This window comes from Pseudomonas sp. TH15 (genome assembly GCF_016651105.1).
Classification (GTDB): Bacteria; Pseudomonadota; Gammaproteobacteria; order Pseudomonadales; family Pseudomonadaceae; genus Aquipseudomonas.
The window spans coordinates 1,654,899-1,712,569 of sequence record NZ_JAEKEL010000001.1 but is presented as its reverse complement, the minus strand read 5'-3'; the positions used below and the strand labels follow the sequence as shown (position 1 = coordinate 1,712,569).

Below are 57,671 nucleotides of genomic sequence, written 5' to 3'. Positions count from 1 at the left end.
TCGATGTAGATGATCGCGTTCTCGGTATCGAAGACAAACAACTGCGTGGTCGCCAAACCGGTCTTGATATCGAAATCGGCCGCCGCGCAGTTGATCTTCACTTCTTTGTCGCCAAAGATTTTGCCGACCACGTAGTTGCCGACGTTAAGTCCCGCCAGCTCCATCAACTCGCGGCTGATGGCGCCGTCGTTGATCAGCATTTTCAGCTTGCCGTTGGCGCTGCCCATCAACTTGGCCACCGAGTTGCCACGGCCGGCGATATCAGCGTCACCATTCAACTCGCCGAAACTGGTTTTCATCGGTTCAAAGGTCGGGAACAGCTGCTTGAGTTTGAAACCACGAGCGGTGAGTTTTGCCTGACCTTCCAGCGGCTCACTGCGGCCATTGAGACGAATCTGCGCATCCAGCTTGCCGCCGGCTACGCCGAAACGCAGCGGCTCCAGGCTGAGTTCGCCATCATTGAGTTTCAGGTGGGTATAAAGGTCGGTGAACGGCAGTTTTTCGCTGTGGACGATGCGTTTGCCGGTGAATTCGACGTCGGCGTCCATATCGCGCCAGCGCTCGGTCTTGAACTCTTCGACCGGCAAGACCTTGTCCGTCGGCTGCTTGCTTTCGCCGCCACGAGCCTTCTGCTTGGCGTTGGAATCGGCGCCGATCAACGGCGCCAGGTCGGCAAACAGCAATTGGTTGGAGACCAGCGCGCCGCTGAGTTTGGGCCGGGGCTGACTGGCGACGTACGCCAGGTCGCCATGAATGTCGCTGTCGCCGATCTTGCCGTTGAAGCCTTCATAGCGGAACTGCGCGCCGGCCGCGTCATGCAGCTTGGCGGTCAAGTGACCGTCAGTGGCGTAGGGCGGCGAGGCCGGCAGGGTCACGCCGGTCAACGGGTAAAGGTTGGCCAGGCTGGTGCCGGCCAGCTTCAAGCGCAAATCCAAGGCACCGAGGTTCAGCGGGTCTGTCAGCGTGCCCGCCAGATCGACGCTGGTGTCGGCGATCTTGACCTGGGCCTGGAGCGGAAACGGCTTGGCCGCGTCCTGCAAGGCCAGCAGGCCGCCGATCTTGCCTTCACCGGCGAGCTTCTGCTGGTGGTATTGGCCTTTCACCTTGATGGCGAAGGCGTAGTCCTGGGGTGCGCCGCCCTTATCGAACGCGGTTTTTGCGGCTTTGTCGCCGACGATATCGCTGAACGGAATCGGTTTGCCCAACGGGTCGATCAGCACGTCGAGCTGGGTTTTCAGGCTCTGGTCGTCGAGGGTGACGTGACCCTTGTCGAATCCGATGGCGCCGATGTCCACCACCCACTTTGACGGTTCAGCATTCGGGTCCTTGGGATCGAACTTGAAGGTCCAGTTGGCGCGACCGTCGGCCAGGCGCTGGAGGCCGGCATTCGGTTCGGTCAGGTCAATGCGCGGGATCACCACCCGTTGCGCCAACAAGGCCAGCGGCGAGATGCGCAACTCGACACGCTTGAGGGTGACCATTTGCGGCTGCTTCGACCAGTCCGGGTTACCCAGGCTCAAGTCCTCGGCCACCACATGCGGCCACGGCACCCAGGCCCGCCAGCCGCCTTCATCGAGTTCGCGCCGCCACACCACCGCCAGGTTGCCATTAATGGCGAACGGACGGTGCAGCTCTTCGGAGACTTTGGCATTGAGTGGGGGTTTGATCCGGTTCCAATCAAAGAACACGATGATCAGAACCAGTACTGCCAGCAGCACAACCAGGCTGGCGAAGGTCCAGGTAATTATTTTTGAAGTGCGCGTCATTGCACGGGGCTCCTGAATACGACTGAGCGCCCTGACTGCGACGCACGGGTGAAACGTTAGGCCAGAACCGGCCTGCCATGGAATCTACGACTGGAAAACGGCCCGCAGGTTTAACCCGATTACCGCTTAACCCTCAAATAATCCATCGCCCACACACTGCGCCCGCTTCTGGCGTTACCGACCCCGCACTTTTGTGCGGCACGAGTGAGTCGAAAATACCCACCTCAGTGCAAAACGGCCCGCCGGAAACGCCCGTTCTAGAGCGCCTGCACGGAACAATCAATTCTGTTGATTATTACCATTGCGTTTATGAACTTTTATATCGACTTATCGAGAGTAGCATTGACCTCGTACCCACTTTATCGCCCTCCCAAGGAGCAACCCATCATGAAACGCCAATTACTGCTTAGCCTGACCCTCTCGATGCTAGCCAGCACCGCATTTGCTCTGCCAGCCGCTGATCAGGCCACACCGCAAGTCAAAACCAATCACTCGGTATTCAGCCAAACCGTCGCTGCTGATGGCTCGGATCGCACTCCACAAGGCCAGACCCTTGCCGAAGGTGGTAATGATCGCCTGAAAGAGAAAGGCTTGATCACCCAAGATGGCTACGACAAAACACCACAAGGCCAGACCCTTGCCGCTGACGGTTCCGACCGCACTCCACAAGGCCAGACCCTTGCTGCTGACGGCTCCGACCGCACCCCACAAGGCCAGACCCTTGCTGCTGACGGCTCCGACCGCACTCCACAAGGCCAGACCCTTGCTGCTGACGGTTCCGATCGCACTCCACAAGGCCAGACCCTTGCTGCTGATGGTTCTGATCGCACCCCACAAGGCCAAACCCTTGCTGAAGGTGGTGGTGACCGTGTAATCGAACGCAACAGCGCTGTGAGCTAAGCCCATGGCGGCCCTGAAAAAAAGCCCAATCCCCGGATTGGGCTTTTGACTTTTATAGAAGCACGCTTGTTCTTCGCATGAACCCCGATCCCCGTTCGACGCCGGCAAAGCCGATTTGCTAGAGTGCGCCGCTGTCCTGTCCAGAAAACACCCTTGCGATGCTGCCCCGCGCCGAACAGAAACAACAGACCCGCAACGCCCTGATGGACGCCGCCCGCCATTTGATGGAATGCGGCCGAGGATTCGGCAGCCTGAGCCTGCGCGAAGTGGCGAAAACCGCCGGGATCGTGCCCACCGGTTTCTACCGGCATTTTTCCGATATGGACGAACTTGGCCTGGTGCTGGTCAGCGAAGTCGGCCAGACCTTCCGCGAAACCATCCGCCTGGTACGCCACAACGAATTCGTCATGGGCGGCATCATTGATGCGTCGGTGCGGATCTTCCTCGACGTGGTCAGCGCCAATCGCTCGCAATTCCTGTTTCTTGCCCGTGAGCAATACGGCGGTTCGCTGCCGGTGCGTCAGGCCATTGGCCGATTGCGCGAAGACATCAGCTCCGACCTGGCGTCCGACCTGTCGCTGATGCCGAAGCTGCAACATTTGGACATTGCCGGGCTGAGCGTCATGGCTGACCTGATCGTTAAAAGCGTGTTTGCCACCCTGCCGGACATTATCGATCCGCCCGTTGACGCATTGCCGGAGCACCTGACGCCTCAGGCGAAGATCACCCAGCAACTGCGCTTTATCTTTATTGGCCTCAAGCATTGGCAGGGGCTCGGTAGCACTGAGTAAAGACCCAAAGATCGCAGCCTTCGGTGGCTCCTACAGGGATTGATGTAGGCGTTGCCGACGGCTGCGATCTTTTTGTGCGCCACAAAAAGGTGCGTGTAAAAATCTTCACGCACCAAAACCTTCCATATTCCTGCAACATCTTGCAACAACCACTAAGCTCCGACAGGGTTTTCCTACGTCTTGTCCGATTGGCAAGCCCCTTGCTCTAGCCTGAGTATTGTCCTCTGCTGGAAGCTTTCCGATGCTGGTGATTCATCGCAGAATCGACCCTCAACCCGTCTGGGCCGCCGAGTTGCACCTGACCTTCGAAGCCCGGAGCAAAAGCCGTTTGCGCTGTTTCAGTGCCGAGCAGGAAGATGTCGGGTTGTTTTTAGAGCGCGGCCAGCCGCCGCTGTATGACGGCGAATGCCTACAGGCTGAAGACGGGCGAATCGTGCGCGTCTGCGCTCGTCCCGAACAATTGCTGCACGTCACCTGCGCCAATGCCTTCGAACTGACCCGCGCGGCCTATCACTTGGGCAACCGCCACGTTGCCCTGCAAGTCGGCGATGGCTGGCTGCGTTTGCTCGACGATTACGTACTCAAGGCCATGCTCGAACAGCTGGATGCCAAGGTCGAAAACATCGAAGCCCCATTCCAGCCGGAACACGGCGCTTACGGTGGCGGCCATCACCACTCGCGGCACGGCGACGAAGATTTCAACTACCCACCGAAACTGCACCAGTTCGGCGTGCGTTTATGAACCCAGCCTGGGCGCTGCTGCGCCTGGCCAGTCCGCAGTTGCCGATTGGCGGCTACAGCTATTCCCAAGGCCTGGAAATGGCGGTGGATAACGGCCGGGTGAATGATGCTGATAGCGCGCGACGCTGGATCAGTGATCAGTTGCTGCTGAACCTCGCGCGTTTCGAAGCGCCGTTGTTGCTCGCCCATTGCGTGGCCGCCGCCGACGAAAACTGGGCCGAACTGTTGCAACGCTGCGAAGAACATCGCGCCAGCCGGGAAACCCGCGAACTGCATCAGGAAAGTCGGCAGATGGGCTATTCGTTGCAGCAACTGCTCAACGGTTTACCAGAACTCGATGCGCCAGCCCGGGCTTTTCTCGAGCAACGTCCCGAGCCGCACTTGGCTCTCGGCTGGGCATTGGCCGCCCGCGCTTGGGGGATCACGCCGCAGGATGCCTTGGCCGCCTGGCTCTGGAGCTGGCTGGAAAACCAATTGGCGGTGTTGATGAAAACCCTGCCCATGGGCCAGCAGGCCGCGCAACGCCTGACCAGTCAATTGCTGCCGTTGCTACAAGAGGCGCAGCTACACGCTACCCGAATCAATCCCGAACACTATGGCAGCGCCGCTTTCGGCCTGTCCCTGGCGTGCATGGCCCATGAGCGCCAGTACAGCCGTCTGTTCCGTTCCTAGGGCCTTTTATTTTGGGCCTTTTATTTGGAGAAGCAGCATGAACACACAACCTCTGCGCGTCGGCATCGGCGGCCCGGTCGGTTCCGGTAAAACCGCCCTGACCCTGGCCCTGTGCCTGGCGCTACGTGATCGCTACAACCTGGCGGTCGTGACTAACGACATCTACACCCGCGAAGACGCTGACTTTCTGGTGCGCAACGAAGCCCTGGCACCGGAACGCATCATCGGCGTCGAAACCGGCGGCTGCCCGCACACGGCGATCCGCGAAGACGCCTCGATCAACCTCGAAGCAGTCGATCAACTGAACCGGCGCTTTCCGGGGCTGGACCTGATTATTGTCGAGTCCGGTGGCGACAACCTGTCGGCGACCTTCAGCCCGGAGCTGTCCGACTTGACCATCTATGTGATCGACGTTTCCGCTGGCGACAAGTTGCCTCGCAAGGGCGGGCCGGGGATTTGCAAATCCGATTTGCTGGTGATCAACAAGGTCGATCTCGCGCCGCTGGTGGGCGCCTCGCTGGAGTTGATGGACAGCGACACCAAACGCATGCGCAACGGCAAGCCGTTCGTCTTCAGCAACCAGAAGACCGGCCTGGGCCTGGAAGAAATCATCGCCTTCATCGAACGCCAGGGCCTGCTGACCGCAGCCTGATCACGCTCAATTTTTATCAACAAGGAAGCTTATCCATGACACTGAAACGCATCCTGGGCACCCTGGCCCTGCTGCTGACCCCGGCCATCGCCTTCGCCCACCCAGGTCATGGTGATAACGGTTTGATCGCGGGCATCAGCCACCCGATAAGCGGCATCGATCACCTGCTGGCGATGGTCGCGGTGGGTTTGTGGGCGGCGCAGCAGAAAGGCGCGGCGCGCTGGGCGCTGCCATGCACGTTCGTCGGCACTATGCTGATCGGCGGCTTGCTCGGTTTTGAAGGGCTGAACCTGCCGGCATTGGAAAGCGGGATTGCGGCGTCGGTGTTGGCGCTGGGCCTGGCGGTGGCGCTGGCGGTGCGTCCGCCACTGGTGATGGCGGTGGCGGCAACGGCGTTGTTTGCGCTGTTTCATGGCGTGGCACATGGTCTGGAACTGCCGGACATGTCGAGCCCTTGGGCGTATGCCGCCGGGTTTGTAGCGGCGACGGCGGCGTTGCATGCGGCCGGTTATGCGATGGTTCGCGTGTTGCCTCAGGCGGCGGCGCCGTTGGTTCGGGTGGTCGGGGCGGCTTCGGCAGCGACCGGAGTTTGGTTGTTGGCGGGCTGAATTCATTATTGCCAGTTCTGGCCTCATCGCGAGCAAGCTCGCTCCCACATTGGAATGCGTTCCCCTGTGGGAGCGAGCTTGCTCGCGATGGCGGCCTGACAGACACCGGCTCTCTAGGGCCGGCCTCTCTGCTAACATGTCGCGCAATCGCCCCTGCCGTGACGACGCCAGCCAATGCCGCATGCTTCCCGCTCTGCCTCCCAGCCTGAATTGACCGCCCTGTTCGCCTCGGTGCAACAGCATTTCCAGGACGTCATCGTGCCGCTCTGGCAAGGCCCCGGCTGGAACACCGACATGGCGTTGCCCTATGAGGCGCTGGACGCTGAGCATCAACCGCTGCCACCGCAGCGCTATCGCGCCATGGCCTGCGCCCGTCAGCTGTATCTTTTTTCGAGCCTGATCGGCCAGGTGCCGGAGGCCGAAGTCCGGGCGGCGGCGCTGTTCCGTTCCTTGCAGCAGCATTTTCACGATGCCGAGCACGGCGGCTGGTTCTACAGCATCGACCCGCAAGGCGCGCCGCTGGATCAGCGCAAAGACCTCTACACCCACGCGTTCATCCTGTTCGCCTGCGCCCATTACTGGGACAAGGTTCGCGAGCCACTGGTGGAATCGGTGCTCAACGCGGCACTGGAAGTCGTGGCCCAACGCTTCGCCACGGACGACGGTCTGTACGAAGCGTGCCTGGACCGTGACTGGTCTTCGCTCAAGACCGGACCGCTGCAGAACCCGCTGATGCATTTGGCCGAAGCGTTTCTCGCAACCCTGTCAGTGCGTGAAGACATCGCCGTGCAGCAACGCTTGCTAGCGCTGTGTGCCGGGATGCAGAAGAAATTCGTCGTCCCGCAGGAAGGCGTTTTGATGGAAAAACCTCTGGGGGCTGTGGATAACTGGTTCGAACCGGGCCATCAGTTCGAGTGGTACTTCCTGCTGGAGTCTTCTTCGTTGCTGCGAGACAGCAAACTGCATCGCTCCCTGAGCCGGGCGTTCAGCTACACCGAGCAGTTGGGCGTGGTCGAACACAATGGCGCCGTTCGAGCCATGCTCGATCTGGAGAGCGACCCCCGTCGTCCTCGCGACAGCACTCAACGCATCTGGGCGCAGGCCGAATACCTGCGCGCCCTGACCTTGCGGCCGGACAGCGAAGCGGCGGTGCTGCGCCAATTGCAGGCGTTGCAGCAGCGTTTCCTGCATGCGGGGGGTTGGTATGAGTGTCGTGATGAGGAGGGTGAAGTCAGCCGCAAGGACATGCCGTCGACCACGCCGTATCACTTGGCGACCTGTTATCGCGGACTAGTTGATTACCTGAGCTGACTTGTGGCGAGGGAGCTTGCTCCCGCTGGGCTGCGCAGCAGACCCTCATTTTTTCGGGCACATCGCAGGCGGCTGCTGCGCACCCGAACGGGAGCAAGCTCCGTCGCCACAGGTAAATACCCTCCCCCATAGATCACCGATCCATCACGCAATCCACTTCCGATCCCCGGTAAAACTGATCGTCAGCCAGCGCGCCGCATCCGCCTTGCCCAACTTCGCGGAAATCTCCTCGCGCAATACATCCAGTTGCCCAACGTTCTCCAGTCGGTAATCCGCCGGCAACACCACATGAATCTCGATAAACCGCGCCCGTCCGTGCTTTTGCACGTAGGAGATGTAGTCGTCGAAACCATGCTCGACCTTGGCCGCGTCCATCACCTGGCGCACTTTGTCGTCCAGTTGATCCGGGGCAATGCCCAGTACATCACGTAGCGCCGGGCGCAGGATCTTGAACGCCGGCGCCAACATGCTCAGCGCCAGCAGAATCAGAATCAGCGGGTCGACGTAGACCGCCCACTGCCCATAACCCTGGGACTTGAGCAACAGCGCCGTCAGGAAACTCACCAACAAACCCACCGACAGCATCGCGTCCACCAGCCAACTGATGTTGTCGAACTGGATCAGCGTTGATTTGAGCTTTCGGTTGCGATGACGAACGTAGAAGAAATACGCGAACTCGACGACGGTAAACACCGCCGCGTAGATGATCACCAGCCCGAGCTCAATCTCGCGGCCGCCATTGATGATGCCGAACACGCCGTTGAGAAAGGCATAGATCGCGATCAGAAACAGGAAACTGCCTTCGATCAGCAACACCATCGGCTCCAGGTGCCAGAAGCCGAACTGGAAGCGGTGATTACTTTCTTTGGCGATCAACTTGGCGGTGATCAGCATCAGGACCTTGATGAAGGTCGCGATCAACGAGAAAAAACCATCGAACAGGATGGATTGGGCACCTGAAACAAAACCGGTAACGATCCCGGCGATCGCCACGGCGAACATCAGAATGGTCGATTGTTTGAGCAGCGACTGCTCACCTCGGTTACTCACGTAGCCTCCTCTAAAAACCTTGAAAACCGCAGGGTGCGGTGGGGTTGTTGGATGAGGAGTCTACCTTATGTGCTGTTTTGCCAGTTCGGGCCCCTTCGCGAGCAAGCCCGCTCCCACAGGGGAAATGTGTTGTGTCCAAGATTGCAGACACACCATAAATCCAATGTGGGAGCGGGCTTGCTCGCGAAAAACGATGACTCGGTCTTACGCCTTGCCACCATTACGCTCAATCGAAAAACCCGCCCAGGTCTGGCTCACCGGCATCAGCTCCAGGCTGTTGATGTTGATGTGCGCCGGCGCATTCAGCACCCAGAAAATAGTGTCGGCGATGTCTTGCGGCTGAATCGGCTCGGCACCGGCGTAGGTGGCGTTGTAGCGTTCCTGGTCACCGGCAAAGCGCACCAGCGAGAACTCGCTCTCGCACAGGCCCGGCTCGATATTGCTGACCCGTACACCCGTGCCTTGCAGATCGCAACGCAGGTTCAGGGAGAACTGTTTGACGAACGCCTTGCTCGCGCCATACACGTGGCTGCCCGGGTACGGGTAGTTGCCGGCGATGGAGCCGAGGTTGACGATACCGGCGCCGCGACCGTGAGCGATCAGGCGTGGCAGCAGCAGGCGAGTGCTGTACATCAGGCCCTTGATGTTGGTATCGACCATGGTGTCCCAGTCGTCCAGATCACACTTGGGCGCCGGGTCCACGCCCAGTGCCAGGCCGGCGTTGTTGATCAACCCGCGCAACTTGGCGAAGGACGGCGGCAAGTTGGCAATCGCCTCCTCCATGGCCTTGCGATCACGCACGTCGAGCACCAGACCATGGACCTCGGTCTGCTTCGACAACTCGGCGCACAGGGCGTCGAGGCGCTCTTCACGACGGCCGGTCAGCACCAGTTTCCAGCCAGCCTCGGCAAAACGACGGGCGCAGGCTTCGCCAAAACCGGAGGTCGCGCCGGTGATAAACAGGGTGTTGGACATCGTGTTCTCCTTGCTTCGGCTGATCGGCAGCCATTGGAATAGAAAATCAGCAGCCAGCATGCCCGGCCCGTGAATATCGGGCAACACCTGCGGCAGCTCCTGCATGGACGCATTTCAGCTCAAAAAATGATCAATCGTCGAAACGCCATACAGGGCGTGGCCTGTAGCCATGTGCGCGCACGTTATCCACAGGCCGGTCCACAGTCTTTGGGGGCAAGTGCAAAACAGCGCGAGCCGCTGTGCACAAGGCTTTGCGAGCAGGTCAGAAAGTTTTTTGCTTGACCCTCAAGAGCCCACCGTGTAGCCCATGGCATTTTGCACGATCCACCGGGTAATCCGACGATGGCGCCAAGCCAGTAACGACGGCCCTCAGCCGAGTCTTTCCAGAGTTTAACCACAGACTTATCCACAGGATGGTTCACACGGAATCGGCTGCTCGAACTCGACTATAAAGAGGTTGACAAAGACGTCTGCCGCTATCGCAAAAACGACTGATCAAAAAACAACCACAACTCTGCAAGCCACGGTTTCAAAGGCGCTCAGCCAGCTACTCCCACGTTATTCACAGCCAGCTCCACAGCAAACGGGGACAAGTCAAAACCGTGACAAAACAACTATTTGCAGCGGCTTTATGTCGCGGTTTGAGAGCTTGTGAATATTGTTTTCCACAATTTCGGAATCGACTTGATATGGAAGATGGATTCACTGTAGGAGCTGCCGAAGGCTGCGATCTTTTGACGTCGGTTTTTAAGATCAGAAGATCGCAGCCTTCGGCAGCTCCTACATGGAATATGGCGGGCATGAAAAAGCCCCGGGACTTGCGTCGCCGGGGCTGTGTGTCTCCGGGGATAACTCAATGCCCGCCGAGATAGGCGTTACGCACCTCCTCGTTCACCAACAGCTCCTTGCCGGTGCCTGTGAGGCGGATCTCGCCGTTGACCATCACGTACGCTCGGTCAGACAGCTTGAGCGCGTGGTTGGCGTTCTGCTCGACCAGGAAGATAGTCATCCCGGTCTTCGCCAGTTCCCGCAGGGTCGAGAAGATCTGTTTCACCACAATCGGCGCCAGCCCCAGGCTCGGCTCATCGAGCAATAACAACTTGGGTCGGCTCATCAATGCCCGGGCGATGGCGAGCATTTGCTGCTCGCCGCCGGACATGGTCATGGCCCGCTGGGTACGCCGCTCTTCGAGCCGTGGAAACAGCTCGAACATGCGCTGCATGTCTTCTTTGGCGTACTTGTCGCCAATCGGGATGGTGCCCATCAGCAGGTTTTCCTCGACGGTCATGTCAGGGAACACCCGTCGGCCTTCCGGCGACTGCGCAATGCCGTGGGACGCGATGTAGTGGGACGACTTGTGGGTAATGTCCACACCCTGATAGATGATCTGACCATCAGCCGCCCGGGGCTGGCCGAAGATCGACATCAGCAGGGTCGACTTGCCGGCACCGTTGGAGCCAATCAGGCTGACGGTTTCGCCTTCGTTGATGTACAGCGAGACTTTCTTCAGGGCCTGGATCGGCCCGTAGAACACGTCCAGCTCCTTGAGTTCGAGGATCGGTTGACTCATACCAACTCCTCTTCATCGGCGCCCAGGTAGGCCGCAATCACTTTCGGATCGTTGCGAATCGCATCAGGTCCGCCCTCGGCGATGACGATGCCGTGGTCCAGAACCACGATGTGGTCGGAAATACTCATAACCATGCCCATGTCGTGTTCGATCAGCACCACGGTCAGATCGTGCTCGTCGCGCAGCAGCCGGATCATCGCGCTCAGCGCTTCGGTTTCCTGAGGGTTGAGGCCGGCGGCCGGTTCGTCGAGGCAGATGATCTGCGGCCGCGTGCACATGGCCCGGGCGATTTCCAGACGACGTTGCTGCCCGTAGGACAGTTCGCCGGCCAGACGGTTGGCGCAGTCCACCAGGTCCACCACTTCCAGCCAGTAGAAGGCGTGGTCCAGCGCATCGCTTTCGGCCTTGCGGTAACCCTTGGTGTTGAGGATGCCGGCCAACATGTTGCGGTTGACCCACATGTGCTGGGCCACCAGCAGGTTTTCCAGCACCGACATTTCCTTGAACAGGCGAATGTTCTGGAACGTGCGGGCCAGGCCGGCACGGTTCACCAGGTGGGTGCCGCCGAACATTTTGTAGTACAGCCGGCTAAGGAAGGATTTCGGCGAGACGAAATCGACCGGTTTGAACGACTCACCCAACAGTTTGATGACGTTAGTCTGCTCGCCACGCACATTGAGTTCGATCTTGCCGCCCGAGGCCTTGTAGAACCCGGTCAGGCAGTTGAACACCGTGGTCTTGCCGGCACCGTTGGGGCCGATCAGGGCGAAGATCGAGTTGCGTTTGACCTTCAGGCTGACATCGCTCAGCGCCTTGATGCCGCCGAAGTGCATCATCAGCTTCTCGACCGAGAGTACGACTTCGCTCATGGCGCTACTCCTTTACGCGGGGTCACACCGGTACGGCTGATCCGAATCAGGCCGCGTGGTCGCCAGATCATCATCAACACCATCAACACGCCGAACAACAGCACGCGGTATTCCGCGAAGCCACGCAGCAGTTCAGGGGCGACGGTCAGCACGAACGCCGCAATCACCACGCCGATAGTCGAGCCCATGCCGCCGAGTACCACGATGGCGAGAATCAAGGCCGATTCGAAGAAGGTGAACGAGGTCGGGTTAACGAAGCCTTGATAGGTGGCAAAGAACACACCCGCCAAACCGGCCGTCGATGCACCGATGGTGAACGCAGAGAGCTTGACCAGCACATGGTTCAGGCCCATGGAGCGGCAAGCGATTTCGTCTTCACGCAGTGCTTCCCAAGCACGACCGACTGGCATGCGGGTCAGGCGATGCTTGATATACAGCACGGCCAGCACGACCAGGAACAACACCGCATAGATGAAGTAGTACTTCACGTCCGGGTTGTAGGCGATGCCGAAGAACTCATGGAACGGTATTCCGCCTTCCTTCGCTCTTTTGCCGAATTCGAGGCCAAAGAAGGTTGGCAACGGAGCCGCCATGCCATTCGGGCCGCCAGTCAGGGACAGCCAGTTGTTGAGGATCAGCCGGATGATTTCACCGAAACCCAACGTCACGATCGCCAGGTAGTCGCCGTGCAGACGCAGCACCGGGAAACCGAGGATGCAACCGGCAAGCCCCGCCGTGATTGCCGCCAGCGGCAGCACCGTCCAGAAACCCAGCCCCAAGTATTGATAACCGAGCGCCAGGCCGTAGGCACCGATGGCATAGAACGCCACATAACCGAGGTCGAGCAGGCCAGCCAGGCCGACCACAATGTTCAACCCCAGGCCCAGCAGCACGTAGATCAACCCAAGGATGACTACGCCCAGCAAGTACGAGTTGGAGAAGAACGGGAATACCACGGCAATGACGATCACCAGCGGCACAACCCAGCGCAAACGGGATTTGTAATCGGGCGGCAGTACATGAACCCCGGAGCCGGTGGTTTCAAAGCCTTCGAGGATTTTCAGGCCCCGGGGCGATTGCAGGAACAGGCTCAAGGCAAAGCGGCCAGCCATGACGATGGCGACCAGCCACGCCACACGGGTCGGCTGCAGGTTGAAGCTGTAGCCTTCAAGGACTACACCGACAATCGGGCCGAACACAATCAGGGCAACGAGGCCGGCAAGAATCGCGTCAACCAGGCTTCTTTTGACATCAATGGTTTTTTTAGTGGTTGAAGACATCGCTTACACCTTCGACACAAGAGGACGGCCGAGCAGGCCTTGAGGCCGAAAGACCAATACGAGAACCAGCAGCGAGAAGCTGAAAACGTCCTTGTAGTCCGAATTCACCAGGCCCGAGAACAACGACTCGGAAATCCCGAGGATGATCCCGCCGAGCATCGCGCCAGGCAGTGAGCCGATCCCGCCGAGTACCGCTGCGGTGAACGCTTTGATGCCGATGACGAAACCTGCGTAGAAGTCGAACGTGCCGTAGTTCATGGTGATCAGCACACCGGCCAGGGCCGCCATCGCTGCACCGATGATGAACACGTAGGAAATCACCCGGTCGGTGTTGATCCCCAGGATCGAGGCCATTTTGCGGTCTTGCTGGGTAGCGCGGCACATGCGGCCGAGCTTGGTGTACTTGATGACGTAGGTCAGCAGGCCCATACCGGCAAACGCTGCGACCAGAATGAAGATTTTGGTGTAGGTGAGCTGGACGAAGCCAGTGCCTATGTCGACGCGCCATGCACCGGTCAGCAGTGTCGGAACACCCTGTTGGCGAGCGCCCTGGGCGATCTGTGCATAGTTTTGCAGGATCAGCGAAATACCGATGGCGCTGATCAGCGGTGCCAGTCGTGTGGAGTTGCGCAGCGGTTTGTAGGCGACACGCTCGATGACCCAGCCATACACCGCCGTGACGACGATGGTGAAGATCAGTGTGCCGAGCATCAGCAGAGGGAAGGATTCAATACCGAAGTAAGCCAGCAGAGCCAGACTGATTGCCGCGAGGTAAGCGGAAATCATGTAAACCTCGCCGTGGGCGAAGTTGATCATGCCGATGATGCCATAGACCATTGTGTAGCCGATGGCGATCAGGCCATAGACAGACCCGAGAGTCATGCCATTGACCAGTTGCTGCAGGAAAATACCATCCATAACGCAATCTCACGCATTTGAGAGACTGCACAGAAGCGGTTTGCAACGGACCGGGGTTCAGCCGCCAGTGCAACACGGTTACGTGCAGCTCTACGAGAAAAGACAGACGGGCCTTCTGGCGGATACCAGTCAGCTAACTAACGGTGAACACAATTTTTGTGGCGAGGGAGCTTGCTCCCGCTGGGTCGCGTAGCATCCCCAACAACAGGACTGCTGCGCAGTCCAACGGGAGCAAGCTCCCTCGCCATAGACCGGTCACACGTTCATATCACTTCTGTTTTTCAAGCTGGTGGTATTTGCCGTCCTTGTCCCACTGGTAAACCACGTAGTCGGAGACTTTCAGGTCGCCCTTGGCGTCCCAGGTCTTCTCACCCATCACGGTTTTGACCGGGTGTGCTTTCAGCCATTTGGCAGCGTCTTCGCCCTTGTTGGACTTGGCGCCGTTGAAAGCAGCCGCCAGGGTCTGGACCGAAGCGTAGGCGTACAGGGTGTAGCCTTCTGGCTCAGTGCCGGCCTTGCGGAACTGCTCAACCACAGTCTTGCTGTCTGGCAGCAGGCGCGGGTCGGCGCCGAAGGTCATCAGCACGCCGTCGACGTATTGCGGGCCGCCAGCGGTGGTCACCAATTCGTCGGTCACGATGCCGTCATCGGACATGAATTTCACGTCCTTGAGGCCTTCGGTACGCAGTTGTTTAACCAGTGGACCAGCCTCTGGGTGCAGACCGCCGAAGTAGACGACGTCGGCGCCAGCAGCGCGGATTTTGGTGACCAGGGCGCTGAAGTCTTTTTCGCCACGGGTCAGACCTTCGTAGATCACCGGGGTCACGCCGCGCTTGATCAACTGAGCCTTGGTGGCATCTGCCAGGCCTTGGCCGTAGGTGTCTTTGTCGTGGATGACCGCGACTTTCTTGCCTTTGAGCACGTCGACGATGTAGTCGCCGGCCACGATGCCTTGCTGGTCGTCACGCCCGCACATACGGAACATGGCGCTCAGGCCGCGTTCGGTAACTTGTGGGTTGGTGGAACCTGGAGTGATCGCGATGATGCCCGCTTCGTCGTAGATCTCGGAAGCCGGGATGGTGGATGAGGAGCAGAAGTGACCGACTACACCGGCAACCTTCTGGTTGGTCAGGTCCTTGGCGACCGTCACAGCCTGCTTCGGTTCGCAGGCGTCATCGCCCTTGACCAGTACGATTTTTTCCCCGTTGACGCCGCCCGATGCGTTGATAGCGTCGGCCGCTGCCTGCGCACCCTTCATGTATTGCAAGCCAAATGCCGCGTTGGCGCCAGTCATTGGACCTGCCACACCGATTTTCACATCAGCTTGTGCAAACGCAGAAATACCCAAAGCAGTTGCCACTGCGAGGGCCAGAAAGCCTTTCTTGTAAAACGTCTGGGACATGAGGTGGTGCTCCAAGGTTTTTTTTTAGTTGGCACTGCGACTTCTCTGAATGCTCAGAGCAAGGGCCGTGCCATCGGTTTTTTATTCTGAAAAAAGTCGCTGCTTTATTGTTATTTCGACTGTTTCGATCCCATTTTCATTGGGCGTGCAACCGTCTAAACCGCGGGAGGTGAAACCTTTTCTTTTTGAAGGCGCAACCCGCATGCGCCATCATTGCAACCGCGGCGTTAAACGACGTGCAACCAGCCTGTAACAACGTGCGTCACCGAAGTGCACACTGCTGGTGCGCAACTGCTACAACTCGCACCATTACAGGCTAGTCGCTGCGCGAAAAAGCGCCGCTTCCAGCAACAAAAATCAACAATCAAATGACGATCCGCAAGCACTGGCCTGCGTGATACAGCGAAAAACCGGCCTCATACAAGCAACTGCGCAGGCCAACACCCGCCAATGGCTGCATCGGAGCGAACGGAATCGGTAGCGCCTGAGGATTTCCGTTACACAAATAGTCGGCAAAAGCTTTGCCTACGACTGTGCCAGTGGTGACGCCGCGACCGTTGTAACCGGTGACTGCCACTATTCCGGGCGCCGGTTCGAACAGGCGCATCAGATGATCGGGGGTAAAAGCGATGCAACCGGTCCAGGTGCACTCCCACTCAACCGGTTTAAGGTACGGGAAGTAATGCTGCTGAACCCGATCGGCCCAGGCCTTCAAGAACCAGGTCGGTTTCTGATTGCCGTTGCCGAGACTGCCGAGCAACAGGCGCCCGTCCTTGTCCCGACGAATACTGCTCAATACTTGTCGAGTGTCCCAGGAGCCTTGGCCGCCGGGCAGAATTTGTTGCGCAGCGTCTTCGGTCAGTGGGACCGAGGCGACTTGGTAGTAGTAACCGGGGAAGAAGTTGCGGCGCAGTTCTGTCCAGTCGCCTTCGGTGTAGGCGTTGGACGCGATCACTACCTGCTCGGCGAGCACCGAGCCTTGGGCCGTTTGCACCGACCAGCGTTGGCCCTGACGCTCAAGTCTTGTAACAGGCGAATGATCGAACAACTGACCACCGAGACCGATGGCCGCTTTGGCCAGCCCGGTGGTGTAGGCCATCGGGTTGAGAGTGCCAGCACGCCGATCCAGCAACGCGGCGGCGATTTTCTTGGTGCCAGTCGCTTGTTCACAGGCCTGGCCGGTCAACAGTTCAACTGGCGCCCCACGGCGCGTCCATTGTTCTTCACGACTGCGCAAGTCGGCTTCGCCACGGGCGTTGTGCGCCATGTGCAGCGTGCCTTCGCGGCGCAGTTGGCAATCGATGTTGTACTTATCCACAAGGCTGAACACCAGGGACGGTGCCGCACCGAGCATGCGGTTGAGCTGACTGCCCACCGCTTCGCCGAACCCGGCTTCGATCTCGTCCGGCGGGATCCACATCCCGGCGTTGACCAGCCCGACATTGCGTCCGGACCCGCCATGACCGGCGCGATGGGCTTCCAGCACGCAGACACTTTTACCCTGTTCCAACAAATGCACTGCCGCCGACAACCCGGTAAAACCGGCGCCGATGACACAGACATCGACCTTCACTTCACCCTTGAGCGCCGTATTGTCGGGCCTTTGTGGCGTCAGTTTTTCCCACAGACACTCTTCGCGTAACGGCATTGCCAGACTCCAATCAGAAACCTAACCAACACACCATTCAATTGTGGGAGCGAAGCTATCTGTGACGAAAACCTGTGGCTAGGGGATTTATCCCGTTCGGCTGCGAAGCAGTCGTCGCGTTAGATTTTTCAGGGCTGCTGCGCAGCCCGACGGGGATAAATCCCCTCGCCACAAGGGTTCACTCCGACAAGGGAGTTCTCATCGATCAGTCGAACGTGATGCCCTGCGCCAGCGGCAGCTCCAGCGAATAGTTCACGGTGTTGGTCTGGCGGCGCATGTACCCACGCCATGCATCGGAGCCCGACTCACGACCACCGCCCGTTTCCTTCTCGCCACCAAACGCGCCGCCGATTTCTGCACCGCTCGGGCCGATGTTGACGTTGGCGATGCCGCAGTCGCTGCCCACGGCCGACATGAATTGCTCGGCTTCACGCACGTCGGTGGTGAAGATGCACGAGGACAGGCCTTGTGGCACGGCGTTGTTCAGGCGCAGGGCTTCGGCGAAATCTTTGTAGCCAACCACGTAGAGGATCGGCGCGAAGGTTTCGTTGCAGACCACGTCGCTCTGCTCCGGCATTTCCACGATGGCCGGGGCCACGTAGTAAGCATTCGGGAATTTATCTTCCAACTGACGCTTGCCGCCAAACACCCGGCCGCCTTCGCTCAGGGCTTGCTCCAACGCGTCTTGCATGTTCTCAAAGCTGTGCTTGTCGATCAGCGGACCGATCAGGTTGCCTTCCAGCGGGTTACCGATGCGAACCTTGGAGTACGCCGCTTTCAGGCGAGTGACGATTTCTTCTTTCACCGATTCGTGGGCAATCAGACGACGCAGCGTGGTGCAACGCTGGCCGGCAGTGCCGACGGCGCTGAACAGGATTGCGCGAACGGCCATGTCCAGGTCGGCGCTTGGGCCGAGGATCATCGCGTTGTTGCCGCCCAGTTCCAGAATGCTGCGAGCAAAGCGCGCGGCGATTTTCGGCGCCACTTCGCGGCCCATGCGGGTGCTGCCGGTAGCGCTGATCAGCGCGACACGCGGGTCATCGACCAGTGCTTCGCCGGCGTCGCGGCCACCGATGATCACTTGGCTCAGGTGCGGAGGTGCGTCGCTAAAATTTTTCAGTACGCGGTCGAACAGTGCCTGGCAAGCCAGTGCGGTCAGCGGGGTTTTCTCCGACGGTTTCCAGATCACCGGGTTACCGCAGACCAGCGCCAGTGCGGTGTTCCAGGCCCAGACCGCGACCGGGAAGTTGAACGCACTGATCACGCCGACAACGCCCAGCGGGTGCCAGGTTTCGCGCATGTGGTGGCCAGGACGCTCGGAAGCGATGGTCAAACCGTACAGTTGACGGGACAGACCGACAGCGAAGTCGCAGATGTCGATCATTTCCTGAACTTCGCCCAGGCCTTCCTGGGTGATCTTGCCGGCTTCCCAGGAAACCAGCTCACCGAGATCAGCCTTGTATTCACGCAGGATGTCGCCCAATTGGCGTACCAATTCGCCACGGCGCGGCGCCGGAACCTTGCGCCACAGCTCGAACGCATGATCTGCGCGACTGATGTGCTGCTCGACTTCGGCAGCACCTTCCCAGTTCACCGCGGCAATCTGGCTGCCATCAATCGGCGAATGCACCGGCACTTTGCCGTTCTGGTACAGGGCCGGGTTCACACCTAGACGATCAAGCAATGCGGCAACCATGGGTTACTCCTCAAGCAGAAAACAGAAATCGTGCAGCCGGAAAATCACGACTGATCAGGCCTGTAGTTGTAGCTCCCCCGAGACGAGCCAACAAACGACCATTAAGCGAGATATCATTCCGTTTATTCATGCTTCGCAGTTGTCGGTAAAAGAAAAGCATAGAGCAACAAGAAAAAGGACCACCCATGCTGAATAAACGCTACCTGCCGTCGATCACTGCACTGCAGTGTTTCGAGGCCGTGACCCGGCATTTGAGCTTCACCCGGGCCGCCGAAGAGCTGAACCTGACCCAGAGCGCCGTCAGCAAACAGGTCGCGCAACTCGAAGAGTTGCTGCAGCACCTGCTGTTCCGCCGGGTGCGCCGACGCCTGCAAATGACCCCGGCCGGGGATTTGTACCTGGTGGAGGTACGAAAAATCCTCACTCAGGTCGAAATGTCGACCCATTACCTGCGCTCCTACGGCGGTGATACTGAAGTCCTGCGCGTCTCGACGCCGCCAACCTTTGGCGCACGCTGGCTGGTGCCACGCCTGAAAGGCTGGCGCCTGCGCCACCCCTCGATTCACCTCGATTTGTGCAGCGAGCAGGAAGCCGACGATTTGCTTCAAGGTCGCAGCGACCTGGCGTTCTACTTCGGCCAAGGCTCACGCCCCGGCACTGAAAGCCTGAAGCTGTTCGGCGAAGAGTTGGTGCCAGTCTGCGCACCGGGCAGCCTGCCGGACACGCCGTTCACCGACCCGACGCAACTCACCGACCTGGTCCTGCTGCAAAACGCCTCCCGGCCCCAGGCCTGGCACGATTGGTTCGACAGTCAGGGCTATCACACCGAGCACAGCTATCACGGCCCGCGCTTCGAAACCTTTTATATGTGCATCCGCGCAGCGCAAGTCGGCTGTGGCGTGGCGCTATTGCCGCGGTTTCTGGTGGAAGAGGAATTGGCCGACGGCAAACTGGTCATTCCCTGGCAGCATGCGATGCCCAGCTCCGACGCCTACTACCTGGCCTACCCGGAACATTCGGCAGAAGTGCCCAAGGTGCGGGATTTTGTGAAGTGGATGTTGGAGCAGATCGACAATCCCTGTAGGAGCTGCCGAAGGCTGCGATCTTTTGATCTTCAAAACCAACATCAAAAGATCGCAGCCTGCGGCAGCTCCTACGAAAATTTGTCAAACAATCACAAACAGGCCATCCACAACCTGAGCTTGAGCGAGACGCGCGCGCAGATCGGCATCAATGGCGCAATCATCAGCTTTGTACAACCGGACACGACGATAGGCCGCGACCCGATCAATTTCCTGTCCCAGATAATCCCAGACAACTCTTGAACAGGAAGGAGCTCGATGATCAGCAGCCGAAACGCCCAGCTTCAACCCATTTAGCCGTGTAATACAGCTTTTGAAACTTGGGATAAGAATAGTCTGACTGATCTCGTTTGAGGTCAACGACTCATAATCCACGAGGAAAATTCGATCTCGCAGGTAATAAGCAACACCTTTATATCGATATCTTTCAAACGCGCCTTCCACCCCAGACATCTGTAACTGTTCGTTTCTCTCATAGACTATGTCACCGCCTTCTTCCCGCACATGCACAAGCGAACACAGAATAGAACCGGGTTCAGTCATCGCGTGATAATACTCGTGGTAATAACCCGTGTGAGCCATCAGTTCTGGAGAGGATTGTTTGCGCAGGTGTCTCAACACTCTTTGTGACACTGTTTCTTCATCAAAGAGCCTTGCCTTGCTGGTCTTAAGGCTAACCAAAGCGATGAACTGCTCGCTTGGCAGGCGCATCTCAAACTCTTCAACTCCGAAAAAATCACAGATCCGCTTCAGATTAAAAGGTGTAGGAAAGCTGTTTCCTCCAAGGTATTTATTAAATTGACCACGATTAATGCGAAGTTTCCTACAGACTTCTGCGATGGATCGGTAGTGACTACAAAGCAGTTTTAAGTTAGCCGGAAGAAAATCACGCATACAGACTCACACAAAAATTACAGGAGACTCAAACATAGCAGCAACTCGCATCACTTTTAAGCAACTTGCGTAATTGCGCCCAGCGATAGATGACCGGATATTACGACACCTGAACGGCTTCAGGACTTACCGCATTACCCACTCGCCAGCACTCTTAAAATAGCAAGGAGCTTTGAATGCTTGACGCCATTAACGACTTCCTCTCCGGAAAGGTTTTGATACCTTTGGTTCTCGGACTCGGGAGTTATTTCACCATCCGGTCAAAATTTGTTCAGTTTCGATACTTCGCCCATATGGTCTCGGTATTACATTGCAGTTGGCATACGGGCAATCACCACTTGAGTTCATTCCAGGCGTTAACGCTCAGCCTTGCGGGTCGCGTCGGAACCGGGAATATCGTAGGCGTTGGCATTGCGGTGAGCATGGGCGGCCCCGGTGCGGTGTTCTGGATGTGGATGACCGCTCTGCTGGGTATGTCGAGCAGCTTCTTCGAGTGCGCACTGGGTCAACTCTATAAGCGCTGTGATGGAAATGGCCTGTATCGAGGGGGACCTTCATGGTACATCCAGCATGGTCTTGGTAAGCGCTGGCTTGGAATGATTGCCGCTCTCCTGCTTCTGGTCACCTTTGGCTTTGCTATAAACGGCCTGGAATCCCATGCCGTATCACACTCGCTAAATGATGCATTTGCTCTGTCAACCACTTGGTCCGGGCTCGCATTATCGTTGATGCTGGGAATGGTATTTATTGGCGGTATAAAGCGGATAGCGGCGGTCTCGGATCTTTTGGTTCCGCTTAAGGTTCTCGCTTACATTGGCGTGACGTCCTACGTAATCGTGCTGCAGTTTGACCAGGTTCCGGCCATATTAATGACGATTGTCAAAAGTGCGTTTGGACTGGATCAGGCCTTTGGCGGGCTCGTCGGCAGCGCAATCATAATGGGCGTACGGCGTGGAGTATTCTCCAATGAAGCAGGATTGGGCAGCGCGCCCAATGTTGCATCGGTGGCGAAGATCGAGCACCCGGTTGCACAAGGTGTGGTGCAGGCATTCAGCGTCTTTATTGACACCTTCATCATCTGTACATGCACCGCGTTACTCATACTGCTTTCAGGTTTCTACACACCCGGTTTCGAGGGCGATGGTATAGCTTTGGCACAACACTCGCTGGCGGCAGTGGTGGGTGAATGGGGAAGGATGTTCATCAGTATCGTATTGGCCTTGTTTGTCTTCACCGCGATGCTCTACAACTATTACCTAGGTGAAAACAGTTTACGATTCATATTTGGCGAACCTCGAAAAACATTATTCGCCTACCGTGTATTCGTATTAGGGCTGGTGTTCTGGGGTTCTGTCGAAGATTTATCCACGGTACTCGCATTTGCCGATATCACCATGACATTGCTGGCATTGGTCAACCTAATCGCTATGGCCCTGCTGTTCAAAGTCGGTATGCGCATCTTGCGTGACTACGACGAACAACGTCGTGCAGGTATCAAAACTCCTGTTTTCGACTCAAGTAAATTCCGAGATCTGGATCTCGATTTTATGGCCTGGCCGCCGCAATATGACAGCCCAGTCATAACCGTTCATAGCCAGCCCCTTATTTCTTCGAACGCCAGCAAACAGATTGCCAACACTTAAATAGGGCATGCAAAGTCATTAAAGCAACTAATGACTTTGCAGCCAATACATCAAAACAACCTGAACATAAAACCTCAAGAACCATGCTTTCTTCGAACCGCCACGACCAGAACAAACTGAAGGAGTTTATCCCATGAATCGCTTTTACCCCCTAAAAGCAAATGCAACGAATACTCCAACATACTTCATAGACTCACATGCCACACCCAATCAATTATTCGAAGACGCTTGTTTCAGAATTCGCGCATCCGCGGGGCTTTTGGAAGCTTTTACATTAGTCACCATCAAAGGCACTAACGATTCTGATTTTTACAAATTAATACTTCCAGCTTACGTGCTACTTCAGGACGGCGTTGACACACTGGAACAGATCACCTTCAAAGGAGGCATCATTCATGTATAAAATAGTCACCCAGGAAATGCTCAGAGCCGCATTGATTAAAGCAGTCGAAATCCATCTGATACCAAAACACTCTCTACTGGCCGATTATTTAAAAAGCGGAGAACAACTTGAACACGTCATTAAAGCCGCGCTTGAGGCGCAACCGAAAATAGCTAAGTTTTGCGGGCTGAGATGTATGGCATCAGAGGATCTTTCACTTGAAAGCAAAAAATCGCTGGCAATCCGCACCTCTGATATGCGCCACTAGCCCCATTCATTGAAACAGCTGAAACGTCGCGACCACGGGCCGCGGCCAGCATGGAGAGACCCGTTATGAGCGAGAGCGTATTTGGCGATCGCATCGTGCAGAACCTGCTCGACACCGACTTTTACAAACTGACGATGATGCAGGCGGTGCTGCACAACTACCCTAACGTCGAAGTCGAATGGGAGTTTCGTTGCCGTAACAGCGAGGATTTGCGCCCGTACCTGGCGGAAATCCGTTACCAGATCGAGCGTCTCGCCGAACTGAGCCTGAGCGCCGACCAGTTGAGTTTCCTGGAGCGCATCAGCTTCATGAAGCCGGATTTCCTTCGATTTCTTGGCTTGTTCCGCTTCAACCTGCGCTACGTCCACACCGGCATTGAGAACGGCGAGTTGTTCATCCGCCTGCGCGGGCCGTGGCTGCATGTGATTCTGTTCGAAGTACCGATGCTGGCGATCGTCAGCGAAGTGCGTAACCGCTATCGCTACCGGGAAGTCGTTCTGGAGCAGGCCCGCGAGCAGCTCTATCGCAAGTTCGACTGGCTGACCGCCAACGCCAGCAGCGACGAATTGTCCGAGTTGCAGGTTGCCGATTTCGGCACCCGGCGCCGCTTTTCGTACCGAGTGCAGGAAGAAGTGGTGAACGTGCTCAAGCACGATTTCCCTGGGCGCTTCGTCGGCACCAGCAACGTGCATCTTTCCCGCGAGCTGGACATGAAACCGCTGGGCACCATGGCCCACGAGTGGATCATGGCCCATCAGCAACTCGGCCCACGGTTGATAGATAGCCAGATAGCCGCCCTTGATTGCTGGGTTCGCGAGTATCGCGGCTTGCTGGGGATCGCCCTGACCGACTGCATCACCACTGATGCTTTCCTCGGTGACTTCGACCTGTATTTCGCCAAGCTCTTCGACGGCCTGCGCCACGACTCCGGTGATCCGGTGCTCTGGGCAGAAAAAGCCATCGCCCGCTACCACAAGCTCGGCATCGACCCGATGAGCAAGACGCTGGTGTTCTCCGACAGCCTGACGCTGCCCAAGTCCCTGGAAATATTCCGGGCGCTGCGCGGTCGGATCAATGTCAGTTTCGGCATCGGCACCAACCTGACGTGCGATATTCCGGGTGTCGAACCGATGAGCATCGTGCTTAAAATGACCGCCTGCAACGGTCAGCCCGTGGCAAAGATTTCTGATGAGCCTGGCAAGACTCACTGCAAAGACCCGAATTTCGTCGCCTACTTGCGACACGTTTTCAAAGTACCTGCCTCCATTCCCAGCACATTTGGCATTTCTAGCAAGGAGTGAATTCATGCAAGCCGTACAGCGTGAGATTGCTGATCAGCTCAAGGTTCAGCCGCCGTTCGCCGATCAAGCAGCCCTTGAGGCTGAAGTCGCCCGGCGGATTACCTTTATCCAGGATTGCCTGGTCAATTCCGGGCTCAAGACCCTGGTGCTGGGCATCAGCGGCGGCGTCGATTCCTTGACTGCCGGCCTGCTGGCCCAGCGGGCTATGCGCGAACTGCGCACCCGCACCAGTGACGACAGCTACAAGTTCATCGCCGTGCGCCTACCGTACGAAACCCAGTTCGATGAACACGACGCCCAGGCCTCAGTGGATTTCATCGCCCCGGACGAACGCCACACGGTGAACATCGGCCCGGCGGTCAAATCCCTGGCCAGTGAAGTTGCAGCGTTCGAAGGCAAGCACGCGGTTTCGGTGGATTTTGTGCTCGGCAACACCAAGGCGCGGATGCGCATGGTCGCCCAGTACACTATCGCCGGTGCCGCCCATGGCTTGGTGATCGGTACTGACCACGCGGCGGAAGCGGTGATGGGTTTCTTCACCAAATTCGGTGACGGCGCCTGCGACTTGGCACCGTTGAGCGGTCTGGTGAAAAATCAGGTCCGGGCGATTGCCCGAAGCTTCGGTGCGCCGGAATCGCTGGTGGAAAAAATCCCGACGGCCGACCTGGAAGACTTGTCGCCAGGCAAACCGGACGAAGCGTCCCACGGCGTGACCTATGCCGAGATTGATGCATTCCTGCACGGCGAACCAGTGCGCGACGAAGCGTTCAAGATCATCTGCGACACGTACAAAAAGACTCATCACAAGCGGGTAATGCCTTTCGCGCCTTGATTTGAGAGGTGTCTGCCCGCGAAGAACGATGACGCGATCAAACGTCAGGCACAAAAAAAGCGTCCCAAGCGGACGCTTTTTTTATGCGTGCGATTCGATTACTTCAGGGTAACCGTGCCTTTCATCATCGAGATGTGGCCCGGGAACGAGCAGAAGAACCCGTAGGCTTCGCCGGCAGCCAGTTTCGACACGTCGAAGGTCACCGAATCTTTCTCGCCAGCACCGATGATCTTGGTGTGGGCGATGATGCGTGCGTCGCCTTCCGGCAGGTAGTTCTTGTCGATACCTGCGGCCAGGCCAGCAGTAGCGATTGGCTGCATGTCAGCTTCTTTGCTCAACACCCAGTTATGGCCCATGACGTTTTTCGGCAGGCTGCCGGAGTGGGTCAGTTCGACGGTGAAGGTCTTGCAGCTCTTGTCGATTTCAATGGCCTTAGTGGCGTAGGTCATCTGATCAGTGGAGTCGATCGTGGTCTTGCACTCGGCAGCCATCAATTGGCTGCTGGCCAGCGTCAGCAGGGATACCGCAACAAGTTTGGCAAACATGGTGAATCTCCAAGGCAGGGTTAACGAAAACTCGAATGGACAGAAGACTGCCTGAAATCTTCGCAAGTTCCTATGACTTGAGTCAAAAATTGTATACAACTTTCGAGCTATGACACTCATCGAAACAATCTAACAGCCAGACGTCTGGGCCGGCCCTATCCTCAAGCCCTCATCACTTAGACGGAGCCTCTGTCATGTCCATCAACAGCCTGTTGTGCAGTTTGCTCGCCGCCTACGCTTGTGGCGCCAGCGGTACCTACGAAACACCTACACGCGAGGTTTAACCCTTGGAGCGTCGCTTCCATGCCTTTACTCTGTGGCCATCCTGACCCTGGAGCAAGGCATGTCTATAGCGTCCGTTTGTGTATTTTGCGGTGCCAGCACTGGCACTAACCCGGCTTATCGTGAAGCGGCTGTCGCCTTGGGGCGAGCATTGGCCGAGCGCAAGCTGACTTTGGTCTATGGCGGCGGCGCCGTCGGGCTGATGGGGATCGTCGCTGACGCGGCACTGGCGGCCGGGGGCGAAGTGATCGGGATCATCCCGCAAAGCCTCAAAGACAAGGAAATCGGCCACAGCGGCCTGACGCGCCTGGAAGTGGTCGACGGCATGCATGCGCGCAAGGCACGGATGGCTGAACTCAGCGATGCGTTTATCGCTTTGCCCGGCGGCCTCGGCACGTTGGAAGAACTGTTCGAAGTCTGGACCTGGGGCCAGCTCGGCTACCACGGCAAGCCGCTCGGTTTGCTCGAAGTAAACGGTTTCTATAGCAAATTAACCGCTTTTCTTGATCATATCGTCGGCGAAGGCTTCGTTCGCGAACCACACCGTGACATGCTGCAAGTGAGCGAATCGCCGCAAACCCTGCTCGACGCAATGGACGCCTGGCAACCCTCGATCCTGCCAAAATGGGCCGAGCAAAAACCCAGCTAACGGCTAGGCACCGATACAGGGCAGAATATGCGCCGCTCAACCTCACCTTCGACCCCAGAGGATCGCCCATGGCTAAACCTAATTATTCCTTCGCCAAACGTCAGAGAGACTTGGCCAAGGAGCAGAAGAAAGAGGAAAAGCTTCAGCGCAAGAAAGCTACAGCTGAAGAAGAAGCAGCAGCACTGAACCCGGATGCAGAAGGTGAAGTGGCGGCAGAAGATGATGTTGAAGCACCGAAAGATCAGGCGCCTGACGCCTGAGACCCACCGGGTTTGATGATCGAATCAGACCCTGCGGATTTGTGACGGGGCTGGCGGTTTCACTGCCGGCCCTCACAGCCCCCTTTCCGAACACCCCAATTCCCTTGTCGGAGTGAGCCTGCTCGCGATAGCGGCGTATCAGTCAAACATCTGCTGCCTGACACCCCGCTATCGCGAGCAGGCTCACTCCTACAGTTTGATCTTGGTTAATCCAGCGGCATCACGGTGACTCTGACTTCCGGGTCATGGCTCCCACCGCCAAGTATCACTCCGCGCAACGGCGAGACATCGGAAAAGTCCCGGCCCCAGGCCAGCGTGATGTGTTCCAGCGCCGGTTGCACGTTGTTGGTTGGATCGAAATCCACCCAGCCGAGTACCGGACAAAACACCGAGACCCAAGCGTGGGATGCATCGGCGCCAATCATCCGTGGTTGCCCCGGTGGTGGCTGGGTCAACAAATAACCACTGATGTAGCGCGCCGCCAAACCACGGGAACGCACACACGCCAGCATCAAGTGCGCGAAGTCCTGACAGACGCCGCGCCGGCGTTCCAGCACTTCCACCAACGGCGTCGCCACCTGGGTGGCCTCGGCATCGAAGGTGAATTCGCTGAAAATCTTCTCCATCAATGCCTGGACGCCCAACAGCAGAGGCCGACCCGGTGGAAAACAGCTTTCCGAGAACTCGACGAAGTTGCGCTTCAAATGCACGTACGGTGATTCGAAACGATAGCGACAGGCTTCCAATAACTGGGGCGAAAGCGGCTGACTGCTGTAAGTCAGCGCATTGCGGGTTTCTTCCCAGGCCGGCGATAGATTGAAATCCAGGGTCGGTCGGGCCAGTACTTCGACGGTTAGCTCCGCGTTCACCAGCAACTCATCGTGGGGACGCTCGAACGCCAACCGAGTAAGCGGATTGCCAAACACGTCCAGTTCATCGCGACGGGTCGTCGGGTCCGGGCTGATCAGCAACGCCTGCGCGGTGCAGCGCTGCCAGTCGCAGGCACGCGGCCACAAGTGCGCCAGTTGCTGAGCCAGGGACACCGGGCTGTCGTAGTGATAATGGGTATCGTGGAAAATCTGGTAACGGGCATTCATCAGACGGACACCGTGCGCTGGCTGACATCATCGACATGGGCAAAATGGCGCAAGGCCAGGCGATCCGAAACCTGGCCGCTGGCATCGGCGATTTCTTGCAGCAGATCAGCCAGACCTTCGACAGCCGCGTGGACACTGGCCTCACCAAACAACGAGTTCTCCAGGCAACCCAGGTCGAAGTGCGCCAAACGCTCGACCAATTGCGGCAAACACGCCTCGCGCGGGACACCGAAATCGTCGTTCAGGCGCTTCAATGTGCGGGTCACCAGTTTCAACTGGAACAGCACCGCGTGGGGGTTCTGCTCATCCAGCAGCAACAGGTCGAGCACCGGGATCAATTGCGCCACGGCCAAATACCGCGAGCGGTAGGTGATGCTGCTGTTACCCAGCTCCAGCAACCACTCCAGCCCGGCCTGATCGAAAGCCCCGGCACCGCGCAGAAACGCCGCCAAACTGCCACTGAGAAACTGCAGTCGCTCGATCCGCCGGCCGATCATCAGGAAACGCCAGCCTTCGTCCCGGGTCATGTCGTCCAGGGCAAAACCGGACAGCGCCGCCAGCGACATGACCAAGCGGTTGAGGAAATCCAGCAACTCGCCGAAATCCGGCTCTTCGGTTTCAAGCTCCATGGCCTCGCGCTGCAACTCCACCAGCGCCTGCCAGTTTTCCCGCGAGAGCTTGCCGCGCACTTGCGAGGCCGCCCACTGCAAGCGTTGCAGGTTGGAACGCAGGCTGAACGGCCAGTCATCGCCGAGCAGCGCCGCCAACAAGCGTTCCGGCAACTCGCCTTCGTCGGGCAACAGATTCAGGCGCTCACCGAGATCGACCGCCGCCTCCAGCGCTTGCGGGTCATCGCCGTCGACATAACGCGCCAGCATGATCCGCAGCAGCCGCGCACTGTTATCGCAGCGCTCGCAGTAACGGCCAAACCAGAACAGGTTCTCGACCACCCGCGACGGCAGATAGGGATCGCGCCGCACCAGATCGTGGACACCAATCGTGCGCTGGGTTTTCCATTGTTCGCCGCTGGGGGCTCGCTCGCCGAGCACCCAGGTGTCCTTGCTCGCACCACCGCGCTGCATCGACACCACTTCGGCATCGGCCTCGGCTGCCACCCGGGTCAAGCCGCCGGGCAATACCCGATAGCCATCGCGACTGGCCACCGCGTACACGCGCATGCCGATGGCTCGCGGTTGCAACTGACCGTCCTCGGCTTGCCAGATCGGCGCTTGGGACAGTTGCGCCAGTTCTTGCGCGACATAGGCGTAAGGCCGCGCCTGCATGCGCTCGGCCAATGCTTGACGCTGTTTTTCACTCAAATCACGGCCAAACACCGGCGCAAAGCTCTGGGAGGGAAATGCCGGTTTGATCAGCAACTCCGGCAACTTTTCCAAAGCTTGAGCCAACACTGGCGCTTCCCCACACCACCACGTGGCGATGGACGGCAGGATCAGTTCTTCGCCGAACAGGAACTGATTGATCCTTGGCAGAAAGCCCAGCAGACCCGGCGATTCCAGCACGCCGCTGCCCAACGCGTTGGCCACCAGCACCCGGCCCTGACGCACCGCTTCCAGCAACCCCGGCACGCCGAGGGCCGAGTCGGTACGCAGCTCCAGCGGATCGCAGAAGTCATCGTCGAGGCGCCGCATGATCGCGTGAACCCGGCGCAGCCCGCTCAAGGTTTTAAGGTAGACGGTGGCATCGCGCACCGTCAGGTCGCCGCCCTCCACCAGTGGATAACCGAGTTGGCGCGCCAGATACAAATGTTCGAAATAGCTTTCGTTGAACCGACCCGGTGTCAGCAGCACCACCAGCGGCGCTTCATCGTCACTCGGCGCTTGGCGAGCCAGGGTTTCCTGCAACGTGCGGAAGAACCCGGCCAGGTGCTGCACCTTCAAATCGCGATACAGCTCGGGAAACGCCCGAGACACGATGGTGCGGTTTTCCAATGCGTAACCCGCACCGGACGGCGCCTGGGTCCGGTCCGCTGTCACCCACCAACGACCGTCGGGAGTGCGCGCCAGGTCCACGGCGTACAGATGCAGAAACGCCCCGTCCGGCGGTGCAATACCCTGACACGGCCACAGGAAGTTGTTGTGACCGAACACCAGCTCCGCCGGCAGCAGCCCTTCGGCGATCAAACGCTGCGGACCATAAAGATCCGCCAACACGGCATTGAGCAAGCGTGCCCGCTGAGCAATCCCTGCGGACAAATGCTGCCACTCATCAGCCGCAATGACATGGGGCAACAGGTCCAGTTCCCACGGGCGATCGGCGCCCTTGGGGTCGGCGTAGACGTTGTAGGTCACGCCGTTTTCCTGGATCTGCCGGGTCAGCAAAGCCTGGCGCTGCACCAGTTGCGTCGGGGTGCTGCGTTGCAATTGGTCGAACAGCCGACGCCAATGCGGGCGCACGGCGCCGCTGTCGTCGAGCAGTTCGTGATAAGTGCCCGCCGTCAGCGGGTAGCGGTCAAGCAGGTCAGGCATGGAAAGCTCGGCAGACAACAAAGAACGGTCAGACTAACGCAGGCTCATGACGCCCGGATATACGAAAAATCCGAGCGTCGCGTAGGGCTTAGAAACGTCGCAAATCGAGTGTCATCGGCAACTCGTCATTAATCGTCACGTTCGGTATAGGAAGTTTCCCTGGGGTGTGTCCGATTCGGAAGAATCGAGCCATCCTTCGGCTCTCGGCCTCATTGGCATTCACCGGCAGACTGTCGTAGTTACGCCCGCCCGGATGGGCGACGTGGTACTGACAACCACCCAGCGATCGCTCCATCCAGGTATCGAGCAAGTCGAACACCAGCGGCGCGTGGACCGGGATTGTCGGTTGCAGGCAGTTGGACGGTTGCCAGGCACGGAAGCGCACGCCTGCGACGAACTCGCCGACTCGCCCGGTGGGTTGCAACGGCACCGGGATGCCATTGCACGTCAGCAGATAACGCTGTGGCGCCAGGCCGGTGAGCTTGACCTGCAAGCGCTCCAGCGACGAATCCACATAACGCACCGTGCCACCGACCGCGCCCTCCTCGCCCAGTACATGCCAAGGCTCCAGCGCCTGACGCACTACCAGTTCGATGCCACTGACGGCGTAATCGCCGACCTTCGGAAAGCGGAATTCCAGGTGCGCGGCAAACCACTCGGCCCGCACCGGATAACCCGCCGCATTCAGGTCGACGATGACATCGGCGAAATCCTGCTCGATAAAGTGCGGCAACAGGAAGCGATCGTGCAGCTCGGTGCCCCAGCGCGCCAGTTTCGGCGGTGCATAAGGTTCGCGCCAGAACCGCGCCACCAGCGCCCGCAGCAATAACTGCTGAGCCAGGCTCATGCGTGCGTGAGGCGGCATTTCAAAGGCACGCAATTCCAGCAATCCGAGACGCCCGGTGGCGCCGTCCGGCGAATAGAGTTTGTCGATACAGAACTCGGCGCGGTGGGTGTTGCCGGTGACGTCGATCAACAGGTTACGCAGCAAGCGATCCACCAGCCACGGCGCGCATTCCTCTCCCGGCTTCGGCATTTGGGCGAAGGCGATTTCCAGTTCGTACAACGCGTCGTTACGCGCTTCGTCCACCCGTGGCGCCTGGGACGTAGGACCGATGAATAATCCGGAAAACAGGTAGGACAAGGACGGGTGGTTATGCCAGTAGCTGATCAGGCTGCGCAGCAGGTCGGGACGGCGCAGGAACGGTGAGTCCGCTGGGGTCGCGCCACCGAGTACCAAATGGTTACCGCCGCCGGTGCCGGTGTGCCGACCGTCGATCATGAATTTCTCGGTGGTCAACCGGGTCTGGCGCGCTTCTTCGTACAGGAACTCGGTGCGCTCCACCAGTTCGTCCCAAGTCGCGGATGGCTGCACGTTGACTTCGATCACGCCCGGATCCGGGGTGATGCGGAAGTTGCTCAGGCGCGGATCGCTTGGCGGTTCATAGCCTTCCAGTAATACCGGGCAATGCAACTCCTGAGCGGTAGCCTCGATGGCGGTAACCAGCTCCAGATAATCCTCGACCCGTTCCAATGGCGGCATAAACAGGTACAACCGCCCTTCTCGAGCCTCGGCGCAGAATGCGGTGCGGGTCAGCCAGTCGGCAGATTCGTCGACTTTCGGTTCACGCTCAACCGCTTCGGCCGGCACGCCCGGACTGTTCAATGCGACGGTGTCGGGAAGTATCGGGAATTCCTGGTTCGGATCATTGGGATGGATAAACGGATACTCCGCCGCTTTCACCCAAGGCTGTGAACCGAGCGGTAAGCGATAACCCAGCGGCGAATCCCCCGGCACGAGCCGGCAATGTTCTTCGCGCAGGTACCAGCGACCACTTTGCCATTGATCGCCCTTGGCGGTGCGCGCCAGCGGCAGGACCTGGCCGATGACCTTGTCCAGCCCCTGGCTGAAGACTTTGCGCAGTCGCGCACGCTCCAAAGGTTCTTCCAGACGCGAGTCTTCGGCGCTGACGTTCTGCGGCAAAGTGCCTTCTCGCCAGAGGTAATAGAAATTGTCTTCGTAGGCTGGAAACACAAAACGTGTCGGAATTTTCAGGCGTTCGGCGACACTCGCCAGAAAACGCCCGGCCAGTTCGCCATCTGCGCCGTAGTCTTCCTGCTCATCGGCGATCAGCGCGCTGTTGTGCCAGATCGGCACGCCATCCCGGCGCCAGTAGCAGTTAAGCGACCAGCGCGGCAGTTGTTCGCCGGGATACCACTTGCCCTGGCCGAAATGCACCAGGCCTTTTGGCGCGTAATGTTTGCGCATCCGCTGGAACAATTCGGCGGAGAGGCGACGCTTGTCCGGCCCGAGCGCTGCGGTGTTCCACTCGGCGCCGTCCGGATCATCGATGGACACGAAGGTCGGCTCGCCGCCCATGGTCAGGCGTACGTCGCCCTCCAGCAGATCAGCATCGATCTGCCGGCCCAGCGCCTGGATCGCCAGCCATTGGTCTTCGGTGTAGGGTTTTGTTACCCGCGGCGCTTCCCAAATCCGCTCCACGGACATTTCGTGGGTAAATTCGCACTCGCACGGTTCCACCAAGCCACTGATCGGTGCCGCAGAGCCCGGATCGGGACTACACGCCAACGGAATGTGTCCTTCCCCGGCAAACAGCCCTGAGGTCGCGTCCAGGCCAATCCAGCCGGCGCCGGGCAAATAGACCTCGCACCAGGCGTGCAGGTCGGTGAAATCCACGTCCGTGCCGGACGGGCCGTCGAGGCTTTTGACGTCGGCGGTCAGCTGGATCAGATAGCCAGAGACAAAACGCGCCGCCAGCCCGAGATTGCGCAGCAATTGCACCAGCAGCCACGCTGAATCGCGGCAGGAGCCAGAGGCGTGTTCGAGGGTGTGCTCGGGGGTTTGGACGCCGGGCTCCATGCGGATCAGGTAACCGATGTCTTCGCTCAGACGCTGGTTGAGCGCCACCAGGAAATCCACGCTGGGCAGCGGCGTGCGGTCGATACCGTCCAGATAGGCCTTGAACTTCGGCGTCAGGGGCAAGGTTTCCAGGTACGGCGCCAGTTCTTTACGCTCATCGGCGGCGTAAGTGAACGGGATCTTTTCCGCGTAGGGCTCAAGGAAAAAATCGAACGGATTGAACACCGCCATTTCCGCCAACAGGTCGACTTCGATCCGCAGCTCATCGGTTTTCTCCGGAAACACCAGACGCGCCAGGTAATTGCCCTGGGGGTCCTGTTGCCAGTTGATGAAGTGCTGCTCGGGCGAGACTTTCAGCGCATAGGACAAAATCCGCGTGCGACTGTGGGCCGCCGGGCGCAGGCGAACGATCTGCGGACCGAGCTCGACGGCGCGGTCGTAGCGGTAATGTGTGACGTGATGCAATGCGACATGAATCGACACGGCGTGCCTCCTGCGAGCCTAAAGCGTATTCGAAAGCGCGCAAGACTTATGCCACCCAGCAGCGCTGGCGCTTTCACAGATTTGCTTAGGGCAGTACAGCACCAAAATCGGGCAATGCGGGAAATTGGTTTAGCGAAGTTGCGCCTAAATGTGGCGGGCGGTTGATATGCAGTGTTTGATCGGGAGCTTTCGCGAGCAGGCTCGCTCCCACATTTGGAATGCGGCTCCCTGTGGGAGCGAGCCTGCTCGCGAAGAGGCCAGCGGCTAAAACACATTTGCCGGGTCTGAAATGCAAAACGCCAACCCGAAGGTTGGCGTTCTGTTGTCAGCTCAAGCGAGGCTTAGCGCGGTACAACCGGCTTGCGCGCAGGCTTTGGCCCTTTGCCTTTGGCCGCGTCCTTGCGGTCCTTGGCGGCTTGCTGGTTGCGGGCGAACGCCGCAGCCTTGGCCTGTTCACGCTTGTCCCACGAGTTACCACCATCGCTGGCACGCGGCGGCAGGCCGGTGTGCTGAGTGAGGATCTTGGTGGTCTTTTCAGTTGCTGCCACTTTATGGCTGCCAGCCGGTGTCGAGTTCTTGCGACGGGCGCTCTGGTAGCTGTCGGTGGCCGGTTGATGCAACGGAATCAGCTGGGTTTTTCCCGGCCCGATCAGGTCGGCGCGGCCCATGCGGGTCAGCGCTTCACGCAGCATCGGCCAGCCTTTCGGGTCGTGATAACGCAAGAACGCCTTGTGCAGACGACGCTGCTCTTCGCTCTTGACGATGGTCACGGCGTCGCTCTTGTAAGTGACCTTACGCAGCGGGTTCTTGCCCGAGTGGTACATCGCGGTGGCGGTAGCCATCGGCGACGGGTAGAACGCCTGCACCTGGTCGGCGCGGAAGCCGTTGCCCTTGAGCCACAAGGCCAGGTTCATCATGTCTTCGTCGGTGGTGCCCGGGTGGGCGGCGATGAAGTACGGAATCAGGTACTGCTCTTTCCCGGCTTCCTTGGAGTACTTCTCGAACATGCGCTTGAACTTGTCATAGCTGCCAATGCCCGGCTTCATCATCTGGTTGAGCGGACCTTCCTCGGTGTGTTCCGGGGCGATCTTCAGGTAACCACCCACGTGGTGAGTCACCAGCTCCTTGACGTATTCCGGCGACTCGACCGCGAGGTCGTAGCGCAAGCCGGAAGCGATCAGGATCTTCTTCACACCCGGCAAGGCACGGGCGCTGCGATACAGCTGGATCAACGACGAGTGGTCGGTGTTCAGGTTCGGGCAAATGCCAGGGAACACGCACGATGGCTTGCGGCACGCGGATTCGATTTCCGGGGTCTTGCAGGCGATGCGGTACATGTTCGCGGTCGGGCCGCCGAGGTCGGAAATGACGCCGGTGAAGCCTGGGACCTTGTCGCGGATCTCTTCGATTTCGCGAATGATCGACTCTTCGGAACGGTTCTGGATGATCCGGCCTTCGTGCTCGGTGATCGAGCAGAAGGTGCAGCCACCGAAGCAGCCACGCATGATGTTCACCGAGAAGCGGATCATGTCGTAGGCCGGAATTTTTTCCTTGCCGTACGCCGGGTGCGGAATCCGTGCGTAAGGCATGCCGAACACGTAGTCCATTTCTTCGGTGGTCATCGGAATCGGCGGCGGGTTGAACCAGACGTCGACTTCGCCATGTTTCTGTACCAGCGCGCGGGCGTTGCCCGGGTTGGTTTCCAGGTGAAGCACGCGGTTGGCGTGGGCGTAGAGAACCGCATCACCACGAACCTTCTCAACCGATGGCAGACGAATCACGGTTTTATCGCGAGTCATCTTCGGGCTGGCCAGGATCTGTACGACCTTGGCTTCTTCCGGATCTTCGACCGGACCCTTTTCCTGCTCGATGGCGCAGGCCTGGGTGTCCTGGGTGTTCACGTACGGGTTGATGATCTTGTCGACCTTGCCCGGACGGTCGATACGCGTGGAATCGACTTCGTACCAATCTTTCGGCGTATCGCGACGGATGAACGCGGTGCCGCGCACGTCGGTGATGTCTTCGATCTTGTGACCGTAGGACAGACGCTGGGCGACTTCGACAATCGCACGCTCGGCGTTGCCGTAGAGCAGGATGTCGGCGCAGGCGTCGATCAGGATCGAGTTACGTACCCGGTCCTGCCAGTAATCGTAATGAGCGATGCGGCGCAGGGAAGCTTCGATGCCACCGAGGACAATCGGCACGTTTTTGTAGGCTTCTTTACAGCGCTGGCTGTAGACCAGGCTCGCGCGGTCCGGACGTTTGCCCGCCATGCCACCGGGGGTGTAGGCGTCATCGGAACGGACTTTCTTGTCGGCGGTGTAGCGGTTGATCATCGAGTCCATGTTGCCGGCCGCGACACCGAAGAACAGGTTCGGCTCACCGAGCTTCATGAAGTCGTCTTTGGACTGCCAGTTCGGCTGGGCAATGATCCCGACGCGGAAGCCCTGGGACTCCAGCAGCCGGCCGATGATCGCCATGCCGAACGACGGATGGTCAACGTACGCATCACCGGTGACGATGATGATGTCGCAGGAATCCCAGCCGAGCTGATCCATCTCCTCCCTGCTCATGGGCAGGAATGGCGCTGGCCCGAAACATTCGGCCCAGTACTTGGGATAGTCAAATAACGGCTTGGCTGCTTGCATCATGTCGATAACCGGTGTTGGCTTTCATTGAATTTCGCGGGCGCGGAATATAGCACAAAAAATAACCAATTCCGACGGCTATGGTCGGAAATTGGTGAAGCCTGATTTGCTCGAAGAGCCTGAGACCCCGCACAGCCCCTGTGGCTAGGGAGCTTGCTCCCACCGGGCTGCGAAGCAGCCCCAAAACCTGCAACTGATTTTTTCGGATAGACCGCATTCTCAGGCTTTGCGACTGCTGCGCAGTCGAGCGGGAGCAAGCTCCCTCGCCACAGTTTTCTGCTGGGTTACTCGTCGTCGAAGTTGTAGCTGCCCGGCGCAAGGTTTTCGAAGCGCGTGTACTTACCGATGAACGCCAGTCGCGACGTGCCGATCGGACCGTTCCGCTGCTTGCCGATGATGATCTCGGCGATGCCCTTGTGCTCGGTTTCCGGGTGGTACACCTCGTCCCGGTATACGAACATGATGACGTCAGCATCCTGCTCGATCGCTCCGGATTCCCGCAAGTCGGAGTTGATCGGGCGTTTGTTCGGCCGTTGCTCCAGGGAGCGGTTGAGCTGGGACAGCGCCACCACCGGGCAGTTGAATTCCTTGGCCAGGGCCTTCAAGGAACGGGAGATTTCGGAAATCTCGTTGGTCCGGTTGTCGCCGCTTGAACCCGGGATCTGCATCAGTTGCAGGTAGTCGATCATGATCAGAGCGACATCGCCGTGCTCACGCACCAGGCGTCGAGTCCGCGCACGCATCTCCGACGGGCTGATACCAGCGGTATCGTCGATGAACAGCTTGCGGTCGTTGAGCAGGTTGACCGCCGAAGTCAGGCGCGGCCAATCGTCGTCTTCCAGGCGGCCGGCCCGGACTTTGGTCTGGTCGATACGGCCCAGGGACGACAACATACGCATGATCAGCGATTCGCCTGGCATCTCTAGCGAGTAAACCAGTACGCACTTGTCGCTGCGCAACACGGCGTTTTCCACCAGGTTCATCGCAAAGGTGGTTTTACCCATCGATGGACGGCCGGCGACGATGATCAGGTCAGACGGCTGCAGGCCGCTGGTCATCCCGTCGAGGTCGGTGTAACCGGTCGACAGGCCGGTAATGGCGTTGTCGGTGTTAAACAAGGTGTCGATGCGGTCGATGGCCTTGGTCAGCAGGTCATTCACACTCACCGGGCCGCCGGTTTTTGGCCGGGCCTCAGCGATCTGGAAGATCTGTCGTTCGGCTTCGTCGAGAATCTCTTCTGCCGTGCGGCCTTCGGGGTTGAAGGCGCTGTCGGCAATTTCGGAGGCAATGCCGATCAGTTGGCGCAAGGTCGCCCGTGCACGGACAATCTGGGCATACGCCTTGATGTTAGCGACGGATGGCGTGTTTTTCGCCAGTTCACCGAGGTAACCGAGGCCACCGACTTGCGAGGTCTGACCTTCCTTGTCCAATTGCTCGGCCAGGGTCACGACGTCGATGGGCGAGTTTTGGTCCGCCAGTTTGGCGATCGCACGGAAGATCAGGCGGTGGTCATGCCGATAGAAATCGCCATCCGAGACCTGATCGAGCACGCGTTCCCAGGCATTGTTGTCCAGCATCAACCCACCGAGCACAGCCTGTTCGGCCTCGATGGAGTGCGGCGGCACCTTCAGGGAAGCGGTTTGCAGATCATATTGCTCGGGAGCGGAGATATCGTTCATGGCCACTTGAATTAGTATTTTGAAAATCAGGAACTGCAGAAAGACAAAGGGCACGACCTGTAAACAGGATCGTGCCCGATGTTAACCGTCTGACGGACAAGCCGCCAGCCGATCAGTGTTGCTTAAGCTGCTACCACGACAACGCGTACGGTGGCTTCAACTTCAGCGTGCAGGTGCACGGCTACGTCGAATTCGCCTACGTTGCGGATGGTGCCGTTCGGCAGACGAACTTCGCTTTTTGCAACTTCAACGCCAGAGGCGGTCAGTGCATCAGCGATGTCGTGAGTACCGATCGAACCGAACAGCTTGCCTTCGTCACCAGCGGTGGCAGTGATAGTCACTTCCAGCTCAGCCAGTTGGGCGGCGCGGTTTTCAGCCGAAGTTTTACGGTCTGCTGCGGCTTTTTCCAGCTCAGCGCGACGCTCTTCGAACGCAGCCACGTTGGCAGCGGTCGCAGCGGTAGCTTTGCCGTAAGGCAGCAGGTAGTTACGACCGTAACCAGCCTTAACGTTCACTTTGTCACCCAGGTTGCCCAGGTTGGTGACTTTTTCCAGAAGGATCAGTTGCATGTGAAAATCCTCTTAACTTTTAACCTTCACCGTTCGCGTTATCGGCGTCTTTCGGCGCCAGACGACCGCGAAAATCAATCAGGCTGTCGACGATGGCCAAGACCACCAGCAACGGATAGATCAGTTGCATAAACAGCAACAGCGTCACGTACAACCCCACCAGCCAGAACCTGGCCAGTCGCTTTTGCGCCACCAGCCCGTGAATCAGGGCCAGCCCGGCGAACACCAGCGGTACACTGCACAACGGCGTCAACATCGCCAACTGAGAACCGAAGTTCGGCCCCAGCAGCATGAACGCCAGCAGTAACATCGCCAGCCCCAGCGGGAATCGGATGGCGCGAAACTCGCGACCAAAACCACCCGGGTTGTACAACAACGCCTGCCAGTAGCGCCCGACAAGCAGGCTCAGCACACTGACGATTTGCAACAAGGCCGCAATCAGGCCGGTCAGGACCGGTGCAATCAGGGACGCGAAACGCGCTTGCTCGTCTACCGACAACTTCTGGTAGACATCACCGAGTAGCGACGGCATGACCTTTATCAAGGCCTGCGCCAGCATCTCGATTTGGGGAGCAAAAGCTGTCCCCAGCACCACCGAAAACACCACTCCCATCGCTATGCTGACCAGCAGCACGCGGTTCCAGGACTCACTTGCGCGCAAAACCAACGCAAGGCTCCAAGACCCCAGCAGCACCAGAAGTGCCCGTGGGTCGTCGGAGTAAAGCCACCAGACCAATGCCGGCAGCAATCCCAGAGCAAGTACGCCAATGGCGTCCTTCAATCCGCGCCGCAGGAGCACAAGGCATCCCGCGGCAGCACCCAACCAATACAACAACGGCAACGTTGCGCATCCGGCCACTACCAGAGTGGCCTGCATACGGCCGCGCATGATGAACTCAGCTATGGCGCGCATGCATTCAATCCTTTGCTACGTGTCGACTGCCCGGTCTCAGCGGCCGTGGCTGTCGGTGTAGGCCAGCAGGGCCAGGAAGCGGGCGCGCTTGATAGCGGTGGCCAGCTGACGCTGATAACGAGCTTTGGTACCGGTGATACGGCTTGGAACAATTTTGCCGGTCTCGGATACGTATGCTTTCAGGGTGTTGAGATCTTTGTAATCGATCTCTTTCACGTCTTCAGCGGTGAAGCGGCAGAATTTACGACGACGGAAGAAACGTGCCATGTAATAGGCTCCTCAAAAGGTCCGTGGATTACTCGTCAGCGTTATCGCTGTTGTCGCTGTCATCACTGTCAACGCCTTCAGCGTCGGAGTGCTCAGGACGGTCGCGACGCTCACGGCGCTCACTGCGGTTTTCTTCAGCCTTGAGCATCTCGGATTGGCCAGTAACGGCTTCTTCGCGACGGATGACCAGGTTACGGATCACTGCATCGTTGTAGCGGAAGTTGTCTTCCAGCTCGGCCAGGGCCTTGCCAGTGCATTCAACGTTCAGCATCACGTAGTGAGCCTTGTGAACATTGTTGATTGCGTAGGCCAGTTGACGACGGCCCCAATCTTCCAGACGGTGGATTTTGCCGCCGTCTTCTTCGATCAGCTTGGTGTAACGCTCTACCATGCCGCCGACTTGCTCGCTTTGATCCGGGTGGACCAAAAAGATGATTTCGTAATGACGCATGAATGCTCCTTACGGGTTGTAGCCTGCCGTTCAAAAACGGTCAGACAAGGAGTGAATGACACTTATGGACTTGCCGGCGATAGACACATGCGTGCCTGCCGTCACAGCAAGGGGCGCAATTGTAGAGAAGGGACAGAAGAGGTGCAAGGCAATTGGTGATTATTTGAACAGTTCGTCCGCACACCGATTTTTGCCTCGCCACAAACCACTGTGGGAGCGAGCTTGCTCGCGATGAGGGCACAACATTCAATATTTATGCTGAATGTTACGCCGTTATCGCAAGCAAGCTCGCTCCCACAGGGATTACAACTTGGCTTAGGACTTTTTGCCGGTCCCGGCTGCTTTGACACTGCGCTGACGCTGAGCCTCGAACAGGCACACGCCGGTCGCTACGGAAACGTTGAGACTGCTGACGCTGCCGGTCATCGGCAAGTGCACCAGGTAGTCGCACAGATCGCGAGTCAGGCGACGCATGCCGCTGCCTTCAGCACCCATGATCAGGATGGTCGGGCCGGTCATGTCTTGCTGATACAGACTCTGCTCAGCCTCGCCCGCCGTGCCGACAACCCACAAGCCGCGCTGCTTGAGTTTTTCCAGGGTACGCGCCAGGTTGGTCACTGCCACCAACGGAATCACTTCCGCCGCGCCGCAGGCCACTTTACGGACCGTTGGGGTCAAGGTAGCTGACTTGTCCTTCGGCACGATCACCGCCAGTGCACCGGCCGCATCGGCCGAACGCAGGCAAGCTCCGAGGTTGTGCGGGTCGGTCACGCCGTCGAGCACCAGCAACAACGGTGCGCCTTCGCTGCGATCGAGCAGCTCGTCGAGCATCGCTTCGCCCCAGACCTGGCTCGGACTCACGTCCGCCACCACACCCTGGTGCACGCCATCAACCCAGGCGTCGAGTTCACGACGCTCGGCGTTGCCGACAGGCACGCGATTTTCATTCGCCAGCGCGATCAGCGCCTGTACACGCGGTTCGCTGCGGCCTTCAGCCAGCCAGATCTGCTTGACGCGTTTTGGGTGGTGACGCAGCAACGCTTCTACCGCATGCACGCCGTAGATTTTTTCCAACTGACTCATGACTTGGCCTTAGGTTTACGCGCCCCGCCGCTTTTGGCAGCTGGAGCCGAACCCGCTTTTGGCGGGCCTTTACGGTGTTTACTCGGTTTCGCTGGCTTGCCGCCGGGAGCCTTTTCAGGCGCCGACCGTCCGGTCTTTCCCCCAGACGCCGCTTTACCGCCGCTTTTCGCTTCAGACAGCAACGCCTGCTTCATTTCACGGCTTTTGCGCAGCTCGGCGTTTTTCGCCGCCGCATCGCTTGGGCGATAGGCTTCTGGAGCCTTTTCCTTGGCAGGACGACGACCGGTTTTCGCCGGAGCCGGTTCTGCAGCCGTTTTTGCAGCAGAGGCAGCAGGTGCGGTGGCTTCAGTACCGCGCTTCTTGCGACCGATCGGCGCGCTGATGGTCTTTTCAGCCATCTCGAAGTCGATCTTGCGTTCGTCGAGGTCTACGCGCATCACGCGCACTTCAACGGTGTCGCCGAGGCGGAAGCTACGACCGGTACGCTCACCGGCGAGGCGGTGGTGCACAGGATCGAAGTGGTAGTAATCGCCCGGCAGCGCGGTGACGTGCACCAGGCCTTCGACGTAGATGTCGGTCAGCTCGACGAACAGGCCGAAACCGGTCACGGCGGTGATCACACCAGGGAACGACTCGCCCACGCGGTCTTTCATGAACTCGCATTTGAGCCAGTTCACGACGTCGCGGGTCGCTTCGTCGGCACGGCGCTCGCTCATCGAGCACTGCTCGCCGAGTTGCTCCAGGGCCGCTTCGTCGTACGGATAGATACGCGCTTTCGGAATGGTCATCGCGCCGGCACGGCGAACGTGCGGCGTATCCTGCTTGGAATGGATGACGCTGCGGATCGCCCGGTGCGTGAGCAAGTCCGGGTAGCGGCGGATCGGCGAGGTGAAGTGGGTATAGGCTTCGTAATTCAGGCCAAAGTGGCCCTGGTTATCAGCGCTGTACACCGCCTGGCTCAACGAACGCAGCATGACGGTCTGGATCAGGTGGAAATCCGGACGGTCCTTGATGCTCGCCAGCAATGCCTGGTAATCCTTCGGCGACGGGCCGTCCTTGCCTTTGTGCAGGGACAGGCCGAGCTCGCCCAGGAAGGCGCGCAGTTTTTCCAGACGCTCCGGTGGCGGACCGTTGTGCACGCGATACAGCGCAGGAATTTCGTGTTTCTTCAGGAATTCAGCCGTGGCCACGTTGGCCGCCAGCATGCACTCCTCGATCAGTTTGTGCGCATCGTTACGCACGGTCGGACGGATTTCAGCAATCTTGCGCTCGGTGCCGAAGATGATCCGGGTTTCCTGGGTTTCGAAATCGATCGCACCACGTACGTGACGAGCACCCAGCAGCACTTTGTACAGTGCGTAAAGCTGCTTCAGGTGTGGCAGAACGTCGGTGTACTCGCCACGAAGCTGACGCGCTTCGGTGAGTTTCGGCGTTTCGAGCATCGCGCTGACTTTGTTGTAAGTCAGGCGAGCGTGGGAGTGGATCACCGCTTCGTAGAAGCAGTAGTCGGTCATCTCGCCGGATTTGGAGATGGTCATCTCGCAAACCATGGCCAGGCGATCGACGTGCGGGTTCAGCGAGCACAGGCCGTTGGATAGTTGCTCTGGCAGCATCGGCACGACGCGCTCGGGGAAGTACACCGAGTTGCCACGAACCTGGGATTCGTTGTCCAGCGCCGAACCGATTTTCACGTAGCTGGAGACGTCGGCAATCGCCACGTACAACTTCCAGCCACCGGAGAACAGGCGCAGCTTGCCTGGCTTGGATTCGCAGTAAACCGCGTCATCGAAGTCGCGCGCATCTTCACCGTCGATGGTTACGAACGGCAGATGGCGCAGGTCGATGCGCTTCTCTTTGTCTTTCTCTTCGACTTCCGGCTTGAGCTTGGCGGCTTCTTTCAACACCGCCTCAGGCCATACGTGCGGGATATCGTACGCGCGCAGGGCGACGTCGATTTCCATGCCCGGCGCCATGTAGTTACCCACAACTTCAACCACATCGCCTTGCGGCTGGAAGCGTGGTGTCGGCCAGTGAGTGATCTTCACTTCAACGAATTGACCGATCTGGGCGTTGGCGTTGCGGCCCGGGGTAACCAGCACTTCTTGCTGGATCTTCGGGTTATCCGCGACCACGAAGCCGATACCGCCCTCTTCGAAGTAACGACCGACGATGGTCTCGTGAGCACGGGACACCACTTCGACGATCATCCCTTCGCGTCGACCGCGACGGTCCAGGCCGGAAACACGGGCCAGGGCACGGTCGCCGTCGAATACCAGGCGCATTTGCGCCGGGCTCATGAACAGGTCGTCACTGCCGTCGTCCGGGACCAGGAAGCCGAAGCCGTCACGGTGACCGCTGATGCGGCCCAGGATCAGGTCGAGCTTGTCCACCGGCGCATAAGTGCCGCGACGGGTATAGATGAGTTGAGCGTCGCGCTCCATGGCGCGCAGGCGGCGGCGCAGGGCTTCGAGCTGGTCTTCTGTGGTCAGACCAAACTCTTCGACCAGCTGCTCGCGGTTAGCAGGCGAACCTCGATCAGCAAGGTGCTGAAGGATCAGTTCGCGGCTAGGAATAGGGTTTTCATATTTTTCCGCTTCACGAGCGGCCTCGGGATCGAGGGACTGCCAATCGGCCATTAGAGAGTTTTCACCTTGTCTATATGCGGGTTAGTTTGGCATAGGCGTAATGAAACGGGAAATTTCAGGCTGTGACAGCCCATCTAAAGCCCTTTATCGACACCGCGAAGCTGAATTAAATGCCACCGGCGAAATATTCCCGGTTTTTTTGATGCAAGGGGTTTACAGTTAAAAAGACGCTCCGTATAGTGCGCGCCATCGACGACGCACTAGCGTTGCCGATACTGCCCAGATGGTGAAATTGGTAGACACGCCAGCTTCAGGTGCTGGTGACCGCAAGGTCGTGGAAGTTCGAGTCTTCTTCTGGGCACCAATTCAAATTTCAGAGCTCGCTCTGGGATTTCACAAAAACCCGCGAAAGCGGGTTTTTGCGTTTCTGGCCTGAAAAAACCCTTCGGCACCGCTTTTTTGTGGCGAGGGAGCTTGCTCCCGCTGGGGTGCGAAGCGGCCCCCTCCCCTTCCCGATAAACCTTATGATCCGGTTTTACGACTGCTTCGCAGCCGAACGGGAGCAAGCCCCCTCGCCACAAAAGCCCGCACTAGCCACCTTCGGCCAACCCTCTACCAGCCCGCAAGGCGCACTTGAGAAGCAATATCGTTTATCATTGTTGCAAGTTTTTGCAATGCGACAGTGAGGAACCCTGCGAATGATGTTTCGAAATACCCTGCGCCGCGGCCTGACCTTTACCCTCCTCGGCCTGGCACTCGCCACTCCCCTCACCCAAGCCGCCGACCCGGTATCCCTGACGCTCTATAACGGCCAACACAAGGAAGTCGGCGACGCTGTCGCCAAAGCCTTTGAAGCCAAGACCGGGATTCACGTCAATGTGCGTAAAGGCAGCAGCAACCAGCTCGCCAGCCAGGTCGTCGAAGAAGGCGATCGCTCCCCGGCCGATGTGATCTACACCGAAGAATCGCCGCCACTGAACAAGCTCGGCGAACAAGGCCTGCTGGCTCAGGCCGATGCCGCCACCCTCGCCGTCCTGCCGAAAGATTACGTCGCGAGCAACGGCACCTGGATCGGCATCACCGCCCGGGTCCGCGTGGTCGCCTTCAACCCGAAACTGGTCGATGAAAAAGACCTGCCGAAATCGGTCATGGAATTCTCCGATCCAAAATGGCAAGGCAAGGTCGGTTTCGTGCCTTCCAGCGGCGCCTTCCAGGAACAAGCCGTGGCGATCATCAAGACCCACGGCATGGACGCTGCCGAAGAATGGCTGACCGGCCTGCGCGCGTTCGGCAAGGTTTACAGCAACAACATGGTCGCCCTCAAAGCCGTGGAAAACGGCGAAGTCGCGACCGTGCTGGTGAACAACTATTACTGGTTCGCCTTGCAGCGCGAAAAAGGCCAGCTCGACTCGAAACTGCATTACTTCACTGGCGGCGACGTCGGCGGACTGATCACCGTTTCCAGCGCTGCCGTGCTGAAATCCAGCAAACATCCAAAAGAAGCCCAGCAATTGCTCGCCTACATGGCCAGTGAAGAAGGTCAGCGCGTGATCACCCAGACCACTGCCGAATACCCGCTGCACAAAGGCATGGAATCGGATCGTGGGCTCAAACCGTTCAGCGAACTCGAAGCCCCCAAAGTCACGCCAGCCGACCTCGGCAATGCCGAAGAAGCTCTGGATCTGGAACGTGATGTTGGCTTGAACTGATGTGCGCATCGCTATCCGCCCCCGCCGCGCCTGGGGGTTACGTGCCACGACGTAAACGGCCGTCGATCTGGCTGCTGCTGCCAGTGTTATTGCTGGTTGTGCTCAGCTTGCTGCCGCTAGCCTATGTCGGTCTCAAAACCTGGCAGGCAGGCTGGGCCGAAGCGCTGCATCTGCTGTGGCGGCCGTATGTGTTTGGCCTGCTGCGCAACACCCTGTCGCTGATGATTGGCGTGACCCTGGCTTGCGGCGTGATCGGCCTGTCGCTGGCCTGGCTGCTGGAGCGCAGCAACCTGAAGGGACGGCGACTGTGGGGCGTGATCCTGTGCTTGCCATTTGCGGTGCCGGCGTTTGTCAGTAGCTTTACCTGGGTTTCCCTCAGCGCTCATTTCGAAGGCTTGGGCGGGGCGATTCTGGTGATGACCTTGTCCAAGTATCCGCTGGTATTTCTGCCGGTGGCGGCGACGCTGCGCAATCTTGACCCATCGCTGGAAGAGTCCGCCCGCACCCTGGGGCTGAATCGCTGGGGCGTGTTTTTCAGAATCACCCTGCCACTGCTTTGGCCTTCCTTGCTGGCCGGTTCGCTGCTGATCGCGCTGCACATGCTGGTGGAGTTCGGCGCGCTGTCGATCATTGGCCTGCAGACGTTCACCACGGCGATCTATCAACAGTTCGAACTGGAATTCAGCAACGCCAATGCCGCGATGCTCTCGGCGGTGCTTCTGGCGCTTTGCCTGGTGTTGCTGTGGCTTGAGTTGCGCGTGCGCGGCAAGGGCCGACATGTACGCACCGGCCAGGGCGCGGCGCGCCATGCAGAACAGGTTCGACTCGGGCCTTGGGCCTTCACTGGACAGGCTTACTGCCTGGCGCTGGCGCTCATCGGCAGCGGCATTCCGCTGGGAATGCTGGCGTACTGGCTGGTAGTCGGCTCGTCGGCAGCGTTCCCGGTGGCGGCGATCAGTGAAGCATTGCTGTCGTCCTTGGCGCTATCGCTGGGCGGCGCGGCGTTGTGCCTGGTGCTGGCGGTGCCGGTGGGGTTGCTGGTGGTGCGTTACAAAGGTCAGCTGGCGATCTGGGCCGAGCGCTTGCCGTATCTGCTGCATGCGCTGCCAGGCCTGGTGATCGCACTGACCCTGGTGTATTTCGCCCTGCACTATGTGCCGGCGCTGTACCAGACGTCGATGCTGTTGCTGATCGCCTATGCGCTGCTGTTTCTGCCGCTGGCCCAGGCGCCGATTCGCACGGCGCTGAACAAGGCTGCGCCGCAACTGGAAGAGGCCGCTCGCACACTGGGTGCGTCGTCATTCAGCGCGTTTTGCCGAGTGACATTGCCGATCATTTTTCCGGCACTCGGCGCAGCGTTTGCGCTGGTGTTTCTGGATGCGATGAAGGAACTCACGGCGACGTTGCTGCTGAGTCCGACCGGGCTGAATACGCTGGCGACGGAGGTTTGGGCGCATACCGCGAATGTGGAGTTTGCGGCGGCGGCGCCTTATGCGGCGTTGTTGATTTTGGTGTCGGGGCTGCCGGTTTATCTGTTGACGACGCGGATGTATTTGAGCCGCTGAAAAGCTTCGCGGGCAAGCCTCACTCCTACAAGGGATCGCATGGTCCTTGTAGGAGCGAGGCTTGCCCGCGAAAGCGTCAGACCTGCAAACAAAAGGCTTAAGCCCTGAACTGCCCCAGGCTCGCCTTCAATTGCGCCGCCAACCCATCCAGCACCTTCCCACTGGCCGTGGTCTCCACCACCGCCTGAGCCGCTTTCTCAGCCTGGGCATGAATGGTCTCAACCCGTCCACGCACGGCTTGCGCGCCTTGCGCCTGATGCGCCGCGGCCTGGGTCGCCAGACCAATCGCCGCATGCACCTGCTCAACCGACACCTGCACCGACTGCTGCAGCCGCGCACTGTCACGCAATACCAACAAACCTTCGCTGGCCTGACGCCCGGCCTGACCAATCGCCGCCACCGCCTCACGCGCACCTTGCTGCAAGGCCACGATGTGCGCCTGGATGTCGCCGGTAGAGCTTTGGGTCTTGCTCGCCAGCGCCCGCACTTCGTCAGCCACCACCGCAAAGCCGCGACCGGTCTCACCAGCCCGCGCCGCTTCGATGGCTGCGTTCAGCGCCAACAGGTTGGTTTGCTCGGCGATCCCGTGAATCACCGTCAGCACCACTTCAATCTGTTCACTTTGCTGCGCCAGACGCTCGATCACCTTCGCCCCGGTGTCGACTTGCCCAGCCAACGCTTCGATCAGACTGCCGACCTTCGCCGAAGTCCGAGTGTTCTCGTCAGTCGCCGAACGGATGTCTACCACTTGCTGCAACGCCGCTTGCATCGCATGACTTTCAGACTGAGCCTCATCAGCCATTTGCGACAACGCGCGCAGGCTCTCGGCCACTTCATCACGCTGCATACCGGCCGCCGCATCAGCCCCGGCATTGCGCAAGGTCATCGCACCGATTTCCACACCAGTGCGCTGGGCCACGTCGCCCGCTTCACGCACGATCGGCTGCAACTTATCCACAAAGCGATTGACCGCCGAGGCCATGTCGCCGATTTCGTCCTTGCTGTTGATCTGCACACGCTTGGTCAGGTCACCCTCACCCGCCGCCAGGTCATCCATGGCCGCAATCAGCATTTTCAGGCGATTGACCACTCGACGACCCAACACCACGGCCAGCAACAGCAACACACCGAAACCTACAATCGCCAGGCCCATGCCGATGCGCCAGCGCAAAGTACCCGCCGCTTCCTGCACGGTGTTGGTGGTGTTGGCCTGCATTTGCGAAGCGGTGGACTGCGCCGACTTCAGACGTGCGCCCATTGCCGCCGCGCTGTCCGCCGCCGCGCCTTTGAGGCTATCGCCGACCAACTGATCACTGCTGGCGATCAGCGCCGAGAAGCGCTTGTCGAGAGCCGCCAAATCGACTTCCACCGACGCTGTGGAGACACCCATCAAGACCTTGCCGATTTCCACGCCATTGGGGCTGATTGAGGCTTCGAGGTAGTAGACCGATGGATCGTTCTTCGCCGCATCCAGCACTTTGTCCAATGCCCGCTCGCCCTGGCCCTTCTCCAGCAGCGCCTTGTTGATCGGGTTCTCGCGGTTCAAATAGCGCGTCAGATGCTGGCCGGTGGCGTCGTCGTAGATCACGAACAACACGTTCGGATTGCGCTGGGCCCGACGAGCGAATTCAGACAGGGTCGGAACGTCGCTGTCCCACATGGCGCGAGGTGCGACCGAGGCCAGAAGCTGCGCCATGTCGTTGGCGGAGTCCTTCAGGTCTTTTTCCAATGTCGTACGCAACTGCGCCTGCTCATCCTTCAGACGCGAGGACAAACCGGCGGTAAGGCGCTGACGGGTATTGGTGGACAAGCTATCCAGACTCGACGTGACTTCACGCCCCGCCTGCTCCAGCTCACCAGAGAGCTTTTGACTGTCGACCCCCAAGCGATTTCCAAGATCGGCTTCCAATGCGGTGACTGTGCTCCGAGTCAGAGCGACGGCGACCAGCACTTGCACCAATAGGGCGATACCAAGGGTAACGAACACGGGCCGCAGAAGACGGCTTTGTAACAGTGAGAGAATGGCTGACACGGGAATATCCCTCTGCTTTGACGCCATTAAATTGATGGCACGCCAGAAGGGATAATTACAGCAAAGGTTGTGCCGTCCTGCAGGCATAAACGACAAAGGCCCCAATTAAGGGGCCTTTGTGTTTTACATCAACGACTTATTAAGCGAACGGGTGACGCAAAACGATGGTCTCGTTGCGGTCCGGGCCCGTCGAAATAATGTCAATCGGCGCGCCGACCAACTCTTCGACGCGTTTGATGTAGTTACGAGCAGCTTGCGGCAGCTCTTCCAGGGTCTTGGCACCGACGGTGGATTCGGTCCAGCCTGGCATCTCTTCGTACACTGGCTCGAGGCCGATGTAGCTGTCGGCGTCGGTCGGTGCGTCGATCACTGCACCATCCTGGTTCTTGTAGCCAACACAGATGTTGATGGTTTCCAGACCGTCCAGCACGTCCAGCTTGGTCAGGCACAGGCCCGAGATGCTGTTGACGTCGATAGCGCGACGCAGGATAACGGCGTCGAACCAGCCGCAACGACGGGCACGGCCGGTGGTAGCACCGAACTCGTGGCCACGCTTGGCCAGGAACGCGCCAACGTCGTCGAACAGCTCAGTCGGGAACGGACCCGAACCCACGCGAGTGGTGTAGGCCTTGGTGATGCCGAGGATGTAATCCAGGTACATCGGACCAAAACCCGAACCGGTAGCGATGCCGCCCGCAGTGGTGTTGGAGCTGGTGACGTACGGGTAGGTCCCGTGGTCGATGTCCAGCAGGGAGCCTTGGGCGCCTTCGAACATGATGTCTTTGCCAGCGCGACGCAGCTCGTGCAGCTCGGCGGTGACGTCGAGCATCATCGGCTTGAGCAGCTCGGCGTATTCCATGCACTCGTCGAGTGTTTTCTGGAAGTCGATCGCTGGCTCTTTGTAGTAATTGACCAGAACGAAGTTGTGGTAATCCAGCAACTCGCCCAGCTTGGCGGCGAAACGCTCACGGTGGAACAGGTCACCGATGCGCAGACCGCGACGGGCAACCTTGTCTTCGTAAGCCGGGCCGATGCCGCGACCGGTGGTGCCGATCTTCAGCTCGCCGCGGGCCTTTTCACGCGCCTGGTCCAGCGCAACGTGATAGGACAGGATCAGCGGGCAGGAAGGGCTGATACGCAGGCGCTCGCGCACCGGTACACCTTTCTCTTCCAGCTTGATGATCTCGCGCAGCAGAGCGTCCGGTGCAACCACCACGCCGTTGCCGATCAGGCACTGCACGCCTTCGCGCAGCACGCCCGACGGGATCAGGTGCAAGACGGTTTTTTCGCCGTCGATCACCAGGGTGTGGCCAGCGTTGTGGCCACCTTGGTAGCGCACTACGGCGGCAGCATGTTCGGTCAGCAGATCAACGATCTTGCCTTTGCCCTCATCACCCCATTGGGTGCCCAGGACTACGACATTCTTACCCATAACACTTGTCCTCATTCGCGCAAACTTGGTGCCGGCAGCCGCCGGCAGGAAAACTCAAGAAGCCAGCGGCAATACTTGCCAAAGCCCGTTCTGCTGAATCAATTGCCGGTCGCAGTCCGCTTCACGGGCGGCGGCCAATGGTTGCCCAGGCAACGCCTGAACGACACGCTGACCCTCACTGCGCAACTGACAAACCTGCTGCCAGAGTGCCGCATCCGTACTGTCAGGCATCCAGATACCGCCAGACGGTAGCTCGATCTCAGCACGCCCCAGGGTCACCAGGGTTTTTAAATCGGTAGAGAAACCCGTTGCCGGGCGGGCACGACCGAAGTCGGCGCCGATGTCGTCGTAACGACCGCCCTGGGCAATGGATTGGCCAACACCCGGTACGAACACCGCGAACACCACACCGGTGTGGTAGTGATAGCCGCGCAGTTCGCCCAGATCGAAGTAAAGCGGTAATTCCGGGAAACGCGTGGACAGACGGTCGGCAATCGCCAGCAAGTCTTCCAGCGCAGCCAGTACCGGCGCCGGCGCATTGGCCAGACGCTCACGGGCAGCGCTCAACACTTCACGGCCGCCACACAGGTCGACCAGCGCTCGCAACATGCCCGACAGATCGGCAGGCAGGCCTTCGGTCAAGGTAATGACCTCGTCGATAGCCTTGCGTTGCAATGCGTCGAACAATTGTTGCTCGACTTCACCGGACAAACCGGCGGCGCGGGCCAGGCCACGGTAGATACCTACATGACCGAGGTCCATGTGCACGTCTGGCACATCGGCCAGTTGCAGCATGGCCAGCATCAGGCTGATAACTTCCACGTCGCTGCTCGGGCTGGCGTCGCCGTACAACTCGGCGCCCAACTGGATCGGGCTGCGCGAAGACGACAACGCCCGCGGCTGAGCATGCAGCACGCTGCCGGCATAGCACAGACGGCTCGGGCCTTCGCGACGCAGGGTGTGCGCATCGATGCGCGCCACTTGCGGCGTGATGTCCGCACGGAAACCCATCTGCCGGCCCGATTGCGGGTCGATGACCTTGAAGGTACGCAGATCCAGGTCCTGGCCCGCGCCGGTCAGCAGGGATTCCAGGTACTCGATATGGGGAGTCACGACAAACTCGTAACCCCAGCTCTGGAACAGATCCAACACCTGGCGGCGCGCTACTTCAATGCGCGCCGCTTCTGGTGGCAGTACTTCTTCGATGCCATCTGGCAGCAGCCAGCGGTCTACCGTTGCCATTACGCCATTCCCCTATGATCCGGGCGGCCAGCCGTTGGGCGAGCCTTGAGTGAAGCAGAAAATGATCGGCTCATGTGCAAACCACGCGCATGAACGACGTGGCGAAAAGCCTGAAACCGGCTTCGCCAATCACTTTCCTCGAAAAACCGGTCGAGTCATTCAACTCGGACGCCTGCCAAAAAACCGCAATCAAACGTGCAGACGCAAAAAAGCCGGGAATTTCCCGGCTGCCGCATCATACACACGTTTTCCCAAAGGATCACCCCGCCGCAGGTTTTAGCTGCCAGGCGGGGGATGATTCAGGTCAACGTTGTATCAAGGCTTGGACTTTTCCAGATAACGGAAGAAGTCGCTGCTTGGGTCGAGGACCATGACGTCGGTTTTGTTCGCGAAGCTTTCACGGTAGGCACGCAGGCTACGGTAGAAACCGTAGAACTCCTGATCCTGGCCGTAAGCCTTGGAGTAGATCGCAGCAGCCTGGGCGTCACCGTCACCGCGAACCTCTTCGGATTCACGATACGCTTCGGCCAGCAACACGCGGCGTTGACGATCGGCGTCGGCACGGATGCCTTCAGCCAACTCGTTACCCTTGGCGCGGTGCTCGCGAGCTTCACGCTCACGCTCGGTGCTCATACGTTCGAACACACTGCGGTTTACTTCTTTCGGCAGATCGATGGCCTTGACCCGAACATCGACAACTTCGATACCCAGCTCTTTTTCCGCCATCTTGTTCAGCGAAGCGGTGATGTCAGCCATCAGCGCGTCACGTTCACCGGAAACCACTTCGTGCAGGGTGCGCTTACCAAACTGGTCACGCAGGCCCGATTCCAGACGACGGGACAGACGCTCGTCAGCAATCTGCTTGAGGCCGGACGTTGCGGTGTAGAAGCGCTCGGCATCTTTCACGCGCCACTTGGCGAAGGCGTCAACCATGACGGCTTTCTTTTCCAGCGTCAGGAAGCGTTGTGTCGGTGCATCCAGTGTCATCAGGCGTGCGTCGAATTTGCGCACCTGGTTAACGTAAGGCACTTTCACATGCAGGCCTGGCTGAACATCAGTCTGGACCACGCGACCGAACTGCAGCATCACCGCACGCTCGGTCTGAGCCACGATGTAGAAGCAGTTCCAGCCAACCAGCAGCACAACGACGCCAACGATCAGGGCGATCAGCGATTTATTGCTCATCAGCGGGTCTCCCTTGTGCGCGTTTGCGGCAAGTCAGTGACATGCGGCGCGACATCCGTGTTGCTATTGGCGGCGGCAGAACCGGTTACCGGCGCATTACCGCCTGAACTGTTCTGAATCATCTTGTCCAGCGGCAAGTACAGCAGATTGCTCTGGCCATTCTTGTTGCCGGTCACGAGAACCTTGCTGGTGTTGGTGAAGACTTCCTGCATGGTGTCCAGGTACAGACGCTGGCGGGTAACTTCGGGTGCCTTGCGATACTCGGCCACCAGTTTGGTGAAGCGATCAGCCTCACCCTTGGCGCGCGATACCGTTTCGTCACGGTAACCGTTGGCATCTTCAAGGATACGCTGGGCCTGACCACGGGCTTCCGGCACGACGCCGTTGGCGTAGGTTTCAGCCTGGTTGCGCGAACGCTGCTCGTCTTCACGGGCACGGATCACGTCATCGAAGGCTTCCTGGACTTCACGCGGTGCCGCTGCGTTCTGTACGTTGACCTGGGTGACGGTGATACCGGTGCGATAGGTATCGAGGAAGCGTTGCAGACGCTCCTTGATTTCGCTGGCCATCAACTCACGACCTTCGGTCAGGACCTGATCCATCGCGGTGGAACCCACCACATGGCGCAAGGCGCTGTCGGTCGCTTGCTGCAGGCTGATTTCCGGCTGATCGACGTTCAGCACGAAATCCTGCAGGTTGCTGATCTTGTACTGCACGGTCAGCGGCACTTCGACGATGTTCTCGTCTTCGGTCAGCATCTGGCCTTGCTTGGTGTACGAACGCTCGCGCGTCACGTTTTCCATGTACTTTTTATCGATCGGCGGGAAGTAGATGTTCAGGCCCGGGCCGACTGTTTCGTAGTACTTGCCGAAGCGCAGCACAACGGCTTGCTCCTGCTCGTCGACCACGTAGACCGCGCTGTACAGCCACACGGCTGCGAGCACGACCAGGCCGATGCCGAGCAGGCCGCCGAAGCCGCCACTCCTGCCCGAACCACCGCCGTCGTCACCACGTTTCTTACCACCACCGAACAACCCGTTCAGGCTTTCCTGCAGCTTTCGGAAGGCCTCGTCGAGATCCGGTGGTCCCTTGCGGTCGCCGTTATTGCGGCGCTTGCCACCCCAAGGATCCTGATTATTCGAGTTGCCACCCGGCTCATTCCAAGCCATAGCGCTCTCCATCTGATAAAGCAAAGACGCACCCACGGCGCGCCGACCAATGCTACAGAATGCCTGTCACCGCGGCACAACCGCTTTCTCAGGCTTTTATTGCAAAGTGTGTTGCTCGAGGAAATCCATCGGTTGCAGGCCTTCGCGGCTCACCAGTCGATTCAACTCGACCCGAGGCAAGCGAACGGCCAGCAGGCAGATGCCTTCTTCGTCGTGTTCTTCTTTCTGTACCGCGCCGAGCTCGAAAAACTGCGCACGCAGTCGAGCAAAGCGTTGCGGCAAGCGTAAGGTACCCACAAACAAATCACCGCCCAGCAACTCGGCAATGGCTTGCTCAAGCAATTCCAGACCACTTCCATCACGCGCCGACAGCCAGACCCGTTGGGGCTTGCCGTTTTCGTCGCGCTGGATTTGTGGCTCAACGCCTTCAAGCAAATCGAGTTTGTTATAGACCTCGAGGATCGGCAAGTCCTGGGCTCCGATCTCACCCAGCACCACCATCACCTGCTCGATCTGCAACATGCGATCCGGTTCGGCCGCATCGATCACGTGCAACAGCAGGTCTGAGTTGCTTGACTCTTCGAGCGTAGACCGAAACGCCTCGACCAGTTTGTGGGGCAAGTGGCGTATGAAACCCACAGTGTCGGCCAGGACAATCGGCCCCAGGTCGTCGAGTTCCAGACGGCGCAAGGTCGGGTCCAGCGTGGCGAACAACTGGTCAGCCGCGTACACGTCGGATTTCGTCACGTTATTGAAGAGCGTGGATTTGCCGGCGTTGGTATACCCCACCAGGGACACGGTAGGAATATCCGCACGCGAACGGCCGCGTCGCGACTGTTCGCGCTGACTGCGCACTTTTTCCAGCCGGCCCTTGATCTGTCGCAGGCGAACCCGCAGCAAACGGCGGTCGGTTTCCAACTGGGTTTCACCCGGGCCACGCATACCGATACCGCCACCTTGACGCTCAAGGTGGGTCCAGCCACGAACCAGCCGGGTGCTCATGTGGTCAAGCTGGGCCAGTTCTACCTGGAGCTTGCCTTCATGGGTACGGGCACGTTGGGCGAAAATATCGAGAATCAGACCGGTACGGTCGATCACGCGACACTCGAAAACACGTTCGAGGTTACGTTCCTGACTGGGCGTGAGGATGTGATTGAAGATGACCAGATCTGCCTTTTCGGCATGGACCAGGTCGCGCAGCTCCTCGACCTTGCCGCTGCCAATCAGGAATTTGGCGGTTGGCCGATGACGCGGCACGTTAAAAAACGCAACGGTCTCGGCGCCGGCCGAATTAGCCAACTCCTGAAACTCCTGCGGATCTTCGCGCGCCTCAGGGTCCTGTCCATCCAAGTGAACGAGGATCACTCGCTCACCACCACCGTGGCGCTCAAAGAACAAAGGAGACTCCTATCAGGCGTTACCTGGCTCAGCGTCACCTGCTTCGGATTCGGTTGCGCTAGGCAGACGAATTGGACGAACCGGCACCACTGTAGAGATAGCGTGTTTGTAAACCATCTGGCTAACGGTGTTTTTCAGCAGGATAACGAACTGGTCGAAAGACTCGATCGTGCCTTGCAGTTTGATCCCGTTGACCAGGTAGATGGAAACCCCAACTTTCTCTTTACGTAAAGTATTCAGGTAAGGGTCTTGTAGCGAATGCCCTTTTGACATGTGCCGCACTCCTTTAAGGATTCAATATAAAAAATAGGTAAACAGATGGCTTGAGCCGTCACACCCCCAAGGATAGACGGCAATTGCAAGGACTCAGCTCAATATGGAGATGGTCCCAAGGTATTTCAAGGCGCGCGGCAGATTGTCGCAATCGAGGCTGTCCAACCAGTGTAAATCAGCCCAACTGCGTAGCCAGGTGAACTGGCGCTTTGCCAATTGGCGCGTGGCAATGATTCCCCGCTCCTGCATCTCGGCTTGCGTCAGCTTGCCATCCAGGTAATCCCAGACTTGTCGGTACCCTACAGCGCGTATAGACGGCAACCCTGAATGCAGGTCACTTCTCGTACGCAGGGCTACGACCTCGTCGATGAATCCCTGTTCCAACATATTTGTGAATCTTTGTTTAATACGGGCGTGCAGTACCTGACGATTAGCCGGAGCGATGGCCAAGTTCGCGACAGTATAGGGCAATTGTTGCAGTCCCGAAGCGGCTGCTTCAGTACTTTGCGCAGATTGTCTGAGTCGCAGCTCGGTCATGCTCTGACCGCTGACACGATAAACTTCCAGTGCCCGACTGAGACGCTGGGGATCGTTCGGGTGAATTCGCGCGGCGGAGACCGGATCAATCAGCGCCAATTGATCGTGCAGGGCCTGCCAGCCAAGGCGTGCAGCCTCTTCTTCGATTTGCGCGCGAACCTCTGGATCGGCCGCCGGCATTTGCGCCAGGCCTTCGACCAAAGCCTTGTAGTAGAGCATCGTGCCGCCTACAAGCAGCGGAATTTTGCCTCGCGCGGTGATCTCGGCCATAGCCTCCAGAGCATCACGACGAAAATCCGCCGCCGAATAGCTCTGCGCCGGGTCGAGAATATCGATCAAGCGGTGTGGGAATTCGGCCAATAGTTCTTTGGAGGGCTTGGCAGTGCCGATGTCCATGCCGCGATAGACGAGCGCCGAATCGACGCTGATCAGTTCGCAAGGCAGGACTTTGGTCAGTTCGATAGCCAGATCGGTCTTGCCCGCAGCGGTCGGGCCCATCAGAAAAATCGCTGGAGGAAGCTGGCTCATCAACGACCGCGCAAGAACAGTTTGTCCAGATCGTCCAGGCCCAATTGGGTCCAGGTCGGTCGGCCATGGTTGCATTGACCGCTGCGTTCGGTGTTTTCCATGTCCCGCAGCAGGCCGTTCATTTCAGGCAAAGCCAAGCGTCGATTTGCCCGGATCGCGCCGTGGCAGGCCATGGTGCCGAGCAGTTCGTTCAGGTGCGCCTGAATCCGGTCACTGGTGCCGTATTCCATCAGGTCGGCCAGTACGTCGCTGACCAAGCGGTTGGCTTCCGCCTGCTTGAGCAGTGCCGGGATCTGCCGGATCGCCAGGGTTTCCGGACCAAGGCGCTGCAATTCAAAGCCCAGCCGCTGGAACCAGGCGATGTTCTCTTCGGCGCAATCGGCTTCGCGCTGGCTCACGGCCAGGGATTCCGGGACCAGCAGCGGCTGGCCGCTCAGGCCTTCGCTGGCCATGGCGACTTTCAGGCGTTCGT

The 57,671-nt window shown here is 58.9% G+C and carries 48 protein-coding genes, 1 tRNA gene and 1 pseudogene (2 of these 50 cut by a window edge); 18 read left to right on the top strand and 32 right to left on the bottom strand.

All coding sequences use genetic code 11. The features are described 5' to 3' along the window. On the bottom strand, window positions 1-1,766 hold the 5' portion of the coding sequence (locus JFT87_RS07690; protein WP_201200184.1) for an AsmA family protein. It extends 310 nt beyond the left edge of the window; the window shows 1,766 of its 2,076 coding nt (coding positions 1-1,766); its start codon is at window positions 1,764-1,766; the stop codon falls past the left edge of the window. Window positions 1,767-2,153: 387 nt separating this feature from the next. Between JFT87_RS07690 and JFT87_RS07685 the strand changes: the two genes are divergently transcribed. The 7 genes from JFT87_RS07685 (at window position 2,154) to JFT87_RS07655 (ending at window position 7,441) form a co-directional block, all read left to right on the top strand. Then, on the top strand, window positions 2,154-2,666 hold the full coding sequence (locus JFT87_RS07685; RefSeq protein ID WP_201200183.1) for a hypothetical protein: 513 nt from the start codon (window positions 2,154-2,156) through the stop codon (window positions 2,664-2,666). A gap of 158 nt (window positions 2,667-2,824) precedes the next feature. Beyond that, window positions 2,825-3,457: a TetR family transcriptional regulator gene (locus JFT87_RS07680; protein WP_201200182.1), complete on the top strand. Its 633-nt coding sequence runs from the start codon at window positions 2,825-2,827 to the stop codon at window positions 3,455-3,457. A 241-nt stretch (window positions 3,458-3,698) separates the two neighbouring features. After that, window positions 3,699-4,199 (top strand): urease accessory protein UreE, encoded by a 501-nt coding sequence (ureE, locus tag JFT87_RS07675; protein WP_054044075.1) that lies wholly within the window; start codon window positions 3,699-3,701, stop codon window positions 4,197-4,199. After that, window positions 4,196-4,870, top strand: a complete 675-nt coding sequence (locus tag JFT87_RS07670) for an urease accessory protein UreF (protein WP_201200181.1) — start codon at window positions 4,196-4,198, stop codon at window positions 4,868-4,870. The genes ureE and JFT87_RS07670 overlap by 4 nt, the downstream gene beginning before the upstream one ends. 37 nt (window positions 4,871-4,907) lie before the next feature. Beyond that, window positions 4,908-5,522, top strand: a complete 615-nt coding sequence (gene ureG, locus JFT87_RS07665; protein ID WP_123513966.1) for an urease accessory protein UreG — start codon at window positions 4,908-4,910, stop codon at window positions 5,520-5,522. Between the two features lie 35 nt (window positions 5,523-5,557). Then, a complete protein-coding gene (locus tag JFT87_RS07660; RefSeq protein ID WP_201200179.1) occupies window positions 5,558-6,130 on the top strand; it encodes a HupE/UreJ family protein in 573 nt (190 codons plus the stop codon). 174 nt (window positions 6,131-6,304) lie between these two features. Continuing rightward, window positions 6,305-7,441 carry an AGE family epimerase/isomerase gene (locus JFT87_RS07655; protein WP_201200177.1) on the top strand — a complete coding sequence of 379 codons (1,137 nt, stop codon included), beginning with the start codon at window positions 6,305-6,307 and terminating at the stop codon, window positions 7,439-7,441. A 144-nt stretch (window positions 7,442-7,585) separates the two neighbouring features. On the opposite strand, the gene JFT87_RS07650 is transcribed toward JFT87_RS07655, so the two are convergent. The 9 genes from JFT87_RS07650 to amaB form a co-directional block, all read right to left on the bottom strand. Then, window positions 7,586-8,491, bottom strand: a complete 906-nt coding sequence (locus tag JFT87_RS07650) for a cation diffusion facilitator family transporter (protein WP_201200175.1) — start codon at window positions 8,489-8,491, stop codon at window positions 7,586-7,588. Between the two features lie 204 nt (window positions 8,492-8,695). After that, a complete protein-coding gene (locus JFT87_RS07645) occupies window positions 8,696-9,466 on the bottom strand; it encodes an SDR family oxidoreductase (RefSeq protein ID WP_201205114.1) in 771 nt (256 codons plus the stop codon). 853 nt (window positions 9,467-10,319) lie between these two features. Further along, on the bottom strand, window positions 10,320-11,036 hold the full coding sequence (locus JFT87_RS07640) for an ABC transporter ATP-binding protein (RefSeq protein WP_201200173.1): 717 nt from the start codon (window positions 11,034-11,036) through the stop codon (window positions 10,320-10,322). After that, a complete protein-coding gene (locus JFT87_RS07635) occupies window positions 11,033-11,905 on the bottom strand; it encodes an ABC transporter ATP-binding protein (protein ID WP_201189466.1) in 873 nt (290 codons plus the stop codon). Before JFT87_RS07635 ends, JFT87_RS07640 begins: the two co-directional genes overlap by 4 nt. Further along, entirely contained in the window at window positions 11,902-13,185 is a 1,284-nt protein-coding gene (livM, locus tag JFT87_RS07630; protein WP_201200171.1) for a high-affinity branched-chain amino acid ABC transporter permease LivM, read from the bottom strand. The genes JFT87_RS07635 and livM overlap by 4 nt, the downstream gene beginning before the upstream one ends. 3 nt (window positions 13,186-13,188) lie before the next feature. Beyond that, window positions 13,189-14,103 carry an ABC transporter permease subunit gene (locus JFT87_RS07625; protein ID WP_201189469.1) on the bottom strand — a complete coding sequence of 305 codons (915 nt, stop codon included), beginning with the start codon at window positions 14,101-14,103 and terminating at the stop codon, window positions 13,189-13,191. 268 nt (window positions 14,104-14,371) lie between these two features. Then, a complete protein-coding gene (locus JFT87_RS07620; RefSeq protein ID WP_201200169.1) occupies window positions 14,372-15,505 on the bottom strand; it encodes a branched-chain amino acid ABC transporter substrate-binding protein in 1,134 nt (377 codons plus the stop codon). A gap of 364 nt (window positions 15,506-15,869) precedes the next feature. Further along, on the bottom strand, window positions 15,870-17,153 hold the full coding sequence (gene amaA, locus JFT87_RS07615) for an L-pipecolate oxidase (RefSeq protein ID WP_201200167.1): 1,284 nt from the start codon (window positions 17,151-17,153) through the stop codon (window positions 15,870-15,872). Window positions 17,154-17,358: 205 nt separating this feature from the next. Beyond that, the gene (gene amaB / locus JFT87_RS07610) at window positions 17,359-18,849 is read right to left on the bottom strand and encodes an L-piperidine-6-carboxylate dehydrogenase (protein WP_201200166.1); all 1,491 of its coding nucleotides are present in this window, start codon (window positions 18,847-18,849) and stop codon (window positions 17,359-17,361) included. A 185-nt stretch (window positions 18,850-19,034) separates the two neighbouring features. Between amaB and JFT87_RS07605 the strand changes: the two are divergent. Further along, a pseudogene (locus JFT87_RS07605) lies at window positions 19,035-19,928 on the top strand (LysR family transcriptional regulator); the annotation flags it as partial. 87 nt (window positions 19,929-20,015) lie between these two features. Here the strand turns inward: JFT87_RS07605 and JFT87_RS07600 are convergent. Further along, entirely contained in the window at window positions 20,016-20,825 is an 810-nt protein-coding gene (locus JFT87_RS07600; protein WP_201200165.1) for a helix-turn-helix domain-containing protein, read from the bottom strand. A gap of 176 nt (window positions 20,826-21,001) precedes the next feature. On the opposite strand from JFT87_RS07600, the gene JFT87_RS07595 reads away from it, so the two are divergent. The 5 genes from JFT87_RS07595 (at window position 21,002) to nadE (ending at window position 25,251) form a co-directional block, all read left to right on the top strand. Then, window positions 21,002-22,468: an alanine/glycine:cation symporter family protein gene (locus JFT87_RS07595; RefSeq protein ID WP_201200164.1), complete on the top strand. Its 1,467-nt coding sequence runs from the start codon at window positions 21,002-21,004 to the stop codon at window positions 22,466-22,468. Window positions 22,469-22,601: 133 nt separating this feature from the next. Then, entirely contained in the window at window positions 22,602-22,871 is a 270-nt protein-coding gene (locus tag JFT87_RS07590) for a hypothetical protein (RefSeq protein ID WP_201200163.1), read from the top strand. Next, the gene (locus tag JFT87_RS07585; protein WP_201200162.1) at window positions 22,864-23,118 is read left to right on the top strand and encodes a hypothetical protein; all 255 of its coding nucleotides are present in this window, start codon (window positions 22,864-22,866) and stop codon (window positions 23,116-23,118) included. The genes JFT87_RS07590 and JFT87_RS07585 overlap by 8 nt, the downstream gene beginning before the upstream one ends. A 65-nt stretch (window positions 23,119-23,183) precedes the next feature. Continuing rightward, entirely contained in the window at window positions 23,184-24,419 is a 1,236-nt protein-coding gene (gene pncB, locus JFT87_RS07580; protein WP_201200161.1) for a nicotinate phosphoribosyltransferase, read from the top strand. A 4-nt stretch (window positions 24,420-24,423) separates the two neighbouring features. Further along, the gene (gene nadE / locus JFT87_RS07575) at window positions 24,424-25,251 is read left to right on the top strand and encodes an ammonia-dependent NAD(+) synthetase (protein WP_201200159.1); all 828 of its coding nucleotides are present in this window, start codon (window positions 24,424-24,426) and stop codon (window positions 25,249-25,251) included. A gap of 98 nt (window positions 25,252-25,349) precedes the next feature. Here nadE and azu read toward each other — a convergent pair whose 3' ends face one another. Further along, window positions 25,350-25,796 (bottom strand): azurin, encoded by a 447-nt coding sequence (gene azu / locus JFT87_RS07570; RefSeq protein WP_201200156.1) that lies wholly within the window; start codon window positions 25,794-25,796, stop codon window positions 25,350-25,352. Between the two features lie 343 nt (window positions 25,797-26,139). Here azu and JFT87_RS07565 point away from each other — a divergent pair, with 343 nt between their 5' ends. Both JFT87_RS07565 and JFT87_RS07560 read left to right on the top strand, forming a co-directional pair. Beyond that, window positions 26,140-26,727, top strand: a complete 588-nt coding sequence (locus tag JFT87_RS07565; RefSeq protein ID WP_201200155.1) for an LOG family protein — start codon at window positions 26,140-26,142, stop codon at window positions 26,725-26,727. 68 nt (window positions 26,728-26,795) lie between these two features. Further along, window positions 26,796-26,987, top strand: a complete 192-nt coding sequence (locus tag JFT87_RS07560; protein WP_018928487.1) for a hypothetical protein — start codon at window positions 26,796-26,798, stop codon at window positions 26,985-26,987. A 206-nt stretch (window positions 26,988-27,193) separates the two neighbouring features. Here the strand turns inward: JFT87_RS07560 and JFT87_RS07555 are convergent, their stop codons facing one another. The 11 genes from JFT87_RS07555 to rnr form a co-directional block, all read right to left on the bottom strand. Then, on the bottom strand, window positions 27,194-28,084 hold the full coding sequence (locus JFT87_RS07555; RefSeq protein WP_201200154.1) for a transglutaminase family protein: 891 nt from the start codon (window positions 28,082-28,084) through the stop codon (window positions 27,194-27,196). Then, window positions 28,084-30,570, bottom strand: a complete 2,487-nt coding sequence (locus JFT87_RS07550) for a circularly permuted type 2 ATP-grasp protein (RefSeq protein ID WP_201200152.1) — start codon at window positions 30,568-30,570, stop codon at window positions 28,084-28,086. The genes JFT87_RS07555 and JFT87_RS07550 overlap by 1 nt, the downstream gene beginning before the upstream one ends. Before the next feature lie 88 nt (window positions 30,571-30,658). Then, window positions 30,659-33,934 carry a transglutaminase family protein gene (locus JFT87_RS07545; protein WP_201200150.1) on the bottom strand — a complete coding sequence of 1,092 codons (3,276 nt, stop codon included), beginning with the start codon at window positions 33,932-33,934 and terminating at the stop codon, window positions 30,659-30,661. 341 nt (window positions 33,935-34,275) lie between these two features. After that, window positions 34,276-36,582 (bottom strand): YgiQ family radical SAM protein, encoded by a 2,307-nt coding sequence (locus tag JFT87_RS07540; RefSeq protein ID WP_201205112.1) that lies wholly within the window; start codon window positions 36,580-36,582, stop codon window positions 34,276-34,278. Window positions 36,583-36,866: 284 nt separating this feature from the next. Beyond that, entirely contained in the window at window positions 36,867-38,261 is a 1,395-nt protein-coding gene (gene dnaB, locus JFT87_RS07535) for a replicative DNA helicase (RefSeq protein WP_201189496.1), read from the bottom strand. Between the two features lie 122 nt (window positions 38,262-38,383). Further along, a complete protein-coding gene (gene rplI, locus JFT87_RS07530; RefSeq protein ID WP_054044100.1) occupies window positions 38,384-38,830 on the bottom strand; it encodes a 50S ribosomal protein L9 in 447 nt (148 codons plus the stop codon). A gap of 19 nt (window positions 38,831-38,849) precedes the next feature. Beyond that, the gene (locus JFT87_RS07525; RefSeq protein WP_201200147.1) at window positions 38,850-39,743 is read right to left on the bottom strand and encodes a hypothetical protein; all 894 of its coding nucleotides are present in this window, start codon (window positions 39,741-39,743) and stop codon (window positions 38,850-38,852) included. Between the two features lie 36 nt (window positions 39,744-39,779). Beyond that, a complete protein-coding gene (rpsR, locus tag JFT87_RS07520) occupies window positions 39,780-40,010 on the bottom strand; it encodes a 30S ribosomal protein S18 (protein WP_002551829.1) in 231 nt (76 codons plus the stop codon). Window positions 40,011-40,038: 28 nt separating this feature from the next. Beyond that, the gene (gene rpsF, locus JFT87_RS07515; protein ID WP_007939579.1) at window positions 40,039-40,461 is read right to left on the bottom strand and encodes a 30S ribosomal protein S6; all 423 of its coding nucleotides are present in this window, start codon (window positions 40,459-40,461) and stop codon (window positions 40,039-40,041) included. 315 nt (window positions 40,462-40,776) lie between these two features. Further along, entirely contained in the window at window positions 40,777-41,544 is a 768-nt protein-coding gene (rlmB, locus tag JFT87_RS07510) for a 23S rRNA (guanosine(2251)-2'-O)-methyltransferase RlmB (protein WP_201200145.1), read from the bottom strand. Next, on the bottom strand, window positions 41,541-44,180 hold the full coding sequence (gene rnr, locus JFT87_RS07505) for a ribonuclease R (protein ID WP_201200143.1): 2,640 nt from the start codon (window positions 44,178-44,180) through the stop codon (window positions 41,541-41,543). The genes rlmB and rnr overlap by 4 nt, the downstream gene beginning before the upstream one ends. 226 nt (window positions 44,181-44,406) lie before the next feature. Here rnr and JFT87_RS07500 point away from each other — a divergent pair. The 3 genes from JFT87_RS07500 to JFT87_RS07490 all read left to right on the top strand — a co-directional run bounded on the left by JFT87_RS07500 (window position 44,407) and on the right by JFT87_RS07490 (window position 47,403). Next, window positions 44,407-44,493, top strand: a tRNA-Leu gene (locus JFT87_RS07500). A 334-nt stretch (window positions 44,494-44,827) separates the two neighbouring features. Then, a complete protein-coding gene (locus tag JFT87_RS07495) occupies window positions 44,828-45,838 on the top strand; it encodes an extracellular solute-binding protein (RefSeq protein ID WP_201200141.1) in 1,011 nt (336 codons plus the stop codon). Then, the gene (locus tag JFT87_RS07490; protein ID WP_201200139.1) at window positions 45,838-47,403 is read left to right on the top strand and encodes an ABC transporter permease; all 1,566 of its coding nucleotides are present in this window, start codon (window positions 45,838-45,840) and stop codon (window positions 47,401-47,403) included. Before JFT87_RS07495 ends, JFT87_RS07490 begins: the two co-directional genes overlap by 1 nt. Window positions 47,404-47,500: 97 nt before the next feature. On the opposite strand, the gene JFT87_RS07485 is transcribed toward JFT87_RS07490, so the two are convergent. From JFT87_RS07485 to mutL, 9 genes are all read right to left on the bottom strand, one after another. Further along, complete coding sequence (locus JFT87_RS07485) at window positions 47,501-49,435, bottom strand: methyl-accepting chemotaxis protein (protein WP_201200137.1); 1,935 nt, start codon at window positions 49,433-49,435, stop codon at window positions 47,501-47,503. 139 nt (window positions 49,436-49,574) lie between these two features. Next, complete coding sequence (locus JFT87_RS07480) at window positions 49,575-50,867, bottom strand: adenylosuccinate synthase (protein ID WP_010464193.1); 1,293 nt, start codon at window positions 50,865-50,867, stop codon at window positions 49,575-49,577. Between the two features lie 54 nt (window positions 50,868-50,921). Beyond that, window positions 50,922-52,109 carry an ATP phosphoribosyltransferase regulatory subunit gene (locus tag JFT87_RS07475; protein ID WP_201200135.1) on the bottom strand — a complete coding sequence of 396 codons (1,188 nt, stop codon included), beginning with the start codon at window positions 52,107-52,109 and terminating at the stop codon, window positions 50,922-50,924. A gap of 315 nt (window positions 52,110-52,424) precedes the next feature. Then, window positions 52,425-53,294: a protease modulator HflC gene (gene hflC / locus JFT87_RS07470; RefSeq protein ID WP_201200133.1), complete on the bottom strand. Its 870-nt coding sequence runs from the start codon at window positions 53,292-53,294 to the stop codon at window positions 52,425-52,427. Further along, window positions 53,294-54,463, bottom strand: a complete 1,170-nt coding sequence (hflK, locus tag JFT87_RS07465) for an FtsH protease activity modulator HflK (RefSeq protein WP_201200130.1) — start codon at window positions 54,461-54,463, stop codon at window positions 53,294-53,296. Before hflK ends, hflC begins: the two co-directional genes overlap by 1 nt. A 96-nt stretch (window positions 54,464-54,559) precedes the next feature. Continuing rightward, window positions 54,560-55,861 carry a ribosome rescue GTPase HflX gene (hflX, locus tag JFT87_RS07460; protein ID WP_201200127.1) on the bottom strand — a complete coding sequence of 434 codons (1,302 nt, stop codon included), beginning with the start codon at window positions 55,859-55,861 and terminating at the stop codon, window positions 54,560-54,562. A 12-nt stretch (window positions 55,862-55,873) separates the two neighbouring features. Further along, window positions 55,874-56,134 (bottom strand): RNA chaperone Hfq, encoded by a 261-nt coding sequence (gene hfq, locus JFT87_RS07455; RefSeq protein ID WP_007902656.1) that lies wholly within the window; start codon window positions 56,132-56,134, stop codon window positions 55,874-55,876. A 93-nt stretch (window positions 56,135-56,227) separates the two neighbouring features. After that, window positions 56,228-57,199, bottom strand: coding sequence for a tRNA (adenosine(37)-N6)-dimethylallyltransferase MiaA (gene miaA / locus JFT87_RS07450; protein WP_201200123.1), 972 nt, complete (start codon window positions 57,197-57,199; stop codon window positions 56,228-56,230). Then, a protein-coding gene (gene mutL / locus JFT87_RS07445) for a DNA mismatch repair endonuclease MutL (protein ID WP_416195305.1) crosses the window boundary here: on the bottom strand, window positions 57,199-57,671 show its 3' end. Its footprint extends 1,438 nt past the window's final position; only the last 473 of its 1,911 coding nucleotides appear in the window; its start codon lies beyond the right edge, outside the window — the gene reads right to left on this strand; it ends in the stop codon at window positions 57,199-57,201. Before mutL ends, miaA begins: the two co-directional genes overlap by 1 nt.

Bases quoted from the DNA above. Each gene is read 5' to 3' on its own strand.
- JFT87_RS07565 (WP_201200155.1), top strand. From the start codon at position 26,140: ATGTCTATAGCGTCCGTTTGTGTATTTTGCGGTGCCAGCACTGGCACT.
- amaB (WP_201200166.1), bottom strand. From the start codon at position 18,849: ATGGTTGCCGCATTGCTTGATCGTCTAGGTGTGAACCCGGCCCTGTAC.
- livM (WP_201200171.1), bottom strand. From the start codon at position 13,185: ATGTCTTCAACCACTAAAAAAACCATTGATGTCAAAAGAAGCCTGGTT.
- azu (WP_201200156.1), bottom strand. From the start codon at position 25,796: ATGTTTGCCAAACTTGTTGCGGTATCCCTGCTGACGCTGGCCAGCAGC.
- JFT87_RS07645 (WP_201205114.1), bottom strand. From the start codon at position 9,466: ATGTCCAACACCCTGTTTATCACCGGCGCGACCTCCGGTTTTGGCGAA.
- JFT87_RS07670 (WP_201200181.1), top strand. From the start codon at position 4,196: ATGAACCCAGCCTGGGCGCTGCTGCGCCTGGCCAGTCCGCAGTTGCCG.
- ureG (WP_123513966.1), top strand. From the start codon at position 4,908: ATGAACACACAACCTCTGCGCGTCGGCATCGGCGGCCCGGTCGGTTCC.
- JFT87_RS07550 (WP_201200152.1), bottom strand. From the start codon at position 30,570: ATGCCTGACCTGCTTGACCGCTACCCGCTGACGGCGGGCACTTATCAC.
- hfq (WP_007902656.1), bottom strand. From the start codon at position 56,134: ATGTCAAAAGGGCATTCGCTACAAGACCCTTACCTGAATACTTTACGT.
- rplI (WP_054044100.1), bottom strand. From the start codon at position 38,830: ATGCAACTGATCCTTCTGGAAAAAGTCACCAACCTGGGCAACCTGGGT.
- JFT87_RS07540 (WP_201205112.1), bottom strand. From the start codon at position 36,582: ATGCAAGCAGCCAAGCCGTTATTTGACTATCCCAAGTACTGGGCCGAA.
- JFT87_RS07625 (WP_201189469.1), bottom strand. From the start codon at position 14,103: ATGGATGGTATTTTCCTGCAGCAACTGGTCAATGGCATGACTCTCGGG.
- nadE (WP_201200159.1), top strand. From the start codon at position 24,424: ATGCAAGCCGTACAGCGTGAGATTGCTGATCAGCTCAAGGTTCAGCCG.
- dnaB (WP_201189496.1), bottom strand. From the start codon at position 38,261: ATGAACGATATCTCCGCTCCCGAGCAATATGATCTGCAAACCGCTTCC.
- JFT87_RS07555 (WP_201200154.1), bottom strand. From the start codon at position 28,084: ATGAATGCCCGTTACCAGATTTTCCACGATACCCATTATCACTACGAC.
- JFT87_RS07475 (WP_201200135.1), bottom strand. From the start codon at position 52,109: ATGGCAACGGTAGACCGCTGGCTGCTGCCAGATGGCATCGAAGAAGTA.
- JFT87_RS07660 (WP_201200179.1), top strand. From the start codon at position 5,558: ATGACACTGAAACGCATCCTGGGCACCCTGGCCCTGCTGCTGACCCCG.
- amaA (WP_201200167.1), bottom strand. From the start codon at position 17,153: ATGCCGTTACGCGAAGAGTGTCTGTGGGAAAAACTGACGCCACAAAGG.
- JFT87_RS07585 (WP_201200162.1), top strand. From the start codon at position 22,864: ATGTATAAAATAGTCACCCAGGAAATGCTCAGAGCCGCATTGATTAAA.
- JFT87_RS07620 (WP_201200169.1), bottom strand. From the start codon at position 15,505: ATGTCCCAGACGTTTTACAAGAAAGGCTTTCTGGCCCTCGCAGTGGCA.
- JFT87_RS07560 (WP_018928487.1), top strand. From the start codon at position 26,796: ATGGCTAAACCTAATTATTCCTTCGCCAAACGTCAGAGAGACTTGGCC.
- JFT87_RS07525 (WP_201200147.1), bottom strand. From the start codon at position 39,743: ATGCGCGCCATAGCTGAGTTCATCATGCGCGGCCGTATGCAGGCCACT.
- JFT87_RS07680 (WP_201200182.1), top strand. From the start codon at position 2,825: ATGCTGCCCCGCGCCGAACAGAAACAACAGACCCGCAACGCCCTGATG.
- JFT87_RS07600 (WP_201200165.1), bottom strand. From the start codon at position 20,825: ATGCGTGATTTTCTTCCGGCTAACTTAAAACTGCTTTGTAGTCACTAC.
- JFT87_RS07640 (WP_201200173.1), bottom strand. From the start codon at position 11,036: ATGAGTCAACCGATCCTCGAACTCAAGGAGCTGGACGTGTTCTACGGG.
- rpsF (WP_007939579.1), bottom strand. From the start codon at position 40,461: ATGCGTCATTACGAAATCATCTTTTTGGTCCACCCGGATCAAAGCGAG.
- miaA (WP_201200123.1), bottom strand. From the start codon at position 57,199: ATGAGCCAGCTTCCTCCAGCGATTTTTCTGATGGGCCCGACCGCTGCG.
- JFT87_RS07685 (WP_201200183.1), top strand. From the start codon at position 2,154: ATGAAACGCCAATTACTGCTTAGCCTGACCCTCTCGATGCTAGCCAGC.
- JFT87_RS07495 (WP_201200141.1), top strand. From the start codon at position 44,828: ATGATGTTTCGAAATACCCTGCGCCGCGGCCTGACCTTTACCCTCCTC.
- rlmB (WP_201200145.1), bottom strand. From the start codon at position 41,544: ATGAGTCAGTTGGAAAAAATCTACGGCGTGCATGCGGTAGAAGCGTTG.
- JFT87_RS07590 (WP_201200163.1), top strand. From the start codon at position 22,602: ATGAATCGCTTTTACCCCCTAAAAGCAAATGCAACGAATACTCCAACA.
- JFT87_RS07595 (WP_201200164.1), top strand. From the start codon at position 21,002: ATGCTTGACGCCATTAACGACTTCCTCTCCGGAAAGGTTTTGATACCT.
- JFT87_RS07655 (WP_201200177.1), top strand. From the start codon at position 6,305: ATGCCGCATGCTTCCCGCTCTGCCTCCCAGCCTGAATTGACCGCCCTG.
- rpsR (WP_002551829.1), bottom strand. From the start codon at position 40,010: ATGGCACGTTTCTTCCGTCGTCGTAAATTCTGCCGCTTCACCGCTGAA.
- pncB (WP_201200161.1), top strand. From the start codon at position 23,184: ATGAGCGAGAGCGTATTTGGCGATCGCATCGTGCAGAACCTGCTCGAC.
- JFT87_RS07480 (WP_010464193.1), bottom strand. From the start codon at position 50,867: ATGGGTAAGAATGTCGTAGTCCTGGGCACCCAATGGGGTGATGAGGGC.
- hflC (WP_201200133.1), bottom strand. From the start codon at position 53,294: ATGAGCAATAAATCGCTGATCGCCCTGATCGTTGGCGTCGTTGTGCTG.
- JFT87_RS07490 (WP_201200139.1), top strand. From the start codon at position 45,838: ATGTGCGCATCGCTATCCGCCCCCGCCGCGCCTGGGGGTTACGTGCCA.
- hflK (WP_201200130.1), bottom strand. From the start codon at position 54,463: ATGGCTTGGAATGAGCCGGGTGGCAACTCGAATAATCAGGATCCTTGG.
- rnr (WP_201200143.1), bottom strand. From the start codon at position 44,180: ATGGCCGATTGGCAGTCCCTCGATCCCGAGGCCGCTCGTGAAGCGGAA.
- JFT87_RS07635 (WP_201189466.1), bottom strand. From the start codon at position 11,905: ATGAGCGAAGTCGTACTCTCGGTCGAGAAGCTGATGATGCACTTCGGC.
- ureE (WP_054044075.1), top strand. From the start codon at position 3,699: ATGCTGGTGATTCATCGCAGAATCGACCCTCAACCCGTCTGGGCCGCC.